This window comes from Kordia sp., from assembly GCF_022447245.1.
Taxonomy (GTDB): Bacteria; Bacteroidota; Bacteroidia; order Flavobacteriales; family Flavobacteriaceae; genus Kordia.
Map to the genome: position 1 here is coordinate 57672 of NZ_JAKVBC010000010.1, position 57671 is coordinate 115342.

Annotated in this window: 48 protein-coding genes and 1 pseudogene (1 of these 49 only partly in view); 24 read left to right on the forward strand and 25 right to left on the reverse strand. The window is 34.3% G+C overall.

The features are described 5' to 3' along the window. From MK119_RS08750 to MK119_RS08770, 5 genes are all read left to right on the forward strand, one after another. Window positions 1-401, forward strand: the final stretch of a protein-coding gene (locus tag MK119_RS08750) for a UvrD-helicase domain-containing protein (protein WP_290677109.1). Its footprint begins 2746 nt before the window's first position; 401 of the gene's 3147 nt are visible here — the last part of the coding sequence; its start codon lies beyond the left edge, outside the window; its stop codon occupies window positions 399-401. Between the two features lie 127 nt (window positions 402-528). Next, window positions 529-1722: a glycine C-acetyltransferase gene (kbl, locus tag MK119_RS08755; RefSeq protein WP_290677110.1), complete on the forward strand. Its 1194-nt coding sequence runs from the start codon at window positions 529-531 to the stop codon at window positions 1720-1722. A gap of 121 nt (window positions 1723-1843) precedes the next feature. Continuing rightward, window positions 1844-3217, forward strand: a complete 1374-nt coding sequence (locus MK119_RS08760; protein WP_290677112.1) for an OmpA family protein — start codon at window positions 1844-1846, stop codon at window positions 3215-3217. A gap of 66 nt (window positions 3218-3283) precedes the next feature. After that, window positions 3284-6049, forward strand: coding sequence for a PD-(D/E)XK nuclease family protein (locus tag MK119_RS08765; protein ID WP_290677114.1), 2766 nt, complete (start codon window positions 3284-3286; stop codon window positions 6047-6049). A 2-nt stretch (window positions 6050-6051) separates the two neighbouring features. Continuing rightward, the gene (locus tag MK119_RS08770) at window positions 6052-6900 is read left to right on the forward strand and encodes an alpha/beta hydrolase (protein ID WP_290677116.1); all 849 of its coding nucleotides are present in this window, start codon (window positions 6052-6054) and stop codon (window positions 6898-6900) included. Window positions 6901-7211: 311 nt separating this feature from the next. Here the strand turns inward: MK119_RS08770 and MK119_RS08775 are convergent, their stop codons facing one another. The 3 genes from MK119_RS08775 to MK119_RS08785 all read right to left on the reverse strand — a co-directional run bounded on the left by MK119_RS08775 (window position 7212) and on the right by MK119_RS08785 (window position 8690). Then, a complete protein-coding gene (locus tag MK119_RS08775; protein ID WP_290677118.1) occupies window positions 7212-7340 on the reverse strand; it encodes a hypothetical protein in 129 nt (42 codons plus the stop codon). Between the two features lie 151 nt (window positions 7341-7491). Beyond that, complete coding sequence (locus MK119_RS08780) at window positions 7492-7719, reverse strand: hypothetical protein (RefSeq protein ID WP_290677120.1); 228 nt, start codon at window positions 7717-7719, stop codon at window positions 7492-7494. A gap of 176 nt (window positions 7720-7895) precedes the next feature. Next, entirely contained in the window at window positions 7896-8690 is a 795-nt protein-coding gene (locus MK119_RS08785; RefSeq protein ID WP_290677122.1) for a universal stress protein, read from the reverse strand. A gap of 98 nt (window positions 8691-8788) precedes the next feature. Between MK119_RS08785 and MK119_RS08790 the strand changes: the two genes are divergently transcribed. The 6 genes from MK119_RS08790 to MK119_RS08815 all read left to right on the forward strand — a co-directional run bounded on the left by MK119_RS08790 (window position 8789) and on the right by MK119_RS08815 (window position 14265). Then, window positions 8789-9298: a GNAT family N-acetyltransferase gene (locus MK119_RS08790; protein WP_290677123.1), complete on the forward strand. Its 510-nt coding sequence runs from the start codon at window positions 8789-8791 to the stop codon at window positions 9296-9298. A gap of 30 nt (window positions 9299-9328) precedes the next feature. Then, window positions 9329-10630 (forward strand): MATE family efflux transporter, encoded by a 1302-nt coding sequence (locus tag MK119_RS08795; RefSeq protein WP_290677290.1) that lies wholly within the window; start codon window positions 9329-9331, stop codon window positions 10628-10630. A gap of 105 nt (window positions 10631-10735) precedes the next feature. Next, entirely contained in the window at window positions 10736-11503 is a 768-nt protein-coding gene (locus MK119_RS08800; RefSeq protein WP_290677124.1) for an enoyl-CoA hydratase/isomerase family protein, read from the forward strand. A gap of 193 nt (window positions 11504-11696) precedes the next feature. Then, entirely contained in the window at window positions 11697-12854 is a 1158-nt protein-coding gene (locus MK119_RS08805) for a hypothetical protein (RefSeq protein WP_290677125.1), read from the forward strand. A 147-nt stretch (window positions 12855-13001) separates the two neighbouring features. Next, a complete protein-coding gene (locus MK119_RS08810; protein WP_290677126.1) occupies window positions 13002-13451 on the forward strand; it encodes a 6-carboxytetrahydropterin synthase in 450 nt (149 codons plus the stop codon). Window positions 13452-13503: 52 nt separating this feature from the next. Then, complete coding sequence (locus MK119_RS08815) at window positions 13504-14265, forward strand: UDP-2,3-diacylglucosamine diphosphatase (protein WP_290677292.1); 762 nt, start codon at window positions 13504-13506, stop codon at window positions 14263-14265. Between the two features lie 333 nt (window positions 14266-14598). Here MK119_RS08815 and MK119_RS08820 read toward each other — a convergent pair whose 3' ends face one another. Continuing rightward, window positions 14599-14955 (reverse strand): hypothetical protein, encoded by a 357-nt coding sequence (locus tag MK119_RS08820; protein ID WP_290677127.1) that lies wholly within the window; start codon window positions 14953-14955, stop codon window positions 14599-14601. A gap of 122 nt (window positions 14956-15077) precedes the next feature. Between MK119_RS08820 and MK119_RS08825 the strand changes: the two genes are divergently transcribed. Continuing rightward, window positions 15078-16403: a sulfatase-like hydrolase/transferase gene (locus tag MK119_RS08825; protein WP_290677130.1), complete on the forward strand. Its 1326-nt coding sequence runs from the start codon at window positions 15078-15080 to the stop codon at window positions 16401-16403. Here MK119_RS08825 and MK119_RS08830 read toward each other — a convergent pair whose 3' ends face one another. The 5 genes from MK119_RS08830 to MK119_RS08850 all read right to left on the reverse strand — a co-directional run bounded on the left by MK119_RS08830 (window position 16404) and on the right by MK119_RS08850 (window position 21956). Beyond that, window positions 16404-17687, reverse strand: coding sequence for an MFS transporter (locus MK119_RS08830; protein ID WP_290677133.1), 1284 nt, complete (start codon window positions 17685-17687; stop codon window positions 16404-16406). A 7-nt stretch (window positions 17688-17694) separates the two neighbouring features. After that, window positions 17695-18453 (reverse strand): OmpA family protein, encoded by a 759-nt coding sequence (locus MK119_RS08835; RefSeq protein ID WP_290677136.1) that lies wholly within the window; start codon window positions 18451-18453, stop codon window positions 17695-17697. A 511-nt stretch (window positions 18454-18964) separates the two neighbouring features. After that, window positions 18965-20653 (reverse strand): single-stranded-DNA-specific exonuclease RecJ, encoded by a 1689-nt coding sequence (recJ, locus tag MK119_RS08840; RefSeq protein ID WP_290677139.1) that lies wholly within the window; start codon window positions 20651-20653, stop codon window positions 18965-18967. Window positions 20654-20700: 47 nt separating this feature from the next. Beyond that, the gene (locus MK119_RS08845; RefSeq protein WP_290677142.1) at window positions 20701-21441 is read right to left on the reverse strand and encodes a protein phosphatase 2C domain-containing protein; all 741 of its coding nucleotides are present in this window, start codon (window positions 21439-21441) and stop codon (window positions 20701-20703) included. Between the two features lie 80 nt (window positions 21442-21521). Continuing rightward, window positions 21522-21956 carry an OsmC family protein gene (locus tag MK119_RS08850; protein WP_290677144.1) on the reverse strand — a complete coding sequence of 145 codons (435 nt, stop codon included), beginning with the start codon at window positions 21954-21956 and terminating at the stop codon, window positions 21522-21524. Between the two features lie 67 nt (window positions 21957-22023). On the opposite strand from MK119_RS08850, the gene MK119_RS08855 reads away from it, so the two are divergent. The 8 genes from MK119_RS08855 to MK119_RS08890 all read left to right on the forward strand — a co-directional run bounded on the left by MK119_RS08855 (window position 22024) and on the right by MK119_RS08890 (window position 29324). Continuing rightward, window positions 22024-22614 (forward strand): carboxymuconolactone decarboxylase family protein, encoded by a 591-nt coding sequence (locus MK119_RS08855; protein WP_290677146.1) that lies wholly within the window; start codon window positions 22024-22026, stop codon window positions 22612-22614. A 224-nt stretch (window positions 22615-22838) separates the two neighbouring features. Further along, window positions 22839-23252: a response regulator gene (locus MK119_RS08860; protein ID WP_290677149.1), complete on the forward strand. Its 414-nt coding sequence runs from the start codon at window positions 22839-22841 to the stop codon at window positions 23250-23252. An 81-nt stretch (window positions 23253-23333) separates the two neighbouring features. Then, a complete protein-coding gene (locus MK119_RS08865) occupies window positions 23334-23876 on the forward strand; it encodes a heme NO-binding domain-containing protein (protein WP_290677152.1) in 543 nt (180 codons plus the stop codon). After that, window positions 23873-25969, forward strand: a complete 2097-nt coding sequence (locus MK119_RS08870) for a PAS domain S-box protein (RefSeq protein WP_290677155.1) — start codon at window positions 23873-23875, stop codon at window positions 25967-25969. The genes MK119_RS08865 and MK119_RS08870 overlap by 4 nt, the downstream gene beginning before the upstream one ends. Before the next feature lie 2 nt (window positions 25970-25971). Next, complete coding sequence (locus MK119_RS08875; protein WP_290677158.1) at window positions 25972-27111, forward strand: FIST N-terminal domain-containing protein; 1140 nt, start codon at window positions 25972-25974, stop codon at window positions 27109-27111. A gap of 34 nt (window positions 27112-27145) precedes the next feature. Further along, entirely contained in the window at window positions 27146-28195 is a 1050-nt protein-coding gene (locus MK119_RS08880; protein WP_290677161.1) for an ATP-binding protein, read from the forward strand. A 100-nt stretch (window positions 28196-28295) separates the two neighbouring features. Next, a complete protein-coding gene (locus MK119_RS08885) occupies window positions 28296-28613 on the forward strand; it encodes an Hpt domain-containing protein (RefSeq protein ID WP_290677164.1) in 318 nt (105 codons plus the stop codon). Window positions 28614-28616: 3 nt separating this feature from the next. Next, window positions 28617-29324: a LytTR family DNA-binding domain-containing protein gene (locus tag MK119_RS08890; protein WP_290677166.1), complete on the forward strand. Its 708-nt coding sequence runs from the start codon at window positions 28617-28619 to the stop codon at window positions 29322-29324. On the opposite strand, the gene MK119_RS08895 is transcribed toward MK119_RS08890, so the two are convergent. The 4 genes from MK119_RS08895 to MK119_RS08910 all read right to left on the reverse strand — a co-directional run bounded on the left by MK119_RS08895 (window position 29254) and on the right by MK119_RS08910 (window position 35982). Beyond that, window positions 29254-29913, reverse strand: coding sequence for an AIPR family protein (locus tag MK119_RS08895; RefSeq protein ID WP_290677170.1), 660 nt, complete (start codon window positions 29911-29913; stop codon window positions 29254-29256). The genes MK119_RS08890 and MK119_RS08895 overlap by 71 nt on opposite strands. Window positions 29914-30170: 257 nt before the next feature. Beyond that, a complete protein-coding gene (locus tag MK119_RS08900) occupies window positions 30171-31700 on the reverse strand; it encodes a glycoside hydrolase family 2 TIM barrel-domain containing protein (protein ID WP_290677173.1) in 1530 nt (509 codons plus the stop codon). Further along, window positions 31694-32905: a hypothetical protein gene (locus MK119_RS08905; RefSeq protein ID WP_290677176.1), complete on the reverse strand. Its 1212-nt coding sequence runs from the start codon at window positions 32903-32905 to the stop codon at window positions 31694-31696. The genes MK119_RS08900 and MK119_RS08905 overlap by 7 nt, the downstream gene beginning before the upstream one ends. Then, the gene (locus MK119_RS08910) at window positions 32902-35982 is read right to left on the reverse strand and encodes a hypothetical protein (protein ID WP_290677294.1); all 3081 of its coding nucleotides are present in this window, start codon (window positions 35980-35982) and stop codon (window positions 32902-32904) included. The genes MK119_RS08905 and MK119_RS08910 overlap by 4 nt, the downstream gene beginning before the upstream one ends. A 219-nt stretch (window positions 35983-36201) precedes the next feature. Between MK119_RS08910 and MK119_RS08915 the strand changes: the two genes are divergently transcribed. Together MK119_RS08915 and MK119_RS08920 are read left to right on the forward strand one after the other, a co-directional pair. Next, window positions 36202-37386, forward strand: coding sequence for a response regulator (locus MK119_RS08915; protein WP_290677296.1), 1185 nt, complete (start codon window positions 36202-36204; stop codon window positions 37384-37386). Between the two features lie 66 nt (window positions 37387-37452). After that, window positions 37453-37887: a glycosyltransferase gene (locus tag MK119_RS08920; protein ID WP_290677179.1), complete on the forward strand. Its 435-nt coding sequence runs from the start codon at window positions 37453-37455 to the stop codon at window positions 37885-37887. Window positions 37888-38392: 505 nt separating this feature from the next. On the opposite strand, the gene MK119_RS08925 is transcribed toward MK119_RS08920, so the two are convergent. The 11 genes and pseudogenes from MK119_RS08925 to MK119_RS08975 form a co-directional block, all read right to left on the reverse strand. Next, on the reverse strand, window positions 38393-38824 hold the full coding sequence (locus tag MK119_RS08925) for a spondin domain-containing protein (protein WP_290677298.1): 432 nt from the start codon (window positions 38822-38824) through the stop codon (window positions 38393-38395). A gap of 159 nt (window positions 38825-38983) precedes the next feature. Further along, window positions 38984-39328: pseudogene (locus tag MK119_RS08930) on the reverse strand (spondin domain-containing protein); the annotation flags it as partial. Window positions 39329-39860: 532 nt separating this feature from the next. After that, window positions 39861-42899: an FG-GAP-like repeat-containing protein gene (locus MK119_RS08935; RefSeq protein WP_290677183.1), complete on the reverse strand. Its 3039-nt coding sequence runs from the start codon at window positions 42897-42899 to the stop codon at window positions 39861-39863. A 68-nt stretch (window positions 42900-42967) separates the two neighbouring features. Further along, on the reverse strand, window positions 42968-44086 hold the full coding sequence (locus MK119_RS08940) for a hypothetical protein (RefSeq protein WP_290677186.1): 1119 nt from the start codon (window positions 44084-44086) through the stop codon (window positions 42968-42970). Window positions 44087-44261: 175 nt separating this feature from the next. Continuing rightward, window positions 44262-45209, reverse strand: a complete 948-nt coding sequence (locus tag MK119_RS08945) for an ABC transporter ATP-binding protein (RefSeq protein ID WP_290677189.1) — start codon at window positions 45207-45209, stop codon at window positions 44262-44264. Window positions 45210-45454: 245 nt separating this feature from the next. Further along, a complete protein-coding gene (locus MK119_RS08950; RefSeq protein ID WP_290677192.1) occupies window positions 45455-47584 on the reverse strand; it encodes a prolyl oligopeptidase family serine peptidase in 2130 nt (709 codons plus the stop codon). A 158-nt stretch (window positions 47585-47742) separates the two neighbouring features. Beyond that, window positions 47743-48138 carry a DoxX family membrane protein gene (locus tag MK119_RS08955; protein ID WP_290677195.1) on the reverse strand — a complete coding sequence of 132 codons (396 nt, stop codon included), beginning with the start codon at window positions 48136-48138 and terminating at the stop codon, window positions 47743-47745. Between the two features lie 174 nt (window positions 48139-48312). Further along, window positions 48313-49302 carry an aspartate-semialdehyde dehydrogenase gene (locus MK119_RS08960; RefSeq protein ID WP_290677198.1) on the reverse strand — a complete coding sequence of 330 codons (990 nt, stop codon included), beginning with the start codon at window positions 49300-49302 and terminating at the stop codon, window positions 48313-48315. Window positions 49303-49521: 219 nt separating this feature from the next. Further along, complete coding sequence (gene mscL / locus MK119_RS08965; protein WP_290677200.1) at window positions 49522-49932, reverse strand: large conductance mechanosensitive channel protein MscL; 411 nt, start codon at window positions 49930-49932, stop codon at window positions 49522-49524. Window positions 49933-50018: 86 nt separating this feature from the next. Continuing rightward, window positions 50019-51128 (reverse strand): alanine racemase, encoded by a 1110-nt coding sequence (alr, locus tag MK119_RS08970; protein WP_290677203.1) that lies wholly within the window; start codon window positions 51126-51128, stop codon window positions 50019-50021. An 8-nt stretch (window positions 51129-51136) separates the two neighbouring features. Then, on the reverse strand, window positions 51137-51781 hold the full coding sequence (locus MK119_RS08975) for a thymidine kinase (RefSeq protein WP_290677205.1): 645 nt from the start codon (window positions 51779-51781) through the stop codon (window positions 51137-51139). 103 nt (window positions 51782-51884) lie between these two features. Between MK119_RS08975 and MK119_RS08980 the strand changes: the two genes are divergently transcribed. Continuing rightward, window positions 51885-52709, forward strand: a complete 825-nt coding sequence (locus tag MK119_RS08980) for a hypothetical protein (RefSeq protein ID WP_290677209.1) — start codon at window positions 51885-51887, stop codon at window positions 52707-52709. Between the two features lie 75 nt (window positions 52710-52784). Here MK119_RS08980 and MK119_RS08985 read toward each other — a convergent pair whose 3' ends face one another. Continuing rightward, entirely contained in the window at window positions 52785-56837 is a 4053-nt protein-coding gene (locus tag MK119_RS08985; protein ID WP_290677212.1) for a gliding motility-associated C-terminal domain-containing protein, read from the reverse strand. 138 nt (window positions 56838-56975) lie between these two features. On the opposite strand from MK119_RS08985, the gene rsmI reads away from it, so the two are divergent. Beyond that, window positions 56976-57650, forward strand: coding sequence for a 16S rRNA (cytidine(1402)-2'-O)-methyltransferase (gene rsmI / locus MK119_RS08990; RefSeq protein ID WP_290677300.1), 675 nt, complete (start codon window positions 56976-56978; stop codon window positions 57648-57650). The last annotated feature ends 21 nt before the right edge of the window (window positions 57651-57671 follow it).

Below are 57671 nucleotides of genomic sequence, written 5' to 3' on the forward strand. Positions count from 1 at the left end.
ATGATGTCTTGGCACAAATAAAATATCCATCTGACATCGAATTTGTATTAGATGAATACATTAGCAAAGGAATTATTGACGATCAACAACGCGAAAAGCTAGAAGAAAGCATCAATCAAGTTGTAAATCATCCTGAAATAATAAGCTATTTCCATCAAGACAATACGGTTTACAACGAAAAAGACATTATATCAAAAGCTGGAAAAATTCTTCGCCCTGATAGAATTGTAGTCAATACCAACAATGAAACGGCTATTATTGATTATAAAACAGGAATGCACAATCCAGTATATGTTGAGCAAATCTATGAATATGCTGATACATTAGCAGATATGGGGTTTACTGTTTCCAAAAAAATACTGCTCTATATTAATGAGGAAATTATTGTTAAATATGTGTAATATCAGTGTCTGTTTTGAATTTATGATAAAAATCAATCTCAAAAAGGCTATTTAATTGCAGTAAATTCAAAAAATAATATGGTATAACTCAAAAATGGTAGCTATTTTTGCAAAAACCTAAATAAGCATGTACGGAAGTATTCAACAACACTTACAAAATGAGCTTCAAGAAATAAAAGAAGCGGGATTGTATAAAAAAGAACGTGTCATTACCTCGGCGCAAGGAGCAGAAATCACTATCAATACAGGAGAAACTGTTATTAATTTTTGTGCGAATAACTACTTAGGATTGTCTTCGCATCCAGATGTAATTCAGGCGGCAAAAGATACGATGGATACGCACGGATTTGGAATGTCTTCTGTACGTTTTATATGTGGAACGCAGGATATTCACAAAAAATTAGAGCAAAAAATTGCAGAATATTACGGTACAGAAGATACCATTTTATACGCTGCTGCTTTTGATGCTAACGGTGGTGTTTTTGAACCACTATTAACAAAAGAAGATGCTATTATTTCTGATTCATTAAACCACGCTTCTATTATTGATGGTGTGCGTTTATGTAAAGCGGCACGTTATCGTTACCAAAACAATGACATGGCTGACTTAGGAAAGCAATTGCAACAAGCCAATGCTGATGGAGCTCGATTTAAAATCATTGTGACTGATGGTGTATTTTCTATAGATGGTTTGGTAGCTCCACTAGACGAAATCGTAGCTTTGGCAGAACAATACGATGCTATGATTATGATTGACGAATGCCATGCTACTGGTTTTATTGGTGAAACTGGACGCGGAACGCTAGAAGAAAAGAATGTAATGGGCAAAATTGATATCATTACAGGAACGCTAGGAAAAGCTATGGGTGGCGCCATGGGCGGATATACCACTGGAAAAAAAGAAATCATTGAAATACTGCGTCAGCGTTCAAGACCTTACCTATTCTCTAACTCTTTAGCACCTGCAATTGTAGGAGCTTCTATCAAAGTATTTGAAATGTTAGAGAACGATACAACACTACGTGATAAGCTTTCTGACAATACAGATTATTTCAAAAAAGGAATTAAAAATGCAGGTTTTGACATTGTAGATGGCGACTCTGCAATTGTTCCTGTTATGTTATATGACGCCAAGTTATCACAAATAATGGCAGACAAACTATTAGAAAAAGGAATCTATGTAATTGGGTTTTTCTATCCAGTAGTTCCTAAAGAAAAAGCAAGAATACGTGTTCAGCTATCAGCTGCACACACCAAAGAACATTTGGACAAAGCAATTGCGGCATTTACGGAAATAGGAAAAGAATTAAACGTCATTTAAAATTTTAAATATTCATATTTCTTAACGTATTCTAAAAAAATTAATATATTTGTCTTTGTTAATAAGTATTAACAACTTACATTTGTCCTTTAATTAACACTTAAAATTAAATAATCAAAACATGAAACATCTTAGCAGATTTTTAGTTGCTTTGTTGCTTGTATTAGGATTCAGCAACGTAAAAGCTCAAGACTCAAATAACCCATGGCAAATTAACGTTAGCGTTAATGCTGTTGATTTCTATCCAACGAATGATATGGAAGCTGCGGGGATTACAGGAAAGTGGTTTGACGAGTATTTCAACTTAGGAGATCACTGGAATATCCTACCAACACTTTCAGCAATTAGCGTTTCTAAGTACGTAGGAGACGGATTCTCTGTAGGAGTAAGAGGTTCTGTTAACAGAATTGAAAATTATGGTGAGCAAAAAGTAGAAGATTTAACATACTACGGATTTGACGCACTTATCAAGTACAACATCAACGAACTTTACGACATGGGTAAATTTGATCCTTTCGTAGAAGTTGGTGGAGGTTACACTTGGGTTGACGATATCGGAGCTGGAACTGTAAACGCTGGTTTAGGATTAAACTACTGGTTCACAGAAAATATCGCTTTCAGTGTACAAACAACTTACAAGCACTCTTTTGAGGACTATTTAGCACCTCACTTCCAACACTTAGCTGGTATCTCTATCAGATTTGGAGGAAAAGATACTGACGAAGATGGAATTTATGACAAAGATGACGCTTGTCCAGATGTAAAAGGTTTACCAGAATTCAACGGATGTCCTGATACTGACGGTGACGGAATCGAAGATAGTAAAGATGACTGTCCTGATACTGCAGGTTTAGCTGCATTAAACGGATGCCCTGATACTGACGGTGACGGAATCGCTGACAACAAAGATGATTGTCCAGAAGTTGCTGGTTCAAAAGCAATGAACGGATGTCCTGATACTGACGGTGACGGAATCACTGATAAAAAAGATAACTGTCCTAATGAAGCTGGTCCAGCTGCAAACAAAGGATGCCCATGGACTGACAAAGACGGTGACGGAGTATTAGACAAAGATGACAGATGTCCAGAAGTAGCTGGTGTTGCTGAGAACGACGGATGTCCTCCTATCGCGAGAATGACTGAAACTGAAATCACTGTTTTAGATAACCTAGCAAGAACTGTATACTTCAACTCAGGAAAAGATTCTTTCAAAGCTGAAACGTATGCTATCTTAGACAAGATTGCTGAATTAATCAAAGGTTTCCCTAAAGAAGAATTCACTATCGGTGGACACACTGATAGCGTAGGATCTGATTCTCTAAACCAAAAGTTATCTGAAAAGAGAGCTAACGCTGTTAAGAAATACTTAGAGTCTAAAGTAGGAAACAAATTTACTGCTGTAGGATTTGGAGAAAAAGAGCCAATTGCTTCAAACAGAACAAGAAAAGGAAGAGCTCAAAACAGAAGAGTAGAAATTAAATTAGTAAGAAACTAATTTAAACTTAAAATAACACCATTAAAAACGCCTCGAAATATCGAGGCGTTTTTTTATTTTTACTACATGAAGTCAATTCTTTCGCATGTTGTTAACTATATTCTTGAAACCAATACCAATATTAGTGATCTTACCTTGGTATTGCCGAGCAAAAGAGCTGGTGTCTTCTTAAAACACGAGCTCTCACAACAAATTAAACAAACATCTTTTGCACCCGATATTTTAAGTATTGAGGAACTTGTAGAACAAATTTCTGGGTATACATCAGTAAGTAATACCGAATTACTATTTGAGTTTTATAGCGTTTATAAAGAACTTACACCAAAAGATGCACAAGAACCGTTTGATTCTTTTTCCAAATGGGCTCAAATACTATTACAAGATTTTAATGAAATTGATCGCTATTTAATTTCTCAGAAAGATATTTTCAATTACTTAGGAGCCATTCAAGAACTCAACCATTGGTCGCTTGAAAAAGAACCCACAACATTAGTTAAAAATTATTTGACTTTTTGGAATAAACTTCAAGAGTATTACGATGCATTAACCGAAAAAATTACGCAAAAAGGAATCGCGTATCAAGGATTGGTGTATCGGGAAGCTGTTGATAGTTTAGAGTTTTATTTGCAGAAAAACGAAGATAAAAAACACTATTTTATTGGTTTTAATGCTTTAAATACTGCCGAAGAAAAAATTATTCAAGAATTTTTAGAGGTTGGATTGGCCGAAATTTTATGGGATACCGATCATGTGTTTTTTAATGACCCTGAACATGATGCTAGTTTGTTTTTACGTCGTCATCGATACGAATGGAATTATTTCCAAAAACATGATTTTTCTTGGATCGCAGATAATTTTTCTGCCCATAAAAATATTGAAATCATTGGTGTGCCTAAAAATGTTACCCAAGCAAAATATATGGGCGAAATTCTTCAAACATTGCAACAACAAGATGAAACACTTCAAGATGTTGCTGTTGTTTTAGGTGATGAACAGTTGTTAATTCCTTGTTTAAACTCGCTTCCACAAGAAATAGAACGTTTAAATATTACGATGGGATTTCCACTAAAAGACATTCCATTAGCCACAACATTTAATAATTTGTACCTGCTCCAAGAACATCACAGGAATGATACTTTTTACTATAAAAATATCATCAATGTATTGTCGGATACTAATTTACGTCCTCTTTTTCAGCAAAAGGAAAAAAATATAGCTGCTGACATTATTCAGTACATACAATCCAACAATATTATTTATGTAACGACGGAAACCATCGTAGCACGTTTTCCACAGCATCTTCAGGAAATTGCCAGACTACTGTTTACATTTTGGAATGACAAACCAAAAACGGCGATTCAGAATTGCGTAACACTTATTCGTCATTTAAAAGCTAAGCTCATTGAAGATCGTGAGCAACATTTATTAGCACTGGAATATCTATATCGTTTCAATGAAGTCTTCAACCAATTACAATTACTGACCAAACAGCACAATTATATCAAAGATATCAAGTCTTTATTGGCTTTGTACAAAGAAATCATAAGCACAGAAACACTAGATTTTAAAGGAGAACCACTACAGGGCTTGCAATTAATGGGCATGTTAGAAACACGTGTACTCGATTTTAAAACAGTGATTCTTTCCTCTGTAAATGAAGGAATTCTACCTTCTGGAAAAAGCAATAATTCTTTTATTCCATTTGATCTCAAAAAACAGTTCAATCTGCCAACATACAAAGAAAAAGACGCCATTTATACCTATCACTTTTACCGGTTGTTGCAAAGAGCTGAAAATGTATATTTACTCTATAATACAGAAGCTGATGGACTTAACGGAGGAGAGTGTAGTCGCTTTTTAATGCAATTAGAAACCTACAATATGCCCAATCATACACTACGGCAAAATGTAGTAACTCCAAAAGTACCCAAAATTGAACATCAGTTACAAGTGGTAAAAAAAGAAGCCTCGATGTTGAATCGAATTAAAGATATTGCTAACAAAGGCTTTTCTCCTTCTGCATTAACTTCTTACATTCGCAATCCAATAGATTTTTACTACCAAAAAATATTAGGCATCAACGAATACGAAGCCGTGGAAGAAACGGTTGCAGCTAATACACTCGGAACTGTTGTACACGATACATTAGAATTGCTGTACAAACCATTTGAAGGCAAAGTAATTACTTCAGAAGACATTACAGCGATGTTTAAAAATGTAGAGGAACTTGTAGTTGAAAATTTTAAGAAAACCTATGGAGAAGGAAATATTCATCGCGGAAAAAACCTCATCATTTTCAATGTGGCTAAACGCTATGTAACCAACTTTTTACAACAAGAATTGCAAACCTTAAAAAGTGGAAAAACACTGCGAATTCTGCAAATAGAACAAACATTACAAGCCAAAGTTGAGATACCAGAATTAGATTTCCCTGTATATATCGGAGGAAAAGTGGATCGTGTAGACGAACTCGACGGTGTCATGCGTATTATTGATTATAAAACAGGGAAAGTATCACAGGGAGATGTTGAAATTGTCGATTGGGATTTGCTAACGCAAGATTATAAATTTAGTAAAAGTTTTCAGGTACTTGCCTACGCCTTTATGATTCATCAAAAACAAGGATTTCAACAAGAAACGGAAGCAGGTATTATTTCCTTTAAAAATTTGCAAAGCGGATTTTTAAAATTTGGAACAAAAGAATCTGCTAGAGCTCGAAATAAAAACCAATTAGTCACGACAGAAACCTTAGATGATTTCTTAATTGAATTGAAACAATTGATTCTTGAAATTTGTAATACCGACATTCCATTCACCGAAAAAGAAGTATAACTATGATACAAAAGCTCAAAAACACGGTTTTAACACGCGAAAATGACAAAAACATCCTGATTGATTACTTTTTTAATAAGAACGATCTGCAGAAACCTATTGTCATATTTTGTCATGGCTATAAAGGTTTTAAAGATTGGGGCGCATGGGATTTGGTAGCAGAAGCTTTTGCTAAGGCGGATTTTTTCTTTGTGAAGTTCAATTTTTCGCATAATGGTGGCACTATAGAGCAACCGATTGATTTCTCTGATTTAGATGCGTTCGGAGAAAATAATTACACCAAAGAACTGAACGATTTACAATTTGTCATTGATCATATAGTAAGTGATTCTTTTGAATTTTCTGCGGGTACAAACACACAAAATATTTCTTTAATTGGGCATTCACGTGGCGGTGGAATTGTTACCATAAAAGCAGAAGAAGAAACAAAAATTACTAAATTAATTTCTTGGGCTGGCGTTTCAGATTATGCATCACGATTTCCAAAAGGAGACGCTTTAGAAAATTGGAAAGAAGCTGGCGTATATTATGTAGTTAATGGCCGAACAAAGCAAAAGATGCCACATTTTTATCAGTTTTTCGAAGATTTTCAAGCCAATGCAGCACGTTTGGATATTCAAAGAGCTGCTAAACAACTACAGATTCCTCATTTGATTATTCATGGAACTACTGATCCTGCCGTTTCTGTAGAAGAAGCACAAAAATTACATCAGTGGAATCCTAAAAGTTCGTTGTATCTTATTGAAAATGCCGATCATGTATTTGGTGCATGCCATCCGTGGAAGCTAACAGAATTGCCAAAAGCTTTACAAGAAGTGGTTCAAGCTAGCGTTGATTTTATTAAAAAGTAAAATTATTCAACGAAATTGCACCTATTTTAGTTTCTACATGCTTATAAAGTTGTTTCAAGCTTTCTTTTTTTACATTTTAAATGGCGGATTCAAAAAGTGACTTAAACACTGCATCATCTATATTTTTCATTTGATGCAATTGGCGAAAATCTTTAGAATGAAAATATGCTTCTAGTTTGTCTTCTAAAATATATTCTGTCCCTAAAATATCTGTGTAAATTTGCAATAAATTCTTTAGAGAGCAGAAATAATTATACGTAAAAAAGTGAGATGTATCCGAAAGCTTCATCACTTTTTCAATACGTTATTTTTTACTCCGCAGGTCGAATATAGGTTTCTGGATGACATCTGTAAATTGGTGCTGTATCACCACCATATGGATCGCCTGTGGCTCTTCTAAGTCTTCCTGTAAGTGCTTCAATTTTTAATTTACTAATCACTTTTTAAATTTCTTTTTTTCATACTATAAAGTGTTGGTTATACTTTAAAGTTACAAAATACTTTGCTGGATGCTTCTAAAAACTTTGACAGAAAAAGCTGCTCAACATATTATTGAACAGCTTTCAATAGTATGAGCCTTCTTAGATTCTTTTATGGGTTTGGAGGAGCTACATATAAAGTTTTGTTAGGATGGTAGGTAAAACATCTTACATCCATTGAATCGGTCGGACATTCTATGGTAAGACAAAAACATCCACTTTTACAACCAACAGGAAGTGTTTCTTCTGTTTGTTGACCTCCTTTAACTATAGCAGGATTATTGAAAGTCGCAATCGAGTTTTTTTGTAGTCGTAATGACTTAATTTTTCTTTTTTTCATAATTAAACATTTTAGGATTAATTTCTATCGAAGCTAAAATCAAATCTTGAAAAAAATAGTGCTAATAGTCGTATTTATTTAAATCCTAGTACAAAAACAGTTTTACAAATACTCATAAAAAAAAGCCGCTCAAAATATATTTGAACAGCTTTCTATAAATTAACGTTTTCTTTTTCTTATTCGGTTCCTTTCAATACTAATAAAGGTAAACGACTTTCAAAATCTATTTTCTTAATAGAATTTTGTTCCCAAAGTTTTTTAAAGAATCCTCTTTTACGTCTAAATACGCAAATCATATCTGGATTGTTTGCATTCAAATGTTCCAAAACTCCTTGAAATAAGGTTGCATTTTCAGAACTCTTATACGCAGAAGTAATTGCTGCTAACTCCGAATGAAACTCCAAATCTTCTTCTAAAAAGTTTGGTGTTTTTACTTGTAATAAACGCATTTTTGCTCCAAAAACTTCTAAAATAGTTTCTAATGGATTCAATACTTCTTTACGTTTGATAACTCCTGATTTAATAGCAGTCAACACTTTTTTAATTGGTTGAAAAGCATATCCTTCAGGAACTACTAATACTGAAATATCTGTTTGTTTTACAATGCTTCCAGAAGTATTCCCTAAAAACATTTCTTCCTTAATTGAGTTACTTCTTGGTCCTAAAATAATGAGGTCAATTCCTAACTCTTTATCAATTGAATTGATGCTATCAATTACATTTCCTTTTGCAGAAATTACAGACACATCAACTCCTTTCAAGTCTACACTTCCTAAAACTTCTTTTACATGGCTAGTCGTTTCACGGCCAACAATCTGATCGACATTTAAAATTGTTCCTGCTTTAGAAAGTACTTTAAATGCTCTAAATACAAATACTTTGGCATCCATTGCTTGGGCGAAGTCAATCGCGTACTGCAAGGTATTCTCTGCATTTGTAGATTCTCCGATAGGAACTAAAATATGATTCATTGTCTTAAAATTTCTGCAAAAATAATCATTTTTTAATTGAAAGGTAGTTTTTCAAATTTTTAAAATATCTTTAATTGTTAAAATATACTACTATTATTATGAGCTTACACACTCGTTTAGCTACTTCTCAAGACATTGATGCGCTCCTTGTTATTACTAAAGCTTGTGCAAAATATATGATTGAAAAAAGGATTTTTCAGTGGAATGAAAATTATCCAAATCGCGAAGCATTTGAACATGATGTGGCGCGAAATGAACTTTATGTACTAATAGAAGATACTGAAATCAAGGGTTGTGTTGTTATTTCTACCTTGATGGATGAAGAATATAAAACTGTGAAATGGCTTACTCCAGACGGAACTAATATTTACATTCATCGTTTGGCTGTTCATCCAAAAGCACAAGGAAAAGGTTATGCGCAATTTTTGATGCAATTTGCAGAAAACTACGCAATTGAAAATAATTATCGTTCTATAAGATTAGATACCTTTAGTAAGAACCCAAGAAACCAAAAGTTTTACGAACTTCGTGGCTATAAAAAATTGGAAGATATTTACTTTCCAAAACAAAGTGTATATCCATTTCATTGTTACGAACGAATTCTTTGAAAACAAGTCAACACATCACTTGTTAACAAAATTGCCATTCCTGCTTTAATTGCCGGAGTTGCAGAACCTTTACTATCCATTACAGACACTGCAGTAGTTGGAAACGTAGATTTAAATGCTACAGAAGCGCTATCTGCCGTAGGAATTGCAGGTGCTTTTATATCTATGCTTGTCTGGGTTTTTGGACAAACTAGAAGCGCTATTTCCGCACTGGTTTCTCAATATTTAGGTGCAAATAAGTTAGACGATATCAAAACATTACCTGCGCAAGCTATCGCTATCATTTTACTCATTAGTATTGTAGTGATTGGTATAAGTTATCCGTTTGCAGAGTATATTCTGAATTTTTACAATGCAAAAGGAATCGTTTTAGACTATAGTAGTTCGTACTTTCAAATTCGCATCTTTGGGTTGCCGTTTACCTTGCTCACCTTTGCCATATTTGGCGTTTTTAGAGGTTTGCAAAACACCTTTATACCGATGGTGATTGCTATTCTTGGAACTTTATTAAATATCATTTTGGACATCGCTTTGGTACATGGAATAGATGGATTAATTCCCGCCATGCATGTAGACGGTGCTGCGTATGCCAGTTTAATTGCACAATTTTTTATGGCAATTCTATCTGTAATTTTACTCTTGAAAAAAACACAAATTCCACTTACAATAAGCTTCCCTTTTCATCGCGAATTACCCAAAATGGCGGTCATGATTCTCAATTTAATTATTAGAACGACAGCTTTAAACGTTGCCTTATATTTCGGAACTGCTTTTGCGGCAGAATACGGCGCTGAATATAGTGCCGCGTATACAATTTTGTTTTATATCTGGCTCTTTGGTGCGTTTATTATTGATGGCTATTCAAGTGCAGGAAATATATTATCGGGGAAATTGTATGGTGAAAAAAACTATATAGAATTAGTAAAACTTAGTGAACGTTTGATTCGTTATGCCATCATTGTTGGTATTGTAATGGTACTTATTGGTGGATTCCTATATTATCCTATTGGACGATTTTTTACTAAAGAGGCAGCTGTTTTAGAGGAATTCTACGCTGTTTTTTGGTTGGTATTGGCAATGCAACCAATTTGTGCAATTGCCTTTATCTTTGATGGAATTTTTAAAGGTTTAGGTAAAATGGCTGTACTTAGAAACGTACTGCTGGTTTCCACTTTTGTTGTTTTTGTGCCTGCTATTTTTATTCTAGATACTCTAGATTTAAAATTATATGCTGTTTGGATTGCTTTTGCACTTTGGATTGCTGCTCGTGGTTTTCCGCTTATTTATTTCTTTCGAAAAGAATTTGTTCCAAAAACAAAAAAAGTATCATAGAAAACTGTGCGGATTCGAAGTTTAGACTTGTCATTCGCAACTCCAAAAACCGTAGTTCTCAATCAAAAAATCTTCATACATTTACAAGCACAAAATCACAATATCATGACCACAACACATAGCAACGGAAGTTTATATACTCATATTCAAAACAATATTGCAACCATAGAATTCGGACATCCTGCGAGCAATTCTTTTCCAGGTGAATTGTTAGATCGATTGACAAATGAACTACATAAACTTGCTGAAAATGATGCAGTAAGCGTGATCATTTTAAAAAGTGAAGGTGATCGTGTATTTTGCGCAGGTGCTTCTTTTGACGAATTGGTTGCGATTGATAATTTGGAAGCTGGAAAAACGTTTTTCAGTGGTTTTGCTAATGTCATCAATGCGATGCGCACCTGTGGAAAATTGATTATTGGTCGTGTACAAGGAAAAGCTGTTGGCGGCGGCGTTGGATTAATTTCTGCCTGTGATTACGCTATGGCAACAGAAGCAGCTTCTATCAAACTATCAGAATTAACTATTGGAATTGGTCCATTTGTGATTGCGCCTGCAGTACAAAACCGAATCGGAAAGGCTGGATTTTCAGAGTTGAGTCTAGCTCCAAGTGAATGGAAAACAGCGTATTGGGCAAAAGAAAAAGGCTTATATGCGAGAATCTTTGAAACCCAAGCGGAATTGGATAAAGAAGTAGAACTCTTCGCAGAAAAACTCGCTTCCTACAATCCTGATGCGTTGGCTGGTATGAAAAAAATATTGTGGGAAGACACCGAAAATTGGGATCAACTTTTAGCCGAACGAGCAGCGCTTTCAGGAACTTTAGTCTTATCTGACTTTACCAAAAATGCGTTGGCGAAGTTTAAGAAGTAAATGCCCGTTATTTGTTATTAGTTGTGTCTGATTACGATTACTTATGATTTGTCATTACGAGGAGTTACGACGAAGTAATCTTTTAATTGCTAACTCAATTGTACTTCGATCGAAAATTGTAGTAAAAACTACTTCCACACCAAAAAAATAAGGCACAAAATTTGATGCTTTATTGGAAGCTAACCGTATTCCAATGAAGAAACTTGTCTTACTATGTATCGTTTCAATTATACTACTTTCTTGTTCTAAAAAAGAGCAATATTATGGAGATTGGTCTCAATATTATGCTACAGGAATTATTAAAATAAAAAAAGACAGCATTTCTTTAAGTGATGAAGGAAGTATTTGGAAGACCTATCCATTAAAAATAGAGAACAACAGTCTTACTTTTTTAGATCATACCTTTCAAACGACTATTCACAAGGATTCGCTAATTTTTGAAGGACTCACGTATGAAAAAGACACTACTACGCCTATATTGGAAATAAACCTTCCCAAATTAAAAAATTATAATTTTCATATCACGAGCTCTTATGAAATGTTGATTCATACTAGATTCGGAAGAATTCCAAATACAAACGAATACAAGCTTCAGTTAAATGATCGTTATGGTAATTTTGAAGAACTAAAAGCATTTCTTTTTGGAAGTACAGATTTATCTGGACACATCACACCAAGACTGCTTTTAGTTTGTGACAAAAATGCCAAAATGAAAGATATAGAGCATATTTTTCATGAAATGGTTAAAATAAATGCTCAAGTTTTATACGCAGTAAATGATGTAACACATACTATTATTGAAGATAGCGTTGAACGAAGCTATTTAAGCTATAAACACTATATCAGTCCTATTCACAATATGTATTATGAAGCAAAAATAGACAGAACTATTCCAGTGGATTATAGTAATTTTCATCCTCTCTTAAATTATTTTGAAGCTGCAAAAAGTCAATTCATATTCCTTGTAAAGAATGAATTTTATATAGGAAAAGAGAAATATACTATGGATGCTTTCTCAAAAAAACTTGATGCACTCATAACTGAAAACCAGCAATTAGTCTGTTTATTTGATTTAGATTCTGATTTCAAACACAATATAATTTTTAATAATATTTTGAACGAAACCTATCAAAAACAGTATGATAGTATCGCTTTAGAGAAATACAATACAACCTACGAAAAATTACATAATAAAGAAAAAGCCAGTGTAAAAGCATTACGTCCTAGAAAAACAATTCAAAATGTCTCCATTCCACATTTCTTATCTTTTGAAGAAACTCCGATTGAAGGACTTAACTTTCCTTTTAAAAATATAAAAGAAGAAATTCCAGAAGCATATTTTAAAAAGTAATTGTCTCAAAAATGTTCATCAATCCACAATAACAACTTCACAAAAACCAAAACCTAATACCCAAAAACCCAACAACTAAGAGCTAAAAGCGATTTTAACAACAACGAATCCAATAAAAAACTATATTTGCGCCATAATTGAGGACTCATGAGTAAAATTCGCATTACAAAGCAATTTAATTTTGAAACCGGTCATGCTTTATATGGTTATGACGGGAAATGTAAAAACGTACACGGACACAGTTATAAACTTTCAGTAACCATTATTGGAACACCTATTTCAGATAATACAAATCCGAAATGGGGAATGGTACTTGATTTTGGTGATTTGAAAAAAATTGTCAATAAAGAGATTATTGATGTATTTGATCACGCTGTTATCTTTAATAAAAATACACCACATGCCGATTTAGGTAACATCATGATGGAACTTGGACATAATGTCATCTTAACCGATTACCAGCCAAGTAGTGAAAATATGGTACTCGATTTTGTCGAAAAATTGAAAGGCAAGCTTCCTAATGGCGTAGAACTTTTTTCGTTACATTTACGAGAAACCGAGACATCGGTGGCGGAATGGTATGCTTCTGACCAATAAATAAAAATAAAGAGTGCAGAACAAAGTCGAAGCGCTTTCTTATATTTACAACATGAACATTCCTGAAGGAAAAAAAATATACTTCTCCTCTGATAATCACTTAGGTGCACCAACTGCAGAAGCGAGTTTTCCAAGAGAGAAAAAATTTGTGGCTTGGCTGAATGAAATTGAGCAAGATGCCGCGGCTATTTTCCTTTTAGGTGATTTGTTCGATTTTTGGTTTGAATATAAAACTGTTGTTCCAAAAGGGTTTGTACGTGTATTAGGAAAGCTAGCTGATTTGAGCGATAAAGGCATTCCGATTCACTTCTTCGTGGGTAATCATGATTTATGGATGCGTGATTATTTTGAGAAAGAATTGAACATTCCTGTATATCACAAACCTAAAGAATTCACGTTTAACAATACTACTTTTTTTATTGGTCATGGTGACGGATTAGGTCCTGGAGACAAAGGCTATAAACGCATGAAAAAAGTGTTTGCCAACAAGTTTTTTCAATGGTGTTTTCGTTGGTTACATCCCGATTTAGGCGTGCGATTGGGACAATACATGTCTGTCAAAAACAAATTGATTTCTGGTGATGAAGATGCTAAGTTTTTAGGGGAAGAAAACGAGTGGCTAGTACAATATTGCAAACGTAAACTCGAGACCAAACATTACGATTATTTTGTATTCGGTCATCGTCATTTACCCTTAGAAATTGACCTCAACGAGAAAAGTCGCTATACAAACCTCGGCGATTGGATTAGCTATTATACGTATGGCGAATTTGATGGAAAAGTACTTTCTTTGAAGAAATTTGAATCTGTTTAGACGTGTTAGATTGTTAAACTCGCTTTACTTTTAGACTGCTTGCGCATTTAGATAGTTAGCAAGGTGACTTATATAAACAATTTTGCCAAGTAGAACCTTGTACTGAACTAGATTCAGTATTGACTCAGCTTTTCATGACATTAAGTTAAAATGTAAAAAAGATTCCCTAAACGCTTGAAAATAGATCTCGATACTATTTTTCTACAAAAAATCACTCGATATGACGTTTTGAGAACGCGAATAGAAACAATTTAAAATTCAACATTTAACATTCAAAATAATAAAAGAAAAGTCTAAAAAAGCAGCGAAAGTGGTTTTAAGAGCAAAGCTTATCTAATTACTACATACATCTTTTAAATAAAGCTCCAATTTGATTTGAAACAAGGTACCTTCAAGCAAATCAGAAATAAATTCTAATTCTTTTTCAGAAACCGCCAAATCAACATTAACAGCAGGCGTTTTTAGCAATATGGAACGACAATTATTATTGGCCTGACATGCTGAACAACAACCGCGAGAAATTGCTTGTGTTACCAGTTTTGAAAAATTTTCTAGCTGAGCAAGTGTCAAATAAAAACCCGTATCTCTAAAAATAACTTGATACTGATTATATCTATTTTTAGCTAAATCTTGCTTCCATTGAAAAGCAATTCCAATAGTGTTATGATAAATACGTCGTATATCGCCCATGACTTTTAATTTGAGTTTCAAATATACAATTATTTATAATTAGTCTAAATAAAAGAAGTGTTAATTCTAAAAAAAATTAAACCTTTTTATAAAATGAAGGTCTTACTCCCAAATCTTACTTCATGAATTCATACAAAATTATTGTTGCAACTCTTGTTTCTTTACTTTGCTTTGCTTGTGGGAATGATGATACATTTACGACTTCAAATACCACGGAAACACCCGCAAATACAGTTTCTGAGAAACCTAATATCTTACTGATTATTGCAGATGATATGGGATTAGATGCTACACCAGGTTTTGATGTAGGCACTGTAAAACCAAATATGCCTAATTTGCAAAATATGATCAATAGTGGCGTTCGATTTTCAAATGTATGGTCAAATCCTACATGCACACCTACACGATCTACAATTCTTACTGGAAAATATGGTTTTAGAACCAACGTCTTAAATGTGGGCGATGTATTATCAACTTCAGAAACATCAATACAACAATTTTTAACCGTAAATAGTCCAGAATATTCCAATGCGGTTATTGGGAAATGGCACTTATCTTCAAATGCATCACATCCAACAGCAATGGGCATTGATTATTATGCTGGTTTAATATCTGGCGGTGTGCAATCATACTGGAATTGGAATTTAACAGAGAATCAACAAATTACAAACTCTACTGAATACACCACTACAAAATTCACCGATTTAGCTATTAATTGGGTTGCTGATCAAACAAGTCCTTGGTTTTTATGGTTGGCATACAACGCGCCTCATACACCTTTTCATTTACCACCAAGTGAATTGCATTCACAAGGAAATTTAGCTACTGATCAAGCTAGTATCGATGCAAATCCGCTTCCATATTATATGGCAATGCTGGAAGCTATGGATTCAGAAATTGGCAGATTGCTTGATTCCATGTCTGACGAAGAAAGAGAAAATACAGTTATTATTTTTATTGGAGACAATGGCACTCCAAATCAGGTCGTTCAAGAATATGTTTCTCAACGTGCTAAAGGCAGTGTATATCAAGGTGGCGTAAATGTTCCTATGATTGTTTCAGGAAAAGATTTGGACAGATTTAATACTATAGAAGATGCACTCATCAATACTACCGATCTATTTGCCACAATTGCTGATATAGCCGAAACAGGAACTACAGAAATAAACGATAGTAAAAGCTTTAAAGAATTATTAACGGCTTCAAATGCAGAAAATCGCGAGTATGCGTACACTGAAATCAGCAGAGATAACGGATCTGATTATACCATTAGAAACGCTACACATAAGTATATTTTATTTGCGGAAGGAGACGAAGCTTTGTATAATATTAGCGCAAATCCATTTGAAAATCCAAATCTCCTGAATGCAAATCAATTGCCATTGAGCGCAACAAATAGTGCTATGAAAGATGGGTTGGTAATTAAATTGAATGAAATACGGCAATAATTATACTTTTTTTGCTCCTTGATATTCCTGATGTTCTTCTACATCTTTCGTTAAATCTAGTTTACGGAATGATGGAGAAACCAATCCCGTAGTAACTACCGTAAGTAAGGTCATTGTTCCACCAAAAACTACTGCTGGGACAGTTCCTATGAGTTTTGCTGCAAGACCACTTTCAAACGCGCCCAATTCATTAGATGAACCTACAAACATAGAGTTTACAGCAGCGACACGTCCGCGCATTTCATCTGGTGTTTTGAGTTGTAAAATCGTTTGACGAATCACCATGGAAACACCATCCGTAACACCGCTAAAGAACAATGCTATTAGTGATATCCAAAATATTTCTGATAATCCAAAAATGATGATACAAATACCAAATCCGAAGATTGCAACTAACAACTTCATTCCTGCATTTTTAGTGATTGGAATATAGGCTGTTACCAACATCGTCAAGATGGCTCCAACAGAAGTTGCGGCACTCAAGAAACCATAACCAAGTGCTCCTACACCTAAAATGTCTGTTGCAAAAATTGGCAATAAGGCAACAGCTCCACCAAATAACACAGCAATCATATCTAAAGTCAAAGCTCCTAATACAGAAGGTTCATTACGTACAAAGTTGATTCCTTCTTTTAGACTTTCCCATACAGGTTCTCCTATTTTTGGGTTTAAAATTGGTTTCTTTGGAATCAATGATAGCAATCCAAACGATAAAACCACCATACCAAATATGATACAGAGCGAATAGTGGACACCAATCCAATAAATAGTAAATCCTGCAAAAGTTTTTCCTAAAATACTTGCCATTTGCCATGTAGAACTACTCCATGTTGCTGCATTAGGATAGATTTTTTTAGGAACTAATAAAGCCACTAAAGAAAAAATAGTGGGTCCAAAAAAGGAGCGTAAAAACCCTCCAAAAAAGACCAAAATGTAGATACAGAATAATACCGTATTTTGCGACCAATCGCCTACTACTTCAGGCCAAGTCAATAAAAACAATCCTAAACTTATAATAGAGAATAAAGCGATGCACGTGAGTAATAAGTTTCGCTTTTCCCGCTGATCTACAATATGACCTGCTAACAATGCCATAGAAATTGCTGGAATTGCTTCTGCCAATCCAATATACGCCAACGACATGGGATCACCTGTAATTTGATAGACTTGCCATTCAATCACCATAAACTGCATAGACCAGCCAAAAACCAAAAAAAATCGTACTATTAAAAAGATATTGAATTCTTTGAATCGTAAGGCTGCGTAAGGATCTTGTTTTTGCATGAATTGGTTATTCTGAGTTCAACTTGAACTCTACACGTCTGTTTTTCTTTCGTTGTGCCTCGGTATCATTGGGAACAATAGGTTTTGAGCTTCCAAAGCCAAACCACTGAATTCTTGACGCTTCTAATCCTTTTGAGATTAAATATGCTGAAACCGCTTTAGCACGTTGTAAAGATAATTCTTTATTTCGTCTTAGTGTGCCAATGTCGTCAGTATATCCATAGATTTCTATTGTGAGTGATGGCCTTTTTTCTAAATACGCATACAATTCATCTAGCTCTTTTACGGATGTTGCGACCAAAGTAGCTTTGTCAAATTCAAAAAGTACATTTTTAAAAGTATATACTTCATCTTCTTTTATACTATCTTCTTGAGCTATCGACTCTTCTTTTTTCTGCGTTTTCTGGTGAACAACCTCGTTCTCCAAAGACACTATTGAAACATCATCTATATAGTAATATGCAAACTCGTATTCTTGTGCACGTTGCATTTTTACAAGATTCGTTCTACGATTTAAATTAAAATTTCCAATAGAAAAATAATTCTCAAATCCAGTAGCTGTATAGGTGAATGAAATTTTAGTCCAACCTAATTTTTCTCTATAAAAGTGATCACGAGAAATTTCTACTTTTTGAAATTTTTTATCCCTAGCTTTTTTGGGTTTGATCTGTTTTTCACAGTAATTGGCGTGGTAACATTTGATGAGTTTTTCTTCAGTAAACAAAATATCTATATCCGAAGTGGCTTTCGTAGATTTTTCAGCCAAACTCACATAAAAGGTAACCGTGTACTTTTTTTCTTTTTCTAAAGTTTTCGCTAGTGTTCCTTGAATGTATTCTCTATAATTTTATTCTGTAAAAACATAGATGCCAGCATGCGCAATTCCTGTTCTTGATTTTTGGTAGCCGTTGTAGTGATTGTAGTTTTTCTTGCCTTTTTAATTAAATATAGTCGGTAAAACTCATACTGGGCGTACTTCAATCAATCACATTTTTATCAAACTGCCTGTAGATCGCTCGCAATGTGAACAACCTTCAAAACTAGGATTAAACACTAAATTCTGAGAAAAAAAGTTGCTGTTGTTAAGAAGATAAAGATTTGGAAGGTAGTTTTCATTTCCCATAAACGTTTGTATGATCATTTTATTACCTAAAAAATGATGGAAAACTACCTATACTTCAACAGTTATTTTTTCATAATACGTAGGATTGATTTAATACTAAAGTACTCTTTTTAAGTCAAAAAAATTATGCCAACGTTTTCGTGTTGATAAGTTATTATTTTATGTCTCGTAAACGCAATTGCAAGGTAGTTTCTCCGTTCCACGTATTTTCATTTACAGAATACACCGCATCAAATGTTTTTCTGCCTTGTACTTTAGCTAATTTGCCTCCTAAATTAAAACCAATTCCGTTAATTCGTGGCGATCTTCGTTGTACAGCCGTTAGCTTTAAATGATCTTCTTCCGCCCCTACACATTTTGCCCAACCTGTATCTTTTAGTGCTGTGCTCATAAAAATTGGACTCATATTCTTAGGTCCAAATGGCGCAAATTGTTTGAGAATTCTATAGAATTTTGGGGTAATTTCTTGAAGGGTAATTTCTTTATCAATTAAGATTTCTGGCGTGAGTAAGTTTTTATCAATTGTCGTTTTTACTACTTTTTCAAAAGCATCTTTAAACGCTTGATAATCTTCTTCTTTTAAGGTCAATCCTGCAGCATATTTGTGCCCTCCAAATTGAATTAAATGTTCTTTGCATTTTTCTAAGGCATTGTAAACGTCAAAACCTTTCACAGAACGTGCGGAAGCAGCCAGTTTTTCACCACTTTTGGTAAAAACCAACGTTGGACGATAATAGGTTTCTATCAAGCGAGACGCCACAATTCCAATAACGCCTTTGTGCCAGTTTTCATCGTAAACAACGGTTGTAAATCGTTCTTGTTCTCCTAATTTTTCTATTTGTTGAAACGCTTCTTTTGTAATTTCCTGATCCAATGTGCGTCGTTCGGAATTGAAGGTTTCAATGGACGCTGCGTATTGTTTGGCAATTTCCAGATCGTTCTCCATAAGCAATTCTACCGCATGCAATCCGTGACTGATTCTTCCTGCTGCATTGATTCGTGGTGCAATGACAAAAACCACATCTGTAATCGTTAAACTATCTTTTTTTAATTGATTGATAATCGCTTTGATGCCTGCTCTCGGTGTGGAATTGATGACTTTCATTCCAAAATGTGCCAAGGTTCTATTTTCGCCCGTCAATGGAACAATATCTGCTGCAATTGCCGTAGCCACTAAGTCTAAATATGGAAACAAATCTGTAACCGTTTGTCCTCTTTTTGAACCTAGTGCTTGAATCAATTTGAAACCAACACCACAACCGCACAATTCGTCATACGGATAGGTACAATCATCACGTTTTGGATCTAAAACGGCTATCGCTTTTGGCAATTCATTTCCCGGTCTGTGATGGTCACATACAATAATATCAATTCCTTTTTCGGTGGCGTACGTTACTTTATCAATCGCTTTAATTCCGCAATCGAGTGTAATGATAAGCGAAATGTCATTATCGGAAGCATAATCTATTCCTTGAAACGACACTCCATATCCTTCCTCATACCTATCAGGAATATAGGTTGCTATATTTGGATAGAGTGTTTTCAAATACGAAGAAACCAACGCTACCGAAGTCGTTCCATCCACATCATAATCACCATACACCAATATATTTTCACCATTAGTAATTGCTTTATCAATTCGCGCCACAGCAATGTCCATATCCTTCATTAAAAACGGATCATGAATATGTTCAATACTCGGACGAAAGAAAGTTTTGGCTTCTTCAAAGGTTTCAATTCCTCTTTGCAATAAAAGTGTTGCTACAATTTCGTCTACTTGCAACGCTTCCATCAAATGCTGGAGTTTGTGTGTTTCTGGTTTTGGTTTTAATGTCCAACGCATGTTTTTTGGTTTAGATTTTTACTTTTTTTTCGTTTCAAAATCTAATCTTATTCGTGGTTTGTTATTCTAATAATTGCCAGATCATCCATAGGTTTTAATGATCTTTCTTTTTCTAAAAGCATCATTTTTCCCTGTAGCATATCTGTATGATTAGTTGTGTTTTTGTCAATAGACAAATAATCAATCAATATTTCTGCTTCTTCATAATTTGTACTATTTCCTAATTGTTTGTACGTATAAATTCCATCAGTCATAATACTTAAATCTTCTACATTTTTCAATGATAGTTTTTGTTTAAAATTATCATACCAAACATGAAAATCTTCTTGTAAATGATAGGCAAAATAATCAGGTTTATCTCCTTGCTCGTATTCCGTAATTGTCTTATTATGAACAACTACGCCATCACCAATACAAATAATTTCTACACTTTTCGTGGAGGCATCATATACTCCTAAAATCAATGTGCTTAGCAATTCTAAAGTCTCAAGATTGAGTTGATTTTTAATACTTTTTAGCTCTAAAAAGAGCTTTTTTAATATCGAATACAACTGTTTTTCAAGAGTTTCATCCTGCGGTTGTATGAATTCTGTATAAAATAGTTCTTGACTTATTTTTTTCAGGATTTTAGCAAAAAGTGTGGATGCAAAGTGACTTTCTGTTCCCATAGAACAGCCATCCATAACTGCAATAAGCACTTTATTTTCTCCTATTTTTGTAGAAACGAGACTATCTTCACAATAATTTACATGAAAATCTCCTTTTTGAATACTCGTATATATCTTCATTCGTTAACGCCAATTCCTTTATACAATTTCTTTCATCTTAAATACATCAAAATGTCGTTTCCAACTAAAACTGAGGAAAATTATACTACGGAATTAAGATTGTGAAAATACGTATTGGTTTCCACTTTTGCAAAACGACGGAACATTTCCATCACACCACAATAGGTTTCTACTGATAAATCGACTGCACGTTGAATCTTTTTTTCGTTTAAATCTTTCCCATAAAAATGATAATCTAACCTAACGGTATGGTAATATTTTGGATGTTCTTCGGTAAGTTCACCAGCAACTTCCATTTTAAATTCATCTACCGTAACTTTCATTTTATTCATGATAGATACTACATCTAATCCTGAGCAACCTGCCAAAGAAGACAACATCATTGCTTTTGGTCCTAATCCTTCATTATTTCCACCATTTGCAGGTGAAGTATCCATCAATAGCGTTTGTCCTGTAGGGTTATCGGATTCAAACAACATGTTTCCTTTCCACTGTGTTGTTATTTTATGTCTCATATCTGAAGTTTTTTTCGTTTCTTGTTGGTATCAAAAATACAAGTAATAAATTTAAAAATATACCATTATGCCATTAGTAACTCCATTGAATCCAGAACATGATTTGGAAACCAAAGAATTAGCTGAATTTTTTAACGAAACGCTAGGGTTTTGTCCAAATTCTGTTTTGACTATGCAACGCAGACCTGCTATTTCAAAAGCATTTATCAACCTAAATAAAGCTGTGATGGCAAATGAAGGTCGTGTCACTTCTGCTTTAAAACGAATGATTGCTTGGGTAAGTAGTAATGCTACAGGTTGCCGTTATTGCCAAGCACACGCAATTAGAGCCGCAGAACGCTACGGAGCAGAACAAGAACAATTAGACAATATTTGGGAATACAAAACGCATCCTGCATTTTCAAATGCTGAGCGTGCTGCACTAGATTTTTCGCTAGCTGCTTCTATCATTCCAAATGCTGTGAATGAAGATATTAAAACGGAATTATACAAGCATTGGGACGAAGGTGAAATTGTAGAAATGTTAGGTGTAATTTCATTATTCGGGTACTTAAACCGTTGGAATGATAGTATGGGAACTTCTATTGAAGAAGGTGCTGTAGAGAGCGGAAACCAATACTTAGGAAAACACGGTTGGGAAAAAGGAAAACACGTGTAAACTCTTAACATAAAACTAATAGTAAAACCCTTATTGTAAGTCAGTAAGGGTTTTTTATTTACAGAAAAATGACAAGATTCTGCGAAAAATCGCGCATTCTCAAAAATCTTCATCTACACTTTTTTGCATTTCGTCTACACTTATTCTTCGTTAAACTGCAATTGAGTTTTAATACTTTTTTATGAACTAAAATTGTAATAAAAACTTACTCACACTAAAGAAAAATGAAAAATGCATTAAACGTATTATTAATCGAAGACAACATGATTGAGATCATGAAAATGAATCGTACGGTTTCATTGCTCAATGCCAAGCATGAAATCACAGAAGCGAAAAATGCAGAAGAAGCGCTAGCAATTTTAGAAACGAAACAAAATTTACCTGATATTATCTTACTCGATTTGAATATGCCAAAAATAAATGGAATCGAATTTTTATCTATTTTAAAAAACGATCCAGATTTACGGCACATTCCTACGATAATTTTGACAACATCAGACAACAGAAAAGATATTTTAGAATGTTACCGAATTGGAATTTCTGGTTACATTTTAAAACCCCTAAAGTATGAAGAGTATGTTTCAAAAATAGAGATCGCTCTTTCGTATTGGTCAATAAATGAATTAAAAAGTGCTTAACCTCTTTTTGTGTTCTTAATTATTTGAGAATTTATAGTCCCCCCAAACTACACAAAAGGAAATACTTAACCTACTGTGCTTATGAAAGGAATCATCTTTACAGAATTTTTAGACTTAGTAGAAGACAAATTTGGATTGGAAATGGTAGATACCATTGTTTCTCAATCAAAACTAGAATCTAAAGGTGCGTATACAGCTATTGGTACGTATCACTTCTCAGAAATGCTTCAATTGTTACAAAACTTAAGTAACAATACTGAAATTTCTATTGATGATTTACTACTTACCTACGCCGAACATTTTTTTAGTGTTATAGAAAACAGTTATCCCGGACTGCTAGCTACCTACAAAGACCCTATTGAAATGTTGTCTTCTATTGAAAATCATATTCATGTAGAAGTACGCAAAATATATCCCGACGCTGAATTGCCCACGTTTGTTGTTGAAGAAAAAACAGCAAATTCATTAACCATGATCTATAAATCGAGCAGAGCTATGCATCATTTTGGATTGGGATTAATGAACAAAACCTTTGAACACTTCAATAGTTCAGCAGAAATTATACTAGAAAAGATAAAAGAAGATGGAACTGAAGTAAAGTTTATTATCAAGAAAAATGAATGAGTCAGGAAGAAATAGACATATTAAAACGTGCCCTCAAACGTGAAAAAGACGCAAGAAAAGCTGCTGAAAAAATTCTGGAAGACAAGTCAAGAGAATTATATCATCTATCTGAAGAACTCAAAGTCTCTAATGCTAAATTAGAGGCTTCTGTCAATGAAAAATCCTCACAACTTGAAGGTGTTTTTAAAAACATCAATGATGCCTATGTAGTCATAGATATTACTGGAAATGTCCTAAAAATGAATACTGTAGCTATTGATTTTTTTGGATATGATATATCACAAGAAAAGCTAAATATTGTTAATCTTATTTATCCAGAAGATGCCGAATATGCATTTACATCATTCAAAACCTTAGTGGAAGAAGGTGCTTTTACCAATTATACGGCTCGAATTCTTACCAAAAAAAAAGAAGTTAAATGGGTTCAAATAAACGCTACTGTCATTTATGATAAAAATGAAGAGCCTATCGCTGCACAAGGTATTGTTAGAGATATTACCGAAATAAAACATAACTCTGAATTACTAGAAGAACAGAAAAAAGAGTTGGATATAATTGTACAAAATTCTTCACTAGGAATCATGCTAACGCAACACGGTAAGATTTTGAGAACAAATAAAGCTTTGCAAAGACTACTGGGCTATTCTGAGAAAGAATTTTCCAAATTTACTGTAAAAGATATTTCCAATCCTGATGATTTTAGTGAAGACGAGAAGTATAGAAAAAAAATAGATTTTGGTGAAATTAATAACTATGTTTCTACTAAAAGATATAAGAAAAAAAATGGGACTTATGTTTGGACCAAAACAAACATCAATGCCGTAAGAAATAGATTTAAATCTATCAAATACCAAGTAACAATTATAGAAAATATAACCTTAGAAATGAAGCAGACTTTAATTATTGACATGATTAATGACTTAGCTAAATCTATTCTAGGAAAAAATAACATCTATGAAATTGCATGGGAAATGACTCAGAAAATTGCAGAATATTTAGGGACAAATGATTGTGTCATATATTTGGTTAATGACAAAAAAAATACTCTTGAGCAAATAGCTACATATGGACTCAAACTAGGTGAAAATAAAAAAATAAAAAATAAAATATCTATTCCAATAGGAAAAGGTATCGTCGGCTATGTAGCGAAAACAGGAATACCTGAAATAGTAAAGGATTCCTCTATTGACAAAAGATATATTATAGATGATGATATTAGATATTCTGAAATATCAGTGCCTATTATAAGCAATGGAAATGTAATTGGTATTATTGATTCCGAACATCCTGATAAAAACTATTTTAACAAACATCATCTTCAGACACTAGAAAATATTGCTAGTCTTGTATCCATGCAGCTAAACAACGCTATAAACAATAGAAAGCGAGAAATTGCAGAAATTAAAAACAAACATTTATTACAAAAGCTTGAAAAACGAAATTCTGAATTAAATGAATACGCTCATATTGTTTCCCACGATTTAAAATCACCTTTACGCAGTATTGATGCCTTGATTTCTTGGATAAAAACGGATAACAAAGGAAAACTTGATATACCAACGCTACAAAATTTTACGTTAATTGAAGGTACTTTAGAGACGATGGAAAAACTCATCTCCAACATCTTAGAATATTCAAGTGCAGGCTCTAAAATTAATGAAACAAAAACTGTATATTTAAACCAAATAATGGACGAAATTAGTCGTATATTATTTGTTCCTGAGCATGTTTCAATCAAGGTGCTGAAAAAACTGCCTGTAGTAAAAGGTGATCCTACCAAATTTCAGCAATTATTTCAAAACTTAGTGAGCAATGCAATAAAGTTTAACAATAAAGAAGAAGGAATCATTGAAATTGATTTTGTGGAAAAGATCTCTTTTTATCAGTTTTCTGTTCGTGATAATGGAATTGGTATTGAAAAAAAGTTTCACGATCGCATTTTCAAAATATTTCACTCCTTAAATAAAAGTAAAGAATCTACAGGTATTGGATTATCAATTGTTAAAAAAATTGTCGATTTGTATGAAGGCACAATTTGGCTTGAGAGTGAGCCAGGAGAAGGCACAACGTTCTTCTTCACGATAAAAAAGTAAAAATGAAAACAGTTCAAATAAAAAAAACAAAGACTTCTGGTTGGGAATATCTTAGTGAAAATCATGCACTAAAAAACCCGCTCGTACTGGTTTTTGGAAATAGATATATGTTAGAAAGCGAAAGCATTTACGAAGAAGTAAAGTCGCTTTATAAGGATGGTGAATTTGTCTTTGGTTCTACTTCTGGAGATATTACATCGCAATATGTAGATGATGAAAGTATTACAATCACAGCTATTGAATTTGAATGCAGCAAATTTATTATTAAATCAGCAAATGTTTTGGCTGATAATACTAGCATAAATAGCTATGAAACTGGAAAGAAGCTTATAGAACAATTTCCAAAACAAGGGTTGAAACACGTGTTTATTGTCTCTGAAGGAAGTTTTATCAATGGAAGTCAATTGACTTTGGGAATGAACTCAGCTACAGAAGAAAATGTACTAATTACAGGTGCTTTGTGTGGTGATGCAGCACGGTTTGAAAAAACGGTTGCTTCCTACAACGAACTCCCAAAATCAGGAGAAATTGTTGCTATTGGATTCTATGGGGAAACACTTAACATAAGTTTTGCTATCAATGGTGGCTGGACGCCTTTTGGACCTGAGCGTATTGTCACAAAATCAAAAGCAAATGTTTTATATGAATTGGATCATAAACCTGCTTTAGACTTATATAAAAAGTATTTAGGTGAAAAATCGAAAGAATTACCTGGTGCGGCTTTATTATATCCGTTGAAGGTAAAATCGACCAATGAAAAGCATTCTATAGTTCGTACAATTTTAAATATTAACGAAGCAGAAAACTCTATGATTTTGGCAGGCGATATTCACGAAAATTCGCGTGTACAATTAATGATGACAAATGTTGATAATATCGTTGATGCTTCCGAACAAGCAGCCATACAAGCACTAGAGTTACAAGGAAAAGCACCTGAACTGGCCATTTTAGTCAGTTGTATTGGACGAAAGTTAGTATTAGATCAGCGCGTAGAAGAAGAAGTTGAAGAAGTCATTGAAGTCGTCGGAGAAAATACCACGATTTGCGGTCTATATTCGTATGGAGAAATTGCCCCTTTTAGTGACGAAAAAACCTGTCAATTACACAATCAAACCATGACCATTACACTTATAAGTGAATAAATCATAAAAGAAGTTTTTTACAAGTATTGCGTGAATGAATTCATTATTAAAAAGACAACTTAGAAAATTTATAAGTCCTGAACTGCAGGCACATCCTGAAATGGAGCGTTTCTTGGATGCGGTAAATCGTTCCTATACTACATCTGATGAACAATTTGCCATGTTGCAACGAGCAACAACAATTAGTTCTGAAGAATTGTTTGAAGCCAATCAGCAACTCAAAAAAGAGTCTGATGCGCAAAAAGAAGTCATCAAAAAACTTCAAAATGTAATTGACACCTTAAATGAATACCAATTAGGTGTTAGCGAAAAACAAGAAAATATAGCATTAGATTCCATAAAATTGGTTGATATTATTGACAATCAAACCAAAGAAATTTTAAAAATAAATGAACAGCGAGATAAACTAGTAAAAAGTTTAGAGCGTCAAAATCAAGAACTCAACGATTATACACACTTAGTTTCTCATGATTTAAAATCACCACTTCAAAGTATTGATGCATTGACGTACTGGCTGCTAGAAGATTTTGAGGCGGTATTAGGTCACAATGGGAAAAAAAATATTACACTCATTCGAGACAATGTAGAAAAAATGAACACTTTGGTAAAAGGAATCTTAAAGTATTCCTCTATTGGTCATGTTGAAAAAGGTTTTTACAAAGTAGATACTGCGGATGTACTTCAAAAAGTAATTCCTTTTATGAAAGTGCCCGAACATATCACTATAACAATTCCAGAAAAGCTACCAACGGTTACTGGTGATCATTTCCGGTTGAGAGAATTGTTTCGAAATCTACTAAGAAATGCTATTAAATTTAATGACAAACCCAAAGGAGAAATTGTCATTGGTTATACAGACAAAAATGTTTTTTGGGAGTTTTATATAAAGGATAATGGAAAAGGTATTGAAGAAAAATACTTCGATAAAATCTTTATAGCTTTCCAAAAACTCCAAAATGACTACAAATCCACAGGAATAGGACTTTCAATTGTAAAAAAAATCATCGATCTTTATCAAGGTGACATCTGGATTGAATCCACGCCAACAATAGGAGCTACTTTTTACTTTACACTAAAAAAGTAAAAACATAAAAAAAAACTCCGTTTTACAGCAGATTTGTGTAACTTATAGTTTTGAATTCGTCTTAACGGATTACTAAATCGAGTTTCACTAAAGTAAAACCATGGAACAACCTAACTTAACCTACGTAGAACAATTAGCACGCGGAGATGAAAATATCCGAAGCACACTAATTGATGTAATAAAAACTGAATTTCCTGAAGAAAAAAATGAATATTATGAAAGCCTAGTCACAAAAGATTACAAAAAAATAGAAGAAAATGTTCACAAACTTAAGCACAAAATTAGTATTTTGGGGCTTGAAAAAAGTTATGAACTCGCTAATACCTACGAGCACAACCTTCGCGAAAAAAGAATGGATGGTGTCGATGATTTTGAAGAAATTTTAAACACGATTACAGCGTACATTAAAACTATTTAAGGCATGAATTGTATTATTATAGATGATGAAAGACTGGCTAGAACGATTATAAAAACCTTGTGTGATGAAATCAGTTCATTGCAAGTGGTTGGTGAATTTCCAAATGCAATGCAAGCCATTAAGCATTTGAATGAAAACGAAGTAGATCTGATTTTTTTAGATATTCACATGCCAGATTTTACAGGATTTGACTTTGTAAAAACACTCAAAAATCCACCAAGTATTGTATTGACAACATCTGATCCGAAGTTTGCGATTGAAGCTTTTCAGTACGAATGTATTGTTGATTATTTGCTGAAACCGATTGAAACAGATCGCTTTAAAATGGCAGTGGAAAAAGCGAAAAAACAGCAATTGTTGAATACCAAAGTAGAAGAAAACAACGCTGAAAAAACATATGAGAATGATTTTTATATCAATATTGATCGTCGTTTGATCAAAATTGACATTCCAAGTATTTACTTAGTAGAAGCCAAAGGAGATTATATTCACATTAAAACAGAAGATAAAAACTATACGGTACATTCTACCTTAAAGAAAATTGAGGAAAAACTTCCAGATTCATTATTCTTAAAAATTCATCGTTCATACATTATTAACTTGAAGAAAATCATTGATATTGAAGACAATAGTGTTTTAATTAAAAAAGATGTAATTCCTGTGAGTCGGTCGAAACGTCCAGAATTAATGAAACGATTGGATTTACTTTGATAGACACTGTCCAAAACATAGATGAGAAGGATTTAATCTGATATGGTATTGTTATTATCTTTGTTTTAACTAAATAGGAATCTCTGTTATATTGTTTAGATCGTCTTTCATAATAAAGTCTCTTATCTCCTTCAAAAGAATTATAATATTGTTCTAGATGTCTTTGAAATTGTGTAACAGATGCTAACTGCTCTTTTTTAATCTGAGTCTGACTATTAGTCGCAAATGTAATTTGGTTTTTTATATCTTCATTTTCTGTTGCTCTAATTTTAATAGGACTATGTATTTCATCTATATTTTCGGATGTTCTGTTATTATACATTACATTACTTGTTTGACATCCATTAACGATTTGATAGTCTTTTATAGTAAAAGTATCACCTGTATTATTAAGTGAGTTTGTTACTATTGTCACTCCATTATTTAAAACACTAAATAAATATACCGATTCTCCTGTAATAGTACTTAAGATTCTTTTATTTACATCATTGGAATCGCCTTGAAAATCTCTAACATTATCCTCAAATACATTTTGTATTCTATCGTTTTCATCTACTATTATCTTTTTGAATTCTTTGAATGGAATCATTCCAATATAAGACTGTGTAATGCCGTCAATTGATAGTAGTGTTATACTAGAATTAAATTCAAAGGTTGTTGATATTGCTTCTTTAGACTTTCTATATGTTCTTACAATTTCACTTGTTCCATCACAGAATTAAAGGCTACTTTCATCTTACCTTCTTTATCAATAATCCCAAACTTTTATAAGGTTGATTACTACCTACACAGGAAATCAAAGATTCAGCAAGGTCAATAACATAATAATTATCCTGAATCCTGACTCTAAAAGTCTTGACTCTTTTCCTCCACAAACTCAAAAGCAGCCTTCTTCTTCCCATCCGTATCAATGATTCCAAACTTTTTCTGCGGATTGGTACGCCATGGGCGACTTCCCACAACTTTGCTTGGAATGTCTTTAAAATCATATAAAGTCCAGGCTATATAGGAAATATTTTCTGCTTTGAGTATTGCTTGCATGGCTTTGTAATACTTGGCTTGCTTCTTTTCCGAACCTGCAAATGGACGCCAAAATCCACCATAGGAAGATTGTCCATATTCCCCAAGAACAATTGGTTTATTAGTGATTTTCGCTTTTAAATCAGAATATTCCTGAGCAAAGTCTGCAACAGCATCATAATAGTGAAACGATACAAAATCGAGCTTATCTTGTAATAAATGAGCGTTTTCGGTATTGGACCAACCAATTGTCACCAAATGCTGATTGTCAATGGATTTTACGAGTGAAATCATACTTTCTAACCAAGCTAGCACATTTTCTTTTCCGCGCGATTCAAAGTCCAAATTTGGTTCGTTTTTGATGTCCCATGCTACAATTGCCTTGTGATTTTTGAATTTAGAAACGATGGTTTCCGCATGTCTTTGTGTTAGTGTCCAATCTAGTACTTCGTAATTTACATAGAAATCAAATAAAGTCACAACTGTTTGCAATTCTTTACTTTCTGCTGCATCTAAAACTTGTTCTAATTTTTCAAGCTTGTCTAGGTGTACATTTGCTTTTCCAAAGTCTTCATATGGGACAAAAATTCGGATCGTATTCAACCCTGCATTTGCAATGATATCAAAGTCTTTTTTGATGATTTCGATATCAAATTGATCGCCAAACATCTCCCAAGGACTTGCCTGCGGATAGTAATTGATTCCTTTTAGATTCAAGTTAGAAACAGCTTTGGTTTTGGTAGTTTTTTCAAGTGTTTTTGTCTTTTCTTTTACTAAATGACGAATGCGCCAAAAGCCATCTTCCAATAATAAAATTGCTTTGTAATTTGCCATTTCAGTAGTTTCCATCACAAAAGCAACATCTTTGTATAGCTGTTTATATTCCACCACATTCTCATCTTTTAAAACAATGAGTTGTCCATCTTCACTAAAGAATTCAATATTTGGTGTATGCGAAAGGGTTGTTGCATCTACAGTTATATTTTGCTCTTTGTTTTGGGCTACAAAATCCATTATATTTTTACGGGCACTTTCTGTGTAATAATCATCAATTCCGCTGATTTGATTGGTTTTGTAAGATACATGTTTTACATACCAAGCATCTAAATAATCATTCTCGATTTTTGTCAATGTTTGTTCGTCCATTGGTCTACCTTCATTACCATCATCAATCCAGTTCATTTTGGGCAAATACTGGTCTATTTTTTTGACTTCTGTATGTAACATTTTGCTTCTATCAGCTCCCGTATTTAGATAGGTAAACGCACTACTGATTAAGAAAATCAGTATGGAAATGACAATGATGTATGTAAACACCAAAAAACCACGTATGATGTTTTTGTCTGCTTTTACCATAGTTTTATTGCTTTCAATGTTTTTGTAATGCCTGCTGTTGTAATTTTGAGATCGTAGTTTCCGTTGTTGAAAATATTTGGATTCAATTCAAAGTTCACAAAACCATCACGCGATTCTTCTATATATCTTTCCAATATGTTTTCGTTTTGATATACACTTAACGTAACCTGTAAACCATCTGGAATCAGTTGTTTCATAAAGCTTCGTAATGGTCCAACCTGAAAGCTTCTATTATTTTCAGAAAATGTAACCGTAAAATCTTGTATGACTTGTGTATAGCTCAACGAAATGGTATTACTTTCCGAAATCCCTTTTACATACGCTTTTATGCTCCAGGTTTCTAAGTGATCTGGATGAATCATCTTTGCTGTTGCAACACCATCAATCGTCATTCCTGCAGTTTTTAAAAGATTTCCATCTGCATTTGTAATAAAGAATTCTACATAACTTCCATCACTTATAATATTGTCATTTTCATCTTTTAAAACCGAAGTTGTAAATGTTGTAATTTGATTTCCATCTGCATATTTGTGTGGTCGTTTTGCAAAAATTTCAAAATCGGTGGAAATTGCAGGCATAATATTTACAGTATACTCTTTAGAATTGAGCCCTAAGCATTCGGTTGCCAATAACATTCTACCATTTTTTGAAGGTGCATAGATACGTTGATACGCAATTAAGTTATTTGTTCGAATCATTTCTTGTTGTTCATCAGCTAAAAATTGATGTTTTACAGCAACTTCAGTGTTTTTTTGTACGGGATTGTCCAAAGCATCGGTTGGAATTACAACTAACATGGTACAATCTCTATCGCCAGCTTCTATACTTGGCGGCCCAACATAGGTTTCCATAGAAACAGGTTGTACTTTTGGAAGAATTGTAAATGTTCCTGAAAGTGCGTTTGTCTTGTCCAATAATCTCCAATTGACAATTCCTCTTTTACTACAGATTTGTGTTGGAATTGTATATTGCAGTTGATTATTGGTAATTGTTGCAGATATCAAGGTTGACCCATAACTATTGGCACAATACAATTGAATTGAAGCATCTTGCGTTCCTGAAAATATCAAATTAATGTTTTCGCCAGCCGTGAATTCTTGCTGTGTAGTTTCCAATCGAATCGTTTCGAAAGTTTTTACACTGAATGTTTTCGCGCTTGACGCAATTACTAAAAAATAATATAATATGTAGTTCAATTTTATCATTTTGGGTTTCCTATATAAGCGTTGAGTTCAATTTTCACATAACTGTAAACCGAATTATCTATTTTTTGTACCACAGTATGATTCTTTCTATTTGGGACAATCTTGTTTGAGATATCTTCGTTTGGTAAACCGTTTATATAACAGTTTTCCATATCTGTACTAATGATTTGTATGTTTTCATCTTGCAATATTTGATATTGAAATGGTTGTTTTCGTTGTTGTCGAATAGCTCTGTCTAAAAACTGATGATCTACCCATAAAATTTCTTGGTTTTCATCATAATAGGATACCAATAACTGTGGAACCGTAATTTCTTGTAAGCCACTATTAAATAGGTTTCCTCTGATGGTTTTTGGATCGATATGCAAATCGCTCAATACGATATTTTTATATAAGTCGGATCCTGAAACGTTGCCTGCTGCATGCAAGTTAAATTTGGTTGGCGTATCGGCTAAATCTACAGGTGTGAATTCGTCTGGATTGAAGGTTTCTGGAATAGAATCCTTTGTTTTTGACCAAGCAATACCTTCAAAATTGATACGAAACGATGTCACTTCTTTTGGCATTAGCTTGTGCTTCATATGATATTTAGCATTGTAGGTTGCTAATTCCACATTTTCGTCATTATACAACGTTCCTTTTAGCACCACATCGGCCGGTACATTGTCTATGTTTTGCACTTGACCGACAATAGCATAATGTCCGTTGTGTTTTACCAATTTTGCTATCAGAATCTCCAAAACAGGTTGCTTCAATACATCTTCGTGATAGGTTTGTTCTGTAGTAATACGTCTTCTTCCATGATTGTAGTAGGCAGTTTTATTGTTAGAAAATAATTGATCTGGTGGCAAATCGGCTTCGATAGCTTCTGCTTCTAAAAACCATTTCCCATTGAGTTTTACAACCGTTTTATAATCTGTTCTATTAATTTTTTCTAAAGGCGTAACCCATTTTGTATTTACTTTTAACGTTGCCAAACTATCGGTTTCTTTTGTAATTTTAGTTTCTATCGCATCCAATTTTGCGTAGGAACTCAACAAACCATCTGTAGATGAAATTTCGAGCATATACTGTGCAATAGTGACATTATTTTCGGGATTGATAAAACTGTGTGCTTTTTCGAATTCTTTAAAATCGAGCGCGTCGTAATAGGCTTTGACTAAATTTTCAGGCGAACGTTGCGCATCGTTTTTTATGTAGAACTGATAGATTCCAAATGCTAAAATCCCAATTAAAATAATTGACCAAACATGATTGACTTTGAACAAGTTTTTTGAAAATTTAATATAGCCATTATCAAACTGTAAATATTCTTGCGCATCTCTTCGCTTTCGCTGAATATATCGCAAGAAGATTGGACGAATATTAAAGATAAATGCCAAAATAATCGTCATAAACGGAATAATTCCCCAAGCTAGTTTTTGCCAAGTAGCGACCTCATCTTTTGGTAAAATAGATGATAACGGCGGAACGTTTAATTTTTCCCAAACCATGATCCCATTTTCCAATTGTGGTAAGCGTTGCCATCCACAGAAATAGAGAATTGGATCATAGAATTTGTCATTAGAGAAAATGTATTTTAGGTTATATTTTTCGGGTGTTGTTAAGAACTGTTGCAACGAACCAATTCCGGCAACTCCTTTGAATTTTGAGTTCTCCAAACGTTCTATTGGCCGTGTGGTGAGTTCTGGCAAACGACGTGCTGAATGGTAGTTTCCATCAACCGATAACGCATTGGTTTGTGCAGCTAGCCACGCCATTTGATCACCAAAACCAAGCGTTAAGTAACGCCACTGATCGTGTTGATCTTGATTGAGGAAGTTGACAATTGGAAGCATTTTTATTTTTTGTGGCTGCGATGGTCTGAAATAGCCTAAACTCATCGCAAAAATTGTCATGAACACAAACAACGCTGCCAATCCGCCACCAATGATTCGATGATACATAGCGCCAAATTTTTCTTGGAAAAATGTTTTTAAATCTGCTTCTGCAAAACGATAGGCAAATTCGCCAAATAGCGGCAATGACATGATGGAAGCCCAAAGTGTAAATCTGTCTAAGGTTAATATATTAAAAGCTGTGTCTCCCAAAATTTTTCGCGGAATTGGCGTTGTGCCACCAGTTCCCAATATAAATAAAAGTGTGATTGACAAACCAAAAAACAGATAACGTTTGCTGTAGTATCTGTAGAAAATGTATGGCAATAGGAACAATAAAATTCCCCACGGGATTAAAAAGAATACCAATCCAGACGAAGTAACTTCCAAAAAGTGATCGCGTGAACCATGTGGAATTGGTACTTGCGTGATTGGATTATTTTTAGAGTTGATCCAATACGGTAAAATACATCCGATAATGATCACCAAAGAAGACATTCCAAACAAAACAATTCGTTTAAATAACTTCTTAAAATTTCTCCAAAAGACGAAAAACGTGATTTCTTTTATGGATTGTACTTGTTTTCGTGATGCATCCATAATGGCCATTCCGATCAATGGAAAAATGAATAATACCATACCAAAAATTGGTGTTACATGATGCGATGCAACCGTAACTGCAATTAGAGAAAGTGACGTAAATAAGTACTTGTATTTGCCTGTTTGCAACCAAAGATAAATCTCTGGTAAGGTATGCATCAATATCGCTATACCAACGATACTTGGCAACTGCCCAAAAATATGTAGTGTTTCTACAAAAGAAGATGAGAAAACAGCAAGAATTGCTGCATAACCTGCTACTTTTTTGTTTCCTGTTAATAGTAATGAAAAACGATACACACCTGTTAAAAAAAGAATCACTGCAATTATTGCAACAGTAAACAATCCAAATTTTAATCCGCTAATAAAAGACAATGCGCCAATTGACTGATGCACTAGTGGTGGGTAGCTCATTACAGTAAATCCTGTATACCATTTGTAGTTCCAAGGTTCAAACCAACTGTTTGCATAATGATCTGCAAAGAATACATGAATTAAAGCATCGTAGGTAGTTTCTAAAGTGAAAAAGATTGACGTACCATGAAACACTACTCCAAGAAGTAATGCTACTAGTAATAGTTTATTTGTCGTCTTTTTCATCATGAGATGTAATGCTTTTTCGTTAAAGTAAAGATAAACGGTCTTCTTTTTAATTGGACTAAAGGAAATTGCATTTCGTCTAAAGATAGCTCCGTTTAAGATGTTTTGAGGGAAATCATCTGCAATTCCCAACTACTTTTGACCTGTAAGTCATTCGGAAAACAACACAAATGCAACTGAATACTACATGTAAATATGAATCATTAAAAATATAGTATGATGAAAATATTAGCCATAGACGATCAGAAATTAGTATTGATTCCTTTAGAAAGTAGATTACAGGAATTAGGATACCAAGTATTGACAGAAACAAATGCTTTGAAAGGAATGGAATTGTATGATATGTTTCAACCAGATTTGGTAATTGTAGACATGAACATGCCAATCGTTTCTGGAATGGAAATCGTACAACATATTCGTAGAGATAGAAAAGACGATACACCAATCATGATATTATCTGGAAATACCGATGATGAAATGATTACCAAAGGCTTTGATTTAGGTGTAAACGATTATATGAAAAAACCGTTGAGTTTAAATGAAGTTTGTGCCATAGTAAAAAGAATTATTGGTGTTCCTAAACATTCTGCTGTTGCAAATACAGATACAGTAATGATTCAACAAAGATGTGTTGGTGTTGTGATTCCTTGTTATAACGAAGCAGAACGTTTGTTAAGCACAGAGTTTACAGATTTTATCGACAAGAATTCTGGATATCACTTATGTTTTGTAAATGACGGAAGTAAAGATAATACACTGGAAGTTTTGTACAAACTACAAAAAGGAAGAGAAGATTTTATTACCGTATATGATTGTGAGAAGAATGGCGGAAAAGCAGAAGCTGTTCGTTTGGGAATGTTATATATGGCGCAAAGAGCTGATTTGGATTATATCGGATTTTTAGATGCTGATTTGTCTACCGATTTGGCTGATTTTGATGATATGGCTTCAACCATAGAAAACTCTGACTTTAAGATTGTAAGTGGTTCTAGAATTAGCAGAATGGGCGCAAATATTACCAAAGAATCTGCGCGTAAAGTAATTAGTATGACGATTAACTTCATCATAAGAAATATATTGTCAATGAATTTTAAAGACACACAATGTGGCGCAAAAATTTTCCATAAAGATGTTATCAATCTTGCGTTTGACAAGAAGTTCATCACAAAGTGGTTGTTTGACGTAGAGATTTTTATGAGAATGCGCAAGCATTTTGGATTGGACAAAGCCAGAGCAATGATGTGCGAGAAGCCTTTGAAGCGTTGGATTCATGCAGATGGTTCAAAATTATCTATGAAAGATTCTATTAAAATTATTGGTCAATTAGGACAAATTGCATGGTTTTACAGAGGTAAAAAAAAAGTTACCACTAGCGAAGTAAAGGCAAATTTTGAAGTTGCCTAAATATAAAATATATAAGTAAATACGTTTCCTCGAATCCCCCGATGGTTCCCCTAAACCTACTGTATTATGAAGATTGGAATTCTAATTATATTCCGTAATGACGAAAAAGTGATTGATGTGCAACGACTTATTGCGTTGTTTTCCGACAAGCAAAAATTGGATGTTTGTTTTGTAAATAATGGAAGTACTGACAAAACGCTTGAATTATTAAAAGAAATTCAAGAAGATAGTAGTATTTCGGTTTCAATTATTGATGTGAAGAAAAATCGTGGTTATGAAGCTGCCATCAAAGCAGGTATTCGGTACTTGGCTAGCAAAAATGAGTTGCCTTATATTTTATGTTTGAAGCAATATACTTCTCAGGATTATAATACTTTAGAAAAGGTATTCCGTGTTGTTCAGCAAGAAAAAGATATTGTGATGGATTTGTTTTCTAAAACTAAGCGTATGGCGCATAAGAATGTGTTTTCATTGCATAGTATATTGGATACGGCGTGTTAAAGTTAGATATGCTTCGCTAGTATTTTTTTTATATATTTTCTAAAAAATATAACGAATCTAATGATCTAAAATCAAAAAAAGTGAGCTACACGACGGCAACTCACTTTCTACTGGATACAATCTGAAAAATTGACCGTCAAAAAACTATTCTGATTATATAATACTCACAACATGTAAGTTGATTATATTAATTAATTGCTTCTACTGTTACTCCGATTAAGTTGTATCCGCCTCTGTCATAGTTATTTTGGGTAACTCCTGCTGGAGAACTGATAGTTCCTTTTCCGAATTAAACTTCTGTTAACTCAGTAACACGTCTTACGGTTGTATCTGCATCATCTGTTACCGAAGTATTTCCATTCATAGGCTGTGCGTTTCCTAATCCAACCGTTTCATCAAATTCAGTTCCTGAATCGTATAAGTAGTTTTTGTAAATTTCGATATCTGATTTTACTGTTCCGTCAACGTTAAAGACTTCTATTCCTTGCTGATTGTTTGAGATAAATCAATCGTTTGTAGATACAAACATGGTAGCAAAGTTTAATCTTTTACCTTCTTCTACATCAATTTCAAAAGTAATAGATTCTCCTGGTGGTACGCCAGTATTGCTTTTTGCAGCAGTTACACCATCTAAACCATTTAAATATTCATGAGCGATATCTGCATTTCCGTCTTCTGCCAATTCTTCTAATCCAGAACCTGCGATAACTGCTTCTCCTCTTGTAAAGAATGGTGATTGCTCTCCTTGCGTATAGGCAACTCCTGGAGAAAGTACCGAATATGAAGAAGAAAGGCGTAATAGAGCTCCTGTAGATCCTGTTTCCGTATACCAATCGTAAATTGCTTGTAGCCAACCATCTTCAGCTAGACTTTCTAAACCATTTGCTCTTACTGGTGCTCCTTCTTCAAATAATGCATTTGGTTGTGTGTGTACCACTAGGATTCCCGGTGTTACATATCCTGAATTGTGTAAAGCTTCTCTATCCGCCTTGGTAATTGTTAAAGTAAATTCTCTTGCAGCAGCATCATACGCTAAATATGCTGTTAAATAGTTTCTAATGTTTCTTCCTGTGTTTCTGAAAGCTGTATTACTATCTGGAGTTCCAGTGTTAGGTCCGGTTTGATTTGGGGCAGTAAACTGAGTTGATGGGAAGTTGTTTAAGAAGTCTTCATCTGCTTCTGTTCCTGCATCCCAAACATTGATATTGTCTGAAATATCTCCTGTTAACGGTGTATCACCATCCCATAGTTTGATTCCTTGCGGTTGTGTTGCAAAAACCCAGTCATTACTTTGTGCAAACATGTTAGCAAAACTCAAATATGTTCCTTTTGTTGCTTTAGATGATACTTGGTGTGTTTCTCCTGTTTTAGTAAGTGGACCTGAACCAATTATTTTTACATTTATATAGTTAATTGCATTTTTGAGTGTTACTCTGAATGTTGTTACAGAACCACATTGCCTGTGTTGTTAACAATTGTAGCATCGTCATCACTGTTACAAGAAGTGAAACCTAAAAGTCCCACAAGTGCCATAGATAAAATTGTCTTTTTCATAATAATTTATTTTCATTGAAGTATGGGTACTTGGACGACTTCACGAAAAAAACTTACCAAAATCACTATCACAAAAATCAATTAATTATAACTAAAACTTATAGTGAAGGTTTTTATGATTTGTTTTAACAATTTAAAATAGCTTAATAAAAACCTACGTTTCAACAGCTTACACATGAAATATTTTGTATTTCTTTTTCCTATTTTAACATTTCACTTTTTGTTATAAATACCACAAAAAGTTTTGAAATTAATTTTAAAAACTTCAATTATGAAGGATATTTTGATGGTTTTTTAGCTTTTTTTAATGTATTTGAAGTGTTTTTAAAAGAGATTTTAATAAAACATCAAAATTGTCCATAAAAAAACTCCAATACTATGATAGCATTGGAGTTTTATATGAATGTATATTTTATTTCTTATTGTTTGATGAATTTTTGTGTAAATACTTTTCCATCAGATTCTAAACGTAAGATATAGTTTCCTGTTTGTAATCTAGATACATCTATTGAATGTTCCTTTAGTTTTAAATTCATTACACGTTTTCCTTCAATATTGAAGATTGTGGCAACTTTTCCAACCAAACTTACTGGACTGTTGATATTCATTACTTTTCCAACCGGATTTGGATGAACAGCAACACTTTCTAACGTTTCATCAGGAATACTTAAAGTTTGTCCTTCTGTAATCACATGGTGCGTATTGATGCCTGGATTCACAACATTATCTACTGTTCCTGATGGCCAGTAAATAACTATATTATCAATAGTATCATCTGTTCCTAAACCAAAGTGCGCATTTAACGTACTCATAAAGCGGAATCCTTCTCCACTACGCACATCGCGAATTTGTATTCCAGAAGCTGTATGTACTTCAATTCTAGCACCAATTCCATTGATATTACTTGCAACTCCTGTCGTAGTAATTGTTACCCAATTATTACTATTTGTTGTATTGGTATATAATGTCGTTCCCGAGATGGCATCAATGAATCCATCATTATTTAAATCTCCAAAAGAACCATTGTTACCCGCAAGAACATTGTCATGTACGGTAAATGTCAAATTTCCATTTCCAAATAGAATACTTCCGTTAGAAGCAATGTCTAAATTTCCATCATTGTCAAAGTCATATGTTGCATTTTCAATTCCTAAATTGGTTAATGCTGGTAATATTCCAGAAGAAGATGTTACATCTGTAAATGTACCATTTCCATTGTTTCTCATTAATTTATGCGTTCCGTCTGCTGTAGAGCTAGCACCTACAAAAACGTCCATGTCTCCATCGTTGTCATAATCTCCCCAAGCAGAAGACCATGTTTGTAATGGATCAGCCAAACCAGCAGTAGAAGCTACTTCTGTAAAGTTTCCACTTCCATCATTTTCGTGTAATTCGTTGATGTTTATTGTGGTAGAACCTCCACGGCATTTTGCGATAAACATATCCATGTCTCTATCGTTGTCATAATCAATCCAGATAGATCCATAATTTCCTCCACCTGCAATGTCTCCAAGTCCACCTTGGTTAAAAGTTAGGTTTCCGTTTCCATCGTTCATATAGTATACATTTGGATCTACATCATGACACACAAAGGCATCTAGGTTTCCATCTTGATCTAAATCCACAAAATTTGAACGTTGTGAGAATACATAATCTGTTCCTGATATTTCGGTAAATCCAGTACCTGTAGCATTTGCTCTCATAAAGGTAACTCCACTTCCTCCACCGTATAATAAATCGGTAAATCCGTTTCGGTCATAATCGGCTGCAGCCAAACTCCAAGAAGGTGTGTTATCTGCATTTGTTGTCGCAATATTTGTTGCGGTACTACTTAATCCTCCAGAAGATTGCTGATAGAATATATTAACGTTTGTCGCGGTAATAGAAACTACATCATCTAAAAAATCACCGTTCATATCAACAGCCGCTCTTTGACTACCACTTGTAGATACCGTTGATGTCGTAAATTCAGCTGGCGGTGGCGGTGCTAATGTTGAGAAATTAAAAGGTCCGCCCCAAATACTTGTATCTATACCACAAATAGCACGCACATATACTTCATAAGGTGTCCCAGCATTTAAAGAGTTTACATTTACACTTGTTGCACTCGCTGCAGTTCCTGCTCCTGTTGGAGTTCCTGTACCAGCAAGTTGTACTACATATTCCCAAGCAGTTTCTCCACTATTTGGAGACCAAGAAATCGTTGCTGAATCTTGTGTAATAGCTGATGCTGTTATGCTTGATGGTGCAATACAGAAGGATCCGCAAGTTTCTATACGTACAAAATCGATAGACATATCTCCTTGAAAACCAGTCCCTGTTCCTGTGTGACTAAATTCTACATAAATTACTTGTCCTAGGTACGAATCTAAATTTACACCTACTGGCACCCAAGCTTCCGATCCACTTGTTTGTAATTCTCCTGATAGTGTAAATTCTGTTGTAAAAGGTCCAGAAGCAGACGTTCCTATTCCTACGTTTAAAGTTCCCATATCTGCTCCATACGCATGCAAATAGAACGATAATTCGGCACCATCTGTTGCCGTAGTCAAATCAATTACTGGACTTACTGCTGAAGCCGTTGCTGTACTGTTTCCTGAAGCTTCGTAGTTCATGAAGTTACTTCCACTAAAAGCAGTATCTGCTCCTGTATCGGCAGAAGTAGCATCGTTAGGAATTTCCCAAGAACCATTTCCATCATTCAAATCTCCTGTCCAACCAGAAGCTGAATCAAATTCTTCTGTAAAAAGAAATGTAGATGATCCTGATGCGCAAGTAACACCTACAGGTGCTGGCGGTGGACAATTACTTTGTGTTATAGAACCACTATTTACACTACAGTTTACATCTTGATCATTTTGAAGTGTAATCACGACGTCTGTTGCATTGGCATAAGGTCCAAATTGAACCATTCCTGTATTTGATAAGTTTTGGCTTGTACTTCCTTGATTATCAGAAATTGTTAGCGATGTAGCCGAACCTAAATCAGTTACATCTACATCTACTAAAAATCCTCCACTTGTAGCACAATCGTCAACTACAGTGTAGTTTACTGTTGGATTGGTACATGTAGCACATCTTACATCAAAATCCCAATGTACATACCCGTTGGTATCACAGCTAATAGCTCCGTCAGAGTTAGCCATTACAGTGATCGTATCTCCACTTGATTGGAATGTTAGGCCTGTTAAATCTCCATTATTACCATAGTCATTGTATAATTCACTTCCATCAGAATCTAAAACGATCAATTCGTCCCAGTTATTTTCTGTTTGTCCAGCATTGAATGTTACTTGTAAACCTGATCCATCAGAACTTACAAACACAAAGCTAGTAGTATCGTTTATTGTATAACAATAGGTTGTATTTACAGCGCCTGACGAACAATCAACTGTTGTTTGGGCTGCTGCAAAAAAGCTAGATGCTAAAAAGCATATTAGTAACGTAATTTTATTCATTCGATTGCTTGGTTTTTATGCTACGAACCTTTGGATGTGTTCGTAGCGTTCGTTTAGTTAATAGTCTTTTATTCACATTCAGTAGTGATTTCATCAATCCATTGTCCAATCATTTGGACTGCTTCTTTGTGGATAATGCTTCTACCGAGTAATGGCATTCTAAATTCTTCTGCTTCCGTATTCAATCTATAATACATTACAGAACGTTCTTTTAATGAAGGTGTTACGATATTGATCATTCCTGAGATTTCTTCATCAGGATCAATACAAATTCCTAAATTATTAGGATCTCCAGATTCGTCAAAAGCAAAGCGCACTGGTCTATAATCGCAATGTGATCCTTCTTGGTGACAGTGAGCGCAGTTAATGTCAATGTATGAGCGAACACGAAGATCGATAGGTTGTGTTTCATCGCTCCATTTTACCACCGTATTGATTGTTGCAGGTAAGTTATCTTCTAAATATCCTTCGTTAATAAGCTTTTGAAGTTGGTTTTCAGTTCCATCAGCATAGTCATACATGCTGTTTAAGTTTTGTGGCTTTACACCAATTGGAACTGAAGATGTTCCGCTTTTGTGGCAGGTAAAGCATTCTACTTCTGAAGGAATTCTATAATTGGTGCTTTTCATTTCTCCCGCTTCCATAAACTCTACATTTGTAAACGAACCGTCAAGGCTAAATGTAGCTTCTGTTTGGTCATCGTTCCAAACGTAATCAGCAAAATACCAATCGTCTGCTTTCTTTAACATTAAACGTGTTTCTATGATACGTGTTGTATTACCTGGTAGCACATTATCATAATAAAATGTTTTTATTAAAAATGTTCCTACTGGCATGTCTATCAGTTCCATATCTGCCATATATGTTGCTTGTACATCGTTTGGCATCCAAATAAAACGTTTCTTTTTAGCGTAATCTGTAAATAAGGTTGAAATAGGCTCATAAGGAATTACACCTAATACTGGATTTTGATCCTTCATATCACCTTCAAAGAAACTGTATTCTGAAAGTGTGTTGAATGGAAAAGCGTCCATATCTAATACAACTGGTGAAGTTGGAATTGGCACATAGTCGTCATCTGTAGATGTTGGTGGTGGCATGGTGGGATCATTATCATCACTTCCACAAGAAAAAAGTGTAGCAGAAAGCACTACTAGAATAGCAATTTTACGTAGTTTTTTGATCATGTTTTAGTTTAGTTAGTCTACTAATATAACAAAAATATTAGATGTTATATTTGATAATTAGCAAGTTACTCTTTATATAAGACAACTGAACCTCTATTAATCCTACCTTTTTAGCGGGATTATTTTTTGAAGTGTTCTTTTGGTGATTTTTATTTTAGTATTATGAAAAGGTTATCTAATGAATCTCCAGACCAACCTCAACCTCTTTTTCCAACGCTTCTGAATGCTCAAAAAACACAATCATCTTTTCATACTTCGCCAAGACCAAATAATGACTTCCTTTAAAATAGCTTTGTCGCACCGTAACTTTAAAATCTGAAGTTTCAGAGATTTTTAATTGATGTGGATAGACTAATATGGTTTCTGGAGAAGCTTCTTTTTCTGGAAATAAACTCGCAGGCAATTCATTGACTTCACCAAATAAAGACGCCACATATTTGTTAGGTGGATTGTTGTACAAGTCTTTAGAATCACTTTTGGCGATGAGTTCTCCTTGTTTTAGGACAATGGTTGTATTTGCAAATGAAAGTGCATCCGTGCGATCGTGCGTAGCAACTATACAGGTAATATTTTCTTTTTTGAGATAGTTGAATAGGTTTCTACGTAAAGCGTTTTTTCGGAAGTTGTCTATGTGGCTAAACGGTTCGTCTAGTAATAAGACTTCTGGTTCGCGAGCTAAGGCTTTTGCTAAGGCAACACGTTGTTGTTGTCCTCCGCTCAATAGTTTGGCTTTGGTATTGGCAAATGCTGACATTTCTACCATTGCTAACAACTCATTAATACGCTGTTGTTTTTCCTCAGGATAGAAATTGGATAAATAAGTACCAATGTTTTCTGCAACGGTTGTATATGGCATTAAATCAAAATCTTGAGCTACATATTTCATACGTTCAAAGCCTGGTACTAAATGAAATGCTGGTCCTAAGATTTGTTCGTCATTCCAGAAGATTTCGCCTTTGTCCAAATCATGTAAACCATAGATAAGTTTGAGTAAGGTACTTTTTCCGCAACCACTTTCGCCAATAATTGATACATGAGTTCCTTGCGGAATTTCAAAAGAAATGTCTTTCAAAATGGGCGTATTTTCCAAATAAGAGAAGGAAATTTGTTGAACTCGAAGCATGGTGATTTTTTAGCCTTGCAAAAATACGGAGATAATTGTGAAAAATCTATTTTAAAAAGACACAGATTGCTATAGGTTTTATGATAAATTTTACAGCACGCTTCAACTACACTCAGCGTTTTTGAAAAGTTATAAATCTATTCAAGAGAAAACCGCCAAGTTGAACTTCAACTTGGCGGTTTTTACTAATTATTTTTAAGCACTTCTCGATACAAATTTGTTTTACAAACTCATTCGAAATGGCTTTATTTCTTAAACTCTTCTAATACAGCTTTGTTTGGTAATTCTTTAAAGCCCATATTATATAATGTGAAACCATAGATATCAGCATATTGCTCAACAGTTTTTGAAATTGGTGTTCCTGCACCATGTCCTGCATCTATTTCTACTCGGATTAGTGTAGGATTACTTCCTCCTTGTTTTGACTGCAATTCAGCTGCAAATTTAAAACTATGTGCTGGTACTACACGATCATCATGATCTGCCGTAGTAATTAAGGTTGCAGGATACTGAACTCCTTTTTTCACATTGTGTAATGGTGAATATCCTTTTAGGTATTCAAACATTTCTTTACTGTCTTCAGAAGTTCCATAATCATACGCCCAACCTGCGCCAGATGTAAATTTATGATAACGCAACATGTCTAATACACCAACTGCTGGTAAGGCAACTTTTATCAAGTCTGGTCGTTGTGTCATGGTTGCTCCTACTAATAATCCTCCGTTAGAAGCTCCACGAATTGCTAAGAAGTCACTTGATGTATATTTGTTGTCAATTAAGTATTCTGCCGCAGCGATAAAATCGTCAAACACATTTTGCTTCTTCATTTTAGTTCCTGCTTTATGCCATTCTTTTCCATATTCTCCACCACCACGAAGATTGGCTACTGCATAAATTCCACCTTGTTCCATCCATACAACATTGGCTACACTAAAACTAGGCGTTAATGGGATATTGAATCCTCCATAACCGTATAAAATCGTTGGATTTTTGCCATTCATCTCAATTCCTTTTTTGTGCGTAATAATCATAGGAACTCTCGTTCCATCTTTTGATGTATAGAATACTTGCTTACTTTCGTATTCGTCTGGATTAAAATCTATTCCTGGTTTTCTATACACTTCTGATGCTCCACTTGCTGGATTGTATATATACGTTGTACTTGGTGTTTTGTAATTTGTAAATGAGAAATATAGGGTTTCATCTTCTTTTTCACCACTAAATCCACCTGCACTACCAACACCTGGCAATGTAACTTCACGTACTAGTCTTCCATCATAATCGTACTGCAATACTTTGGAAACAGCATCTACCATATATTCTGCAAAGAAATAACCTGATCCTTTTGAGATGCTCAACACATTTTCAGTTTCTGGAATAAAGTCTTCCCAGTTTTCAGGAGAAGGATTGGATGCATCAACCGTTACTATTTTTTGGTTTGGTGCGCCCATATTTGTCATAATGTACAGTTTAGAACCTACATTTTCAATCACTCTTAAATCGTTATCAGTATGTCCAACAATCGTTACAATTTCACTATCAGGTTTTGTTAAATCTTTCATGAACATTTTGTTTCCTGAAGTGGATACTGATGCTGTTATGAATAAGTAATTTCCATCTTTTGTAACACCACCACCAACATAACGATGTTTTTCTTCTGGAGTTCCTCCAAAAATTACTTCGTCTTCTTTTTGAGACGTTCCAAGCTTGTGGTAATACAGTTTGTGCTGATCTGTTTTGGCAGATAATTCACTTCCTTCTGGTTTGTCGTAACTAGAATAGTAGAATCCATCATTTCCTTTCCAAGAAATTCCAGAGAATTTAATATCTACTAATGTGTCTTCTATAACTTCTTTAGAAGCTACATCCATAATGATCACTTTTCGCCAATCACTTCCTCCTACAGAAATAGGATAAGCAACAATTTCTTTATTATCTGAAAAACTCATTCCACCTCCCATAGAAATGATTCCATCTTCCGAGAATTTATTGGGATCTAAAAAGACTTCTGGTTTTTCGTCTCCTTTTTGTCGATAGATTACATATTGATTTTGCAAGCCATCATTTTTATAAAAATAGGTATAATCACCTCTTTTAAAAGGAGCTCCAATTTTTTCATAATCGATGAGTTTCGTGTATCTTTTTTTGATAGCTTCTCTGAATGGGATTTTGTCTAAATATCCAAAGGTTGTTTTGTTTTGTTCTTTCACCCAAGCTCCTGTTTCCTCTGAGCGATCGTCTTCTAGCCAGCGATACGGGTCTTTTACTTCAGTATTAAAATAAGTATCTACCACTTCTTTCGTTTGTTTTTCAGGTTCTTTCTCGCAAGAGAAGAAAAATACTGCGAGAGAGCTAATTATTAACAATTTTTTCATTTCGTACTATTTAGTTTTGATGTGTTAAATAGAGTTTGCTAACTATTTTTATAAAGCAAATTATATGTAACACTAGGATTGGTTTCCTTCAAATTTACTTCAAAAAAAACCACTTCCGTTAATTAGAAGTGGTTTTTAACAAAATGCTAAGATTTTAATTAGTAAAACAAGGGTTTAAATTGTGACCAATGTTTGTAGATAAGTATCGTATTTAAAGTGGCTACTAGAAGTGCACCAACCATTCCGCCAGACAAATCTAAAAAGAAATGAAAGAGTAAAATATTTACTGAAATCGGTGCAAGTAAGATTAAGGAAAAAGGCACCCATTTTTTGAGAATTAGCAACACTCCAACATATACTTCTAATGCGCCAACAATAGGAAGAATATATCCTGTATTACCCAGTGAAGTCATAAATTTACCAGCATCTTCAGGAAGCTTTGGTTGTGGCAAAAAGCCTGATTCCATAAAAATCATAATAAGTTTATTAGCGCCAAATACAATGAGAATTAACCCTAATACGAAACGGATAATTTTAGTAAAGTTGGAGTTCATATGCAGAGAATTTTGAGTTAGTGTTCTAATAAGATATAAAAAAGATAGCGGACTTTCCAACTATTTTCGACAACCAGAACTATAATCCATGCTCAATAACTCACTAACCTATATTTAATTGCAAAAAAAAAGCACTTCCATTACAGAAGTGCTCTTAACTATATAGTATATATATTATACTAGTTTATGATCTACTAAATGCTGTGCAATTTGTACTGCATTGGTCGCAGCTCCTTTACGTAAGTTATCGGACACAATCCACATATTTAGTGAGTTTGGCTGCGAGCCATCACGGCGAATTCTTCCAACGAAAACCTCATCTTTTCCTTCTGCATAAATTGGCATAGGATATACATTTGCGTCTGGATTGTCTTGTACTACAACTCCTGGCGACTCCTGCAAGATTGTTCGAACTTCATCTAAGTCAAAGTCATTTTCAAACTCGATATTGACACTTTCAGAATGCCCACCAACTACAGGAATACGAATCGCCGTTGCTGTAATAGCAATGGTATTGTCATCTAAGATTTTTTTGGTTTCATTGACTAATTTTACTTCTTCTTTAGTGTATCCGTTTTCTACAAATACATCACAGTGTGGCAATGCATTTCTGTGTATTGGATACGGATACGCCATATCTCCTTTTTCTCCTGCATATTCACTTTCTAATTGACGAACAGCTTTTACACCAGTTCCTGTAATAGATTGATAGGTAGAAACAACAATACGTTTTATTTTGTACTTTCTATGCAATGGTGCTAACGCAACCACCATTTGAATAGTAGAACAGTTTGGATTCGCAATAATTTTATCGCTTGAAGTTAATTGATTGGCATTAATTTCTGGTACTACTAATTTCTTCGTTTGATCCATTCTCCATGCAGAAGAATTGTCAATTACTGTTGTACCTGCTGCTTCAAATTTTGGTGCCCATTCTAAAGAAGTGCCTCCGCCTGCAGAAAACAATGCGATATCTGGTTTGGCGTCAATAGCATCTTGCATACTTACTATAGGATATGCGTTTCCTTGATAGGTAATTTCTTTTCCAATAGACCTTTCAGAAGCTACTGGAATTAAAGTGGTTACAGGAAAATTTTGTTCTGCTAATACTTTTAACATTACAGTTCCTACCATTCCTGTTGCGCCCACGACTGCTACTCTCATTACTTTTATTTTTATAGTCTTTAATTGTGTTATACAAAAATATTCATCTAATTTCTATTACGTAGATATTTCGGCATGTTTATTTTTTGTAAAATTAGGAATAAATACAGCGCAAAAGCTATGAAGTTTTCTAAATATCAAAAATTTCACAAAAAGTTACAAATAACACAAAAGCCACTCATAATAGAGTGGCTTTTTTATAAAGTATGTTTTGAAAAATTACTTCTTCAATAAGTCTCTAATTTGTGTTAATAGCTCTTCTTGAGTTGGTCCTGCTGGAGCTTCTGGAGCTGGTTCTTCTTTCTTTTTGGTTTTGTTGTATGCTTTTATGATTATGAACATGATCAAACCTATAATGATTAAATTAACAATCGCATTAATCCAAATACCATACGAAATTACCGCTCCACCAGCTTCTTTTGCAGCATCAAGGGTTTCATATTCTTTTCCATCCATAGCAATAAACATGTTGGTAAAGTCTGTTCCACCAGTAAAATATCCAACAAAAGGCATTGCGATGTTGTCTACAAATCCTTTAACAACACCGCCTATTGCGCCAGCCATGATAACAGCTACTGCAAATTCAATTACGTTTCCGCCAGTTATAAATTCTCTAAATTCTTTAATCATAATGTTTGATTGTTAGTTATTATTGAATTTAAAAGTAGTAAAAAATATGGTAGTTTTCAATTTGTTAGGGCGAACTTGTGTTCTAATTAACGAAGAAATACACGTTTTACTCGTTGAGAAACCGCTGTAAGGATTTCATAAGAGATGGTATTTATTTTTTCGCCTAATTCTTCTGCATTTTGTCCTTCTCCAAAAACAATTACCTCATCACCTTCATTACAACGAATTCCTGTAATATTCACCATAATCATGTCCATACATACATTTCCAACTATTGGTGCTGCTTTTCCATTGATAATTACACTACCAACACCGTTTCCTAATTTTCTACTAATTCCGTCTGCATGTCCCAATGGAATGGTGGCAATGGTTGTATAATCATCCGCAATAAAAGCGCGATTGTACCCTACACTTTCTCCCTTTTCAATGCGATGTATTTGTGAAATAACAGATTTTAAAGACGCCACAGGTTTTAGGTGTTTGTCATATTTTGGATCATTTCCAAAACCATACAATCCAATTCCCGTTCGAACCATATCAAAGTGTGCTTCTGGATAGTTTAAAATTCCAGAAGTATTGGTCATGTGTAATAAAGGTTTGTTGTTGAGTCCTTTTTCAAATTCTTCACTAATTTCTTTAAAAAGCTTGATTTGATTTTGAGTGAATTCTTTTTCGTTAGGATCTTCAGATGCTGCTAAGTGCGATAAAATAGAAACTGCATTTATCTGTGACAGTGTCTTCAGTTTTTTAATAACATAATCTGTGTCTGTATGAAAAAATCCCAGACGGTTCAATCCTGTATTAAATTTAATATGTACAGGATAATTCTTTTTTCCTTGTTTTGCCGCTTCTTTGGCAAATGCTGTAAAAATACGATCGTTGTACAGACTAGGCTCTAAATTGTAAGCAATGGCATGCTTTAAGTTTACAATTTGTGGATGCAGTACTAAAATAGGAGTTGTAATTCCTGCAGCTCGCAAATACGCACCTTCTCGAATGTAGGCAACTGCAAAATAATCAACATTGAGTTCATCTTGCAGAAACTTTGCTATTTCTATAGCATCACTTCCATAGCCGTAAGCTTTAACTACAGCTAAAATTTTAGTGCCTGTTTTGGTTTTTGACTTTAAAAATTCAAAGTTTTGTTGCAGTGCTTTAAAATTAATCTCTAAAACAGATTCTTGTATGTGTAACATTATGGTGGTTAATTGTCAGGTTGTTGTTTTGGAACGATTTCTTCCGCATCATCAACTTCAATCTCTTTCACTGATTCTTTTAGCATTGCTTTATAATAAGCGCCTCGACTTAATGGTTCGTATTCATCAGTTTCTCCTAGCAAGACCAGATCGTCGCTTTTGGATTTTCTAAAGCTGTATTGTGCTAGGTTTCCCGTTCGGGTACAAACGGCATGTACTTTGGTGACATACTCGGCTGTTGCCATAAGTGAAGGCATTGGTCCAAATGGATTTCCTTTAAAATCCATATCTAAACCAGCGACTATTACTCGAATGCCTCGATTGGCTAAATCGTTGCATACGGCTACAATACCATCATCAAAAAATTGTGCTTCGTCAATTCCAACAACATCGCAATTATCGGCTAATAATCGTATGTTGGCAGCAGCAGGAACAGGGGTCGAACGAATTTCGTTTGCATCGTGAGAAACTACCATTTCCTCGTCATATCGAACATCAACGGCAGGTTTAAATATCTCCACTTTTTGTTTTGCAAACTGGGCTCTTTTGAGTCTTCGGATCAATTCTTCTGTTTTTCCAGAGAACATTGAACCACAAATAACTTCAATCCAACCAAATTGTTCTTTATGATTTACTGTATTTTCGAGAAACATTTTGTAATTTTCAGGTCGAAAACGAATTTATAGTCGTTTTTGTAAAGGTGGAACAAATTTATTAAAAAACCAAAGGTTATACAACGACATTAGTTTAAAAATTATGAAGAAAAAATTAGAAGGAGATTTAGTAAGTATCGCGCATCGAATCCTTAAATTAAAAGGTAAAGAAGATGTAGTTGCATTACATAAAGAAGCGAAAGAAGTTTTTGAAAAATTGTCGGTAATGCTGTTTTTTGAAGAACAATTCAAAGATTCTGTACCAGATTATGCAGATTCTTCTTTCTTCCAAACTTTAGAGAATGTGTATAATCATGATAAGGTAGAACAAAATGCAGAAGATGATTCTTTGACACGACATCATTTGGTTAGTGAAGACCCTGAACAAGACGAATTGGTGGAGCCATTGATGGAAACTATTAAAGATATGGTAGCCGAAATGCCAGAAGAAGAGGAAGAAGATACATTGTTAGCAAAAACCTCAACACCTGAACCAAGACGTGAAACTTTAGAAGATATTCTTGCTGATGTATTACCTCAACCTACTTTTGTAAAGAGTGATGAAGTTGTAGAAGTAGAAAAACCAGCTCCAGTTGCACCTAAAGCAGTAGAAACTGTAACAAAAAAAGTAGAAACACCTGCGGAAGTTAAAACGAAAGTTGCAGATACTAAGCCTAAATCATTAAATGATCGTTTGAATACAGGAATTTCTATTGGATTAAACGATCGTATTGCCTTTACTAAACATTTGTTTGATGGAAATCAGGAAGATTATAATCGTGTGATTTCTCAATTGAATACGATTGAAAGCGAAATAGAAGCTAAGAGCTTTATCTATAATATGATTAAGCCTGACTATAATAATTGGACTGGAAAAGAAGACTATGAAACTCGTTTTATAGAAATTATTGAGCGTAAGTTTGCTTAATAACTTTACTTTGAAAAGTAAAATCCTGATTACACATTTCGACTCCGCTCAATGTGCAATCAGGATTATTTTTTTTTAGTAGTTTATATATAACCAACCTGTTTTTTCGATGGTATTGCTTTGTATTTTGAGTATGTAGAAGTATGTTCCTGCTGGCAAACGCTCATTTTTATTGAACAACACTACATTTTGATTGGCTTCACCATTCCAGTTATTGGTGTAGTTTCTCGCTTTATACACAATGGTTCCCCAACGGTTAAATATGACCAACTCATTATTAAAATAGTTGTCTAAACAAGCTATTGCCCAAACATCATTTACGCCATCATCATTTGGAGAAAAACCACTTGGAATTTCTAAACAATCTGGGAAAGTTACGGCCGTTGCGCTATTATTCGTAGGGTTTGTATCCGTTGCTGTTTGATCTATGATTTGAACAATATTGGTATAATCATCACCATCTACTACTGTAACTGACAATGTTAATGTAGCTGAACTTCCAGCTGTTAGCGTCATAATAGTCCACAATTGTGTATTGTTGTCATACGTTCCAGTACTTGTTGTATGAGAAACATATTCGTAGCCGTTAGGAAGCAACTCCTCTACATCGATATTGGTTGCATCTTCAGCAATATTGTTGGTAAGTGTAATGGTAAATTGAACCGTTTCACCAATGGAAGGCATTTCTGTGTCAACAATCTTTTCAATTCCTAAATCTACACACGAAACTGCTATTACCTGAACCATTTCTCTTGCATTGCCAGGGCAATTGTTTTCATTGATGATTTCAATTTCATAGCTTGTATCTGTAGTAATACTTCCTGTTTCAAAGCTCGTTCCTGTAAATATAATTTGTGTTGGATTCGAAGCCTCATACCAATTATAGGTATAATTTACAATTGGATTGTTGATGACCAACATCGTAGTATCTCCAATACAAACCTCCGTATTGTCAATAGCCAAGTCAATATCATTATGAATTTCAAAAACAGCGACTTGCAATTGCACTTCATCATCATCAGCCAATGAATCACCCAAATCATCTATATCAAAACTTGTATTTACATCACTATCTAAATCTTCAATATTCGTTGCTGTAATTTCTGCAGTAGTTTCATATTGATTATTTGCAGACGCATCTACATTTAAAATCGTTGTAACAATTTCTGCGATGAATGTATTGTTATTAGTAATCGTAATTCCTGAAAGTTCCCATATACCTGTCGCAGCTGTATATGTTCCACCTGCATTATCTGATACATACACAAAGCCTAAAGGATTCACATAGTGCTCTACAGCTATATTGTCTGCATCATCTGGACCGTTGTTAGTAATGGTTAGCGTAAAGATGGCTTCGTCACCTTCACAGTATTGTGTTTGATTCGGTGTAAGCGAAATTTCCAAATCAGCACTTGGCGGAATTGGCAATACGTTTAAGGTTGCAAGTGCATTAGACGCATCAATATTATTTAGATTGGAAAAGTTTGCAAATTCATTCGTGTATAAATCGCTTACAGAAGATGTAACTAATACGGCAAACGTACAACTGGCAACACCATCTGGAATCACCAAATTGGCAATCCCAACAAAATCGTCATTGGTCAATCCGACAAAATCTGCAGTAGCACCATTGCTTTCTACCCAATATGGATCGCCTGCTAAAACAATTCCCGCAGGTAAATTATCAGTAAAAGAAATTCCTGATTGCCCAATATTCCCTGGTACATTTTCAATTGTAAATGTCAAAAGCGATGTTTCTGTATCAATAATTTCATCTGGTGTAAATGTTTTGGTCACAGTTGGCGAGAGTACTTGTACACTAGAAATAGAAATGTTGGTGCTTGGATCAGATTCCACATTATTGGCAGGATCTGGTTGCGCTTCGGCGACATTGGTAAACGAACCTCCAAAATTAGGTGCCGTCACAGGAATTATAATTTGTATGGTTGCGTCTGGATCGAGCAAAGGAATAATTCCTGAGACTTCATTTGTTGTGGTATCTACATTAAATGTAGTGATACACATTGCATTTCCGCTCGTGACAGTACACGTTGGTGTTCCATTAATCGTAAATGTATTATTTACTGTTGTGGTAAATATGGCATCTGTTGCGGTAGAACTTGTAATACTATTTGTAATATCTACAACCCAATTAAAGTTTGAATTTACTGGTGTTGTTGCTTGTGATGGATAGGTTTGAATAATTAAATCAACACAAGAAGTTAAGTAGCTTGTTTCCGTTGCGGTAAGCGCTGTATTGTCTCCAACAATAGCAACAGTAGCTGCATTTGTTACAGGTACCACTAAACTTGAGCATTGTGGATTCCAATTGACAACCACTTCAAATGTAATAGAACTTTGCGTAGGTAGTATCCAATTTTCTGCTTCTGTAATTTCCCAGAATACATCATCGAGCATCGTTTGTTCAACACCAATATTCGCATTGGATATTGAAATACAATCAGCTGTTCCTGTGGTTTCAATACAAGTTACCGATTGTAAGGTTCCTGTTGCAACAGAATTCCCTCCATAATAATCAACCAAAGTTAAAGGAACATCATTAGGATTGTTGTTACTGATAGTAATATGATAGGTAATATCGCCCCATGGAACAGGATTATCTTCTGTACTTCCTAATGGTAGCGCAGGACTTACCTGTGTTTTTGAAATAGCTACATTATCTGGACTTACACAATCATCTGTTCCCATAGACTGTGGTAATACTATGGTATCAAATTCATTATTATCTCCGGGAGCACAATCTACATGTTCCAACATATTAACGGTACTTCTAAAAGGAGAATCAATGACTGAATCCGTTGGACAGTTAGGTTCCATATAATCCACTATCGTTTCTATAATAATAGTAGCTCCTGCTGGAATAGGAAAGTCTTCTACTTGCCAAAATCCATTACCTATATCAAAATTAATATCTGCACAATTGACACCTCCAGTAGCGCTGATACACGTAATTGAAATAAATTCCCATTCAATTCCAAGATTTTGTAAAAAGAACTGAATAGTCGTATCCAATGGACCATTATTAGTCAAGGTTGTTTGATAAGTTACTTGTTGATTCCAATCGGATAATACGCCTGCTGGCAAAGGATCTATTTGTTCTGTATCAATAGAAACATCGGTACATGGACATATGGTTGAGTCTAACAAATCTGTAATTTCTACATTAGATTGATTGGAATTCGTATTGGCTTCTGCTAATGAAATTTCAGCCAAACTTTGAATAATTATTTGATCTGATTCAATACCACAATCGCCTTCATTATATTCAAAAGTGGCACTAAATGTAAGGCTAGATTGTGATGGAAAAATAATTTCTCCATTATATTCATATACTGTTGTAATAGGTGTAATGATAAATGGAATTCCAGGAAGTGTTCCAAAATCTGATGGACAATTGGCTCCATTAGTACTTTGAATACATTCTAAAGACAATAAGCGCAATATCGTATTTCCATTTACAGAATTAGACACTAAACCTTGTAACAACCCAAAAGAATCTATAGGATATTGTATGTTACTGTTGTTTGTAATGGTAATTTCAAATGTAACTTGATCGCCCCATACAGAAATTCCTGTGCCTGAAGTTGGATTTACTTGGATATATGAAACGCTAAAATCTAAAGGTGCATAGGTCACATCCATCGAAATGATGGAAGTATTCCCATCTGGGGAAGTATCGGTGGTTCCATCTGGTGGAGATATGGTTGCTGTTGTAGAAATTCCTCCTGAATATTTAGGCGCTCTTACCAAAATACGAATTTGCACACTTGAAGCTGTCGGCAAATTAGGAAGCAAAGCCGTAGCAACTCCTGTATTTCCATCATACACAAAATTGGTAGCATCTGCCGCACCACCAACGGCATTCACACTTTCAAAAGTAAGTGCTGCAACATTAGGTGCAAATTGTTGTGAAAACGTAGCATTACTTACATCATTTCCTGAGTTGCTAATTGTAGTGACATAGTAAAATTCCTGAAAAATCTCGATATTAGAAATTGGAGTTCCGTTAAGATCTGTAACTTCAATACTTGCTGATAAATCTGTGGTTTGACTCCATCCAAGAAAAAAACTGAACAGACAAAAAATGGTAATGTAATGTTGTTTCATATTATCATAATGATGGGGGAATTTTAAAAGGGTTGCGTATATATAACAATAAAGATATATGAATTACTACATATTCAGCTATTAATAATTACTTTTGAATTGAAAACGTTACGGGAAATTCAACCGTCTAAAACTGTATTGATGAAACTATATATTGTACCTACACCTATCGGAAACCTTCAGGATATAACTTTTAGGGCCATTGAAGTGTTAAAAAGTGTAGATTTTATTTTGGCAGAAGATACACGTACCAGCGGAAAACTGTTGAAACATTTCGAAATTAGTACACCCATGTATAGTCACCACATGCACAACGAGCACAAAACCACAGAAGCTTTAGTACAACGCATGCAAGCAGGTGAAACGTTTGCCTTAATCAGTGATGCAGGAACACCTGCAATTTCTGATCCTGGATTTTTACTAACCCGTGAATGTATTGCTAATAATATTCCTGTAGAATGTTTGCCTGGTGCAACTGCTTTTGTTCCTGCATTGGTAAATAGCGGATTGCCGAATGATAAATTTGTCTTTGAAGGGTTTTTGCCTGTTAAAAAAGGAAGACAGACACGTTTTAAAATTTTGGCAGAAGAAACACGTACCATGATTTTTTATGAGTCGCCACACAAACTTGTAAAAACATTAGGTCATTTTTGTGAATACTTTGGAGAAAATCGTCAAGTTTCTGTTTCCCGTGAATTAACCAAACTTTATGAAGAAACCATTCGTGGCACCGCAAAAGAAGTCTTAACTCATTATAAAAACAAAGCACCAAAAGGCGAGATTGTTGTTATTGTGGAGGGTAAAGGGAAATAGTTTTTTAGAAACGCTATCGCA

Excerpts from the sequence above, each read along its gene's own strand:
- kbl (WP_290677110.1), top strand. The coding sequence starts at position 529 with ATGTACGGAAGTATTCAACAACACTTACAAAATGAGCTTCAAGAAATA.
- MK119_RS08760 (WP_290677112.1), top strand. The coding sequence starts at position 1,844 with ATGAAACATCTTAGCAGATTTTTAGTTGCTTTGTTGCTTGTATTAGGA.
- MK119_RS08765 (WP_290677114.1), top strand. The coding sequence starts at position 3,284 with ATGAAGTCAATTCTTTCGCATGTTGTTAACTATATTCTTGAAACCAAT.
- MK119_RS08770 (WP_290677116.1), top strand. The coding sequence starts at position 6,052 with ATGATACAAAAGCTCAAAAACACGGTTTTAACACGCGAAAATGACAAA.
- MK119_RS08780 (WP_290677120.1), bottom strand. The coding sequence starts at position 7,719 with ATGAAAAAAAGAAAAATTAAGTCATTACGACTACAAAAAAACTCGATT.
- MK119_RS08785 (WP_290677122.1), bottom strand. The coding sequence starts at position 8,690 with ATGAATCATATTTTAGTTCCTATCGGAGAATCTACAAATGCAGAGAAT.
- MK119_RS08790 (WP_290677123.1), top strand. The coding sequence starts at position 8,789 with ATGAGCTTACACACTCGTTTAGCTACTTCTCAAGACATTGATGCGCTC.
- MK119_RS08800 (WP_290677124.1), top strand. The coding sequence starts at position 10,736 with ATGACCACAACACATAGCAACGGAAGTTTATATACTCATATTCAAAAC.
- MK119_RS08805 (WP_290677125.1), top strand. The coding sequence starts at position 11,697 with ATGAAGAAACTTGTCTTACTATGTATCGTTTCAATTATACTACTTTCT.
- MK119_RS08810 (WP_290677126.1), top strand. The coding sequence starts at position 13,002 with ATGAGTAAAATTCGCATTACAAAGCAATTTAATTTTGAAACCGGTCAT.
- MK119_RS08815 (WP_290677292.1), top strand. The coding sequence starts at position 13,504 with ATGAACATTCCTGAAGGAAAAAAAATATACTTCTCCTCTGATAATCAC.
- MK119_RS08820 (WP_290677127.1), bottom strand. The coding sequence starts at position 14,955 with ATGGGCGATATACGACGTATTTATCATAACACTATTGGAATTGCTTTT.
- MK119_RS08825 (WP_290677130.1), top strand. The coding sequence starts at position 15,078 with ATGAATTCATACAAAATTATTGTTGCAACTCTTGTTTCTTTACTTTGC.
- MK119_RS08830 (WP_290677133.1), bottom strand. The coding sequence starts at position 17,687 with ATGCAAAAACAAGATCCTTACGCAGCCTTACGATTCAAAGAATTCAAT.
- recJ (WP_290677139.1), bottom strand. The coding sequence starts at position 20,653 with ATGCGTTGGACATTAAAACCAAAACCAGAAACACACAAACTCCAGCAT.
- MK119_RS08845 (WP_290677142.1), bottom strand. The coding sequence starts at position 21,441 with ATGAAGATATATACGAGTATTCAAAAAGGAGATTTTCATGTAAATTAT.
- MK119_RS08850 (WP_290677144.1), bottom strand. The coding sequence starts at position 21,956 with ATGAGACATAAAATAACAACACAGTGGAAAGGAAACATGTTGTTTGAA.
- MK119_RS08855 (WP_290677146.1), top strand. The coding sequence starts at position 22,024 with ATGCCATTAGTAACTCCATTGAATCCAGAACATGATTTGGAAACCAAA.
- MK119_RS08860 (WP_290677149.1), top strand. The coding sequence starts at position 22,839 with ATGAAAAATGCATTAAACGTATTATTAATCGAAGACAACATGATTGAG.
- MK119_RS08865 (WP_290677152.1), top strand. The coding sequence starts at position 23,334 with ATGAAAGGAATCATCTTTACAGAATTTTTAGACTTAGTAGAAGACAAA.
- MK119_RS08870 (WP_290677155.1), top strand. The coding sequence starts at position 23,873 with ATGAGTCAGGAAGAAATAGACATATTAAAACGTGCCCTCAAACGTGAA.
- MK119_RS08875 (WP_290677158.1), top strand. The coding sequence starts at position 25,972 with ATGAAAACAGTTCAAATAAAAAAAACAAAGACTTCTGGTTGGGAATAT.
- MK119_RS08880 (WP_290677161.1), top strand. The coding sequence starts at position 27,146 with ATGAATTCATTATTAAAAAGACAACTTAGAAAATTTATAAGTCCTGAA.
- MK119_RS08885 (WP_290677164.1), top strand. The coding sequence starts at position 28,296 with ATGGAACAACCTAACTTAACCTACGTAGAACAATTAGCACGCGGAGAT.
- MK119_RS08890 (WP_290677166.1), top strand. The coding sequence starts at position 28,617 with ATGAATTGTATTATTATAGATGATGAAAGACTGGCTAGAACGATTATA.
- MK119_RS08895 (WP_290677170.1), bottom strand. The coding sequence starts at position 29,913 with ATGATTCCATTCAAAGAATTCAAAAAGATAATAGTAGATGAAAACGAT.
- MK119_RS08900 (WP_290677173.1), bottom strand. The coding sequence starts at position 31,700 with ATGGTAAAAGCAGACAAAAACATCATACGTGGTTTTTTGGTGTTTACA.
- MK119_RS08905 (WP_290677176.1), bottom strand. The coding sequence starts at position 32,905 with ATGATAAAATTGAACTACATATTATATTATTTTTTAGTAATTGCGTCA.
- MK119_RS08910 (WP_290677294.1), bottom strand. The coding sequence starts at position 35,982 with ATGAAAAAGACGACAAATAAACTATTACTAGTAGCATTACTTCTTGGA.
- MK119_RS08915 (WP_290677296.1), top strand. The coding sequence starts at position 36,202 with ATGAAAATATTAGCCATAGACGATCAGAAATTAGTATTGATTCCTTTA.
- MK119_RS08920 (WP_290677179.1), top strand. The coding sequence starts at position 37,453 with ATGAAGATTGGAATTCTAATTATATTCCGTAATGACGAAAAAGTGATT.
- MK119_RS08935 (WP_290677183.1), bottom strand. The coding sequence starts at position 42,899 with ATGAATAAAATTACGTTACTAATATGCTTTTTAGCATCTAGCTTTTTT.
- MK119_RS08940 (WP_290677186.1), bottom strand. The coding sequence starts at position 44,086 with ATGATCAAAAAACTACGTAAAATTGCTATTCTAGTAGTGCTTTCTGCT.
- MK119_RS08945 (WP_290677189.1), bottom strand. The coding sequence starts at position 45,209 with ATGCTTCGAGTTCAACAAATTTCCTTCTCTTATTTGGAAAATACGCCC.
- MK119_RS08950 (WP_290677192.1), bottom strand. The coding sequence starts at position 47,584 with ATGAAAAAATTGTTAATAATTAGCTCTCTCGCAGTATTTTTCTTCTCT.
- MK119_RS08955 (WP_290677195.1), bottom strand. The coding sequence starts at position 48,138 with ATGAACTCCAACTTTACTAAAATTATCCGTTTCGTATTAGGGTTAATT.
- MK119_RS08960 (WP_290677198.1), bottom strand. The coding sequence starts at position 49,302 with ATGAGAGTAGCAGTCGTGGGCGCAACAGGAATGGTAGGAACTGTAATG.
- mscL (WP_290677200.1), bottom strand. The coding sequence starts at position 49,932 with ATGATTAAAGAATTTAGAGAATTTATAACTGGCGGAAACGTAATTGAA.
- alr (WP_290677203.1), bottom strand. The coding sequence starts at position 51,128 with ATGTTACACATACAAGAATCTGTTTTAGAGATTAATTTTAAAGCACTG.
- MK119_RS08975 (WP_290677205.1), bottom strand. The coding sequence starts at position 51,781 with ATGTTTCTCGAAAATACAGTAAATCATAAAGAACAATTTGGTTGGATT.
- MK119_RS08980 (WP_290677209.1), top strand. The coding sequence starts at position 51,885 with ATGAAGAAAAAATTAGAAGGAGATTTAGTAAGTATCGCGCATCGAATC.
- MK119_RS08985 (WP_290677212.1), bottom strand. The coding sequence starts at position 56,837 with ATGAAACAACATTACATTACCATTTTTTGTCTGTTCAGTTTTTTTCTT.